Below are 57671 nucleotides of genomic sequence, written 5' to 3'. Positions count from 1 at the left end.
GGAGAACCACCGGAGAACCACCGGGGGGTCGCCGGACGGTCCGGGAGCGCCCGAAGATCCGGGAACGCCGGGAAACGCCGCAAGAACGACTCCGCCGGTGGCGCCGCCGTGCGGGAGGAGGAGAGCGCATGACCTACGACCGACTGGTATGCGCCAACTGCGCCGCACCCGTCGCCGAAGGCCGCTGCCCGGTCTGCCGGGCCAGTCGCGAGCGCCTGCAGCAGAGCGGCCCCTTCGGTGGCCTGAACCCTGCGGCGCTGGTGGCGCTGCTGGTGGTCCTCGTGGCGGCGCTCGCCCTCCTGGCGCATCAGACCACCGCCTGACGGGCCGAGCGGGGCCCCCGCGCCGCACCAACCGGCACCGGAAACGGCCCGGCAAGGGCCTGGGAGGCCGGCCCTGACACGGCAGGACGGGCAGGGCCAGATGAGGCGGGGCGGAGCAGGTCGCATCGGGTATCCCTCGCGGCCCCGCCGGAAAGGCGCAGGGGCCCCGAAGGCCGCAGCCTTCCGGACCCCTGTCACTCTCTGCGACGATCCGCTCTTGCGCGCGTCACACCCGACCGGGTGCATCTGCCGACCGCGCAGGCCGGGTGCGATCAGACGGCGGCGCGACCCCCGACGAGACGGGGCAGCATACGGAAACCGACACCGCCGGCGATCATCGTCGCGGCGCCGACCAGCAGGAACGTGGTCTCGGCGGCGCCGGTCTCGGCCAGCTCCTCCTTGGCCTTGCCCTGCTCGACCAGCTGCGAGCCGACCGAGTCGGTGTCGGTGTTGTCGACGCACTCGGCACCCTCGACACTCACGGTGCAGCCGTCGCCACCACCGGTCGCGGTGGAGCCGCCGCCGGTCGTGGTGGAACCGCCCGCACTGGAGGACCCGCCGGCACTCGCGGACCCCGCGGTGGAACCGCCCTGGTCACCGCCGGTGACGTTGCCCCCCGTGGCGGCCGGGTCCGTCGGGGTCGTGGGCTCCGTCGTCGGGGTCGTGGGCTCCGTCGGCTCCGTCGTCGGTTCCGTGGGTTCCGTCGTCGGGGTCGTGGGCTCCGTCGTGGGCTCCGTCGGCTCCGCCGTGGGCTCCGTCGGCTCCGTCGTCGGCTCCGTCGGCTCCGCCGTGGGCTCCGTCGGCTCCGCGGTCGGGCAGGAGGCGTCTGCCGGGATACAGCCATCAGGCGTGTCCTTGATGCCCTGCAGGTCCTCACCGAAGGCCTGGGCCGCACCCGCGGCGGTCAGGGACGCGCCCGCGGCGATCACCGCGCCGGCCGCGATCCGCGCGACGCGAATCCGCGTCTTCTTGGTCATCTGCTGCTACCCCCAGTAGGTCATTCGTCCGTAGTGCAGCGTCAGGGGCGGCGACGGTCCAGGGGCCGCGTTCTCGCTCCCCCACTCACACCCGCCCCACAGGTACGCATGCCGCGCGTCAGCTTTTCCAGTTTCCGCGGACGCGTCAAGTTCCATTGCGCGCGCGATGCCCGAAATAAGGCCAGTTGCCCGAGGCGGGAGCAGATAACTGTGACGTAAGACGGTAACTACCGCCCCTTCAAGGCCAGTTGCCTTGTCGACAAAACGAGCGGTCAGCGGCTTTTCGCTTCCCGTCCGCGAATCACGGGGACGGCGACCGGAGTTACTCAGAGGCGATCGGCTGGGCCCTGAGAGAACCGACGAAGGCCGTCCAAGCGGTCGCGCCGAACACCACGGCGGGGCCATGGGGGTTCTTGCTGTCCCGGACGGGGACGCAGGCGGGGCATATGTCGCCGACCTCAAGGCATTCGCCGCTGCTGCCGCCGCTGTGGCTGGACTTGCGCCACGTCGGATCGGCGTCGGTGCCGGTGCCGGGGATGACGTGCTCACTGCTGTGCATGCTCGTACTCCTCCGCGACGGTCCTGATCAGAGCCAGGGACTCGCGGTGCGAGAGCGCGTCCCCCAAGGCGTGATCGTAGACCGCCTGGCACTCGCGCACCACGGAGAGCACTTCGAGCACCCGGCCCGTCTTCAGGGCTTCGACATAGGCGACGGGAGGCAGGTCGTCGAACCACATAAGCGAGACAAAGCCCTCCAGGAGCGAGTGGAGGCCCAGGGAGAACGGCAGGACATGCACCCGGATCCGACGACTCTCGCCCAAGTCGGCAATATGGCGCAGCTGTTCGCTCATGACTTTCGGACACCCGGCGCCCCTCCGCAGCACCGCCTCGTCGAGCAGTGCCCAGAACACCGGCGAGTGGAAGTCGTCGAGAATGCGGGCACGGGCGAGTCGCGTACCGAGGAGCCTGTCGCGTTCGGCCTCCGTCTTGGACGGGAAGCCCGAGCTGAGCACCTCACGTGCATACGACTCCGTCTGGAGGACGCCCGGCACGAGCTTCGGCGCGTACTCCCGAATCGCCTTCGCCTGGCGTTCCAGTTCCAGCGCCTCCGCGAAGTGCTCCGCGACCTTGCCCTCCTTCAGCGACGGCAGGAACCGCTCGAAGAAGCCACCGCTGTCCATCACACGATCAAGTCGCCGCGCGTCCTCCACGTCCGGTCTGCGCCTGCCCGCCTCGATGTGCGCGATGTGCGTGCGGGACATGACCACCCGCCGGCTCAACTCCTCCTGGGTGAGTCCGGCCGCCTCACGACGGCGCCTCAGCTCGGCCCCGTACGTCTCGCGGGACTTCGGGTTGTCCTCGATCGCCATGTGCAACTCCCCCGGTGTGAGGCTGCGGTCGCCTCCATCACCACTACCGAGCGTAGAGCACAGCGTCTCTTTCCGTGACCGCAATCGGATGGCGGTCTCCGGATGGCCACCGGTCCCCGCGGAGGACAGGGAGACCGGCCCGGAGCGCGCGTGGGGAGTGTCGCGCCCCGGGTCGGCCACGAGGCCCGCGTCAGCCGCGGGCAGGCCCGGAAGGGGCGGCCGGTCCCGCCCTTGTCGGGTGGGTTCCGGCCGCCCCGGTGGCCGGGACTGACTCAGGTGCCGGGCACGGGCCCGGTCACCGGCTGTCCGTCAGCGGCCTGTGGCACGGCACGCACTCAGGCGCTGCTCGCCGTGCCCGCGCTGCTGAAGCAACCCGACGGCGTGGAGATGGAGCTGCCGGTGGCGGCGCAGCCCACGGTGCTGCCGGGCGAGTGGGACGTCGGCAGGACCTCCAGTTCAGGAGCCTCCTGGTCGAGGCGAAGGTCGAGTGCCAGGCCGGTGGCCGGGGTGATGTCGTTCATGTTTCCCTCCCGTATATCGGTGTGTGGGGTGTGTTCGGGTGTCCGCCGGCGAACCGGCGGGGGTCGGCGATGTCTGCGGCATGTCCTCGGACCCGCCGCAGGCGTCCGGGCCGGCGGGGCGAACGGCTCGAAACCGTCGCCCGTGCCTGCGCGGTCTCAGTGGCTGCTGGCGGTCGACGCGCTGCTGATCGAAGCGGCGGGGCAGGACGCGCAGCTGATGCTTCCCGCGCTGCCGACGGAGCTCCCCGGGGCGTATCCGGCCGGCAGCACCTCCAGCTCGGGGCGCTCGCCCTCCAGCACGAGTTCCAGTACGTCGGTGTCGAGCATCCTGTCCATGATCTCTCCTCTACGTGTCGTGAGACCGGCGGGTCCGCCGGCTCGTCTTTCGGGGGCCGGCCGGGAATGGACGGCCCGGCCGGCCATGGTGCGGGCGGGCTACTTGGAGCTCAGGGTGCTCGCGGTCCCCCAGGTCATGGCCGGGCAGGAACCGGAGCCGACGGTGGCGGCGGAGGAGACGTTGCCGGCCGAGTACTCCTCGGGCAGCACCTCCAGCTCGGGCATCTCCTGGTCCAGGCGCAGGTCGAGGTCGTTCATTGCGGTCTCCTGTCATGTGGTGGGTGGTGCGGCTCCGGGGATCCGGAGCCGCGGTCGGTCCGTGCGGCCCGACGCGGGCGATCCGGGTCAGGTGGAGCTGGCGGAGCCGGCGCTGCCGATGGTGCCCCCGGGGCAGGAGAAGGATCCGGCCGTGCTGGCGCTACCGGCGCAGTTGCCCGCGGACTGGGTGTCGGGGAGCACCTCGATCTCGAGGCTCTCCTGCTCGATGTGCAGATCGAGTTCGTTCATCACGCTGTCCTTTCGTGATCTTCAGGCTGCGGTCCCGGGCGGGGCCGCTACGGCGCCCTGCCGGACGCCGGGTCTCGGGGCCCGCTGAGGGGCGGTGGTGCCGGGGCGCCCGCCGGCTTGCGCCTGGGGCGGCGAGGGGGGATCGGAGTGCTCCGCCCGTGCCGCCACCCGCCCGAGCACGGCCTCTTCGAGGGGGAGGAAGCCGAGCCGGTTGAGCGTCATGTGCATCTGCATCAGCAGCAGACGCGAGGCGACCGCCTCGGGGTCGGCGGCCAGGGCACGCCGCACGCCGTCGGCGAGGTCGCGGCCCAGCGCGTCGGCGGCGGCGGGCAGCACGGACAGGCGGCCGGCACCGGCATCGGGCCCGGCGGGCCCGGCACCGGCACCTGGGCTGGCGCTGGCGGCGGCACCGGCAGGGGCGGGCCGCGCTTCGGCCCCCTGGTCTCCGGTGAACGGTCCTGCTCCCGCCGGCCACCGCTCGGCGATCCGCTCGGTCTCCCGGAGCCAGGCCGGATCCCCGGCGAGCAGGCCCGTCCAGTGGCCCCAGTGCAGCCGCCAGATCCGGTCGCGCTGCCTCGGACCCAGCGTGCCCAGGCAGGACCGCATCACCCGCACCGCGAGGTGCGCCCTGGCCGTGCGGTCGGCTCCCGTCGCCCGTACCGCCGCCAGGCTCAGTTCACTGCTGGTCTGGAAGACCTCCTCGGCGACGTCGACGGCCGGAGCGGATCCGTAGTAGTGGTGCTCCCGGCCGTAGAGGCCCAGGCTGAGCCGGCGGCTGCCCCGACCGGGCAGGCCCTCCTCGGCACGCGGGTGCAGCCGCTGCACCTCTCCCCCGGCGGGCGGCGGGAGGTGCTCCTTCCACAGCGCACGGCCGGCCTCCCAGCAGTCGTCGAGCACGGCCGGGGTGCCCCGGAAGCGCACCCGCAGATGCGGGCCGCTCGCGTCGGCGTAGCGGATGAAGAACCACCGCCGGACGCCGGCCCGTTCGGCCGTCTCGACCCAGCGGGGGACCAGGTCCGCCAGCAGGAGTTCGCCGTCCTGGTGCCCGGTGTGGTGGACCCGGGCGTACAGCCATTCCTCGGTGGCCATCTCAGCTCCGCTCCCGGTCGTCGACCCGCGCCGGGCGGGCGAAGTGCACGCAGTGTTCGACCACCCGGGCGTCCGGTTCCCGCACGGCGGGGCGCAGCGGCAGGCACTCGGTGAACACCACCACCGCGTCCGGCCGTTCGGTGAGGCGGTCCAGCAGATCCAGGCCGGTGACGGAGGCGAAGGCCAGCCACAGGGGCTTGCGGGCCCTGTCACCGCGCCGTGGGGGGCCGCTCTCGCCCCTGACGTACACCTCGGCGGGCATACCGTGTCCGCGCCGCCAGGCGTCCGTCCGCTCCAGGAAGTCCGCCGTCTCCTCGCCCGGTTCCCGGCGCGGCACCCCGGACGCCTCCATCCGCCACCGCGCCCGCCGGACCGCCGCACCCGCCACGACGCTCCGGGCCGACACCCCCGGCCCCGGCCCCGCCGGGTCGTCCGGGCGGCTGCCGTCGGCGAGGCCCGGGGGAAGCCACCAGGGGTCCGCCAGGACGAGCAGGAACCGGGCCGCCCCGCCGACCAGATGGCGGGGGACGGTGCCGAGGTAGACGGGTGCCACCGGGGTACCGCTGCGGCGGCGCAGTTCCAGGGTGTTCCCCCGGCTGTCGTGCGCCAGTTCCAGCTCCTCCAGCGGTACGCACGGACCGGACGGGCGCGGCGCGGTGGGCCAGTGCAGCGACACGGGAAGGACACCGCAGCTGTCCCCCTGCAGGGGATTGGCCTCGCGGGCCGGTACGAACTCCAGGCACTCGGCGTCCGGATGCAGCGTGCGCACCCAGGCGCGGAGCCGGTCGCCGAAGCCCGCCCCGCGCGGGCCGCCTGAGGAGTCGTCGTACAGCCGGTGGAAACGGGCGACCAGCCCTCCCGTGCCCGACGAGACCTGGTTGACGACCAGGAGCGGGCCGCCGTCCCCCTCTTCGCAGTCCTGGTAGACGACCGCGACGGAGGGCAGGCAGCTCGACCGGCCCGGACGTGCGGGGCGGGCGTCGCCGGGGGCGGGGCCGACAGCGGCTCCGGCGTCCCCGGGGCCGCCGGAAGCACCCGGCCCGCCGAGGTCTCCCGGGTCCCGGCGTTCGCCGGGGCCGCCGGAGGCACCGGACCCGCCGGGGCCGTCCCCGGCGCCGGCGACGGCCCCGGCGGGGATCGGGGACGCGGCGGGAATCGGGGACGCGGCGGGAATCGGGGGCGCGGCGGGGATCGGGGACGCGGACAGCTCCTGAAGGAAACCGAACACGTCGTCGCAGACGCCGTCCGGCCCGAACCGGGCCACGAACGCGTCGGTGAGAGCCTGGTACTCGGGGGACACCCGCAGGCTGTCGCACGCGGCCCCGGCATGGCGCCGCAGCACCGCGGCCCGCTCGTCGTCCACCGGCCGGGCCGCAAGGGTGCCCGCCCGGTCCTCGTAGACCAGGGTCACCTCGCGCAGCGGCCAGTCGTCCGCGGCGCCGAGCGCGTCGAGGGCCTCCTCCAGCGCTTCGCGCAGCCGCACCAGGCCGGCGGCACGGGCCGCCGGGCCGCCGCGGGCGATGGCCGCAAGCTCGCCCGCGGCGCTCTGCAGCAGGCCGGCCGCCCGGCGGTCCGAAGGGTCGGGAGACGTCGCCAGTGCGGCGGCGAGCCAGTCCAGGAGCCGGTCCTGCGGGCAGGGGTCGTCGATGTCCAGCAGACCGGCCTCCAGGTAGCGGGCCAGCCGGACGGCGGGCAGCCCCCGCGGATCCCGCAGGGCGGCGGACAGGTCCTCGCGTCCGCCGGCGTCCAGGACCTCGTCGTCCGACCAGGCCCAGCCGTCGGTCACCGACTGCCGGGGCTCGCTCAGCAGGGCGGTGGGGCCGGCGGCGCGCAGGGAGCCGTTGGCCCGCCAGCGGACCAGGCCGCGCACCCCGTCCCGGACGGCGGCGGCCCGCAGCAGCACCCGGACGACCAGGGGGTGCAGGCCGACCCGTACCCGCGCGCCGTGGTCCGCTCCGGGCACGGCGACATGGGTGAGCGAGGACAGCGGGCTGGCCTTGAGCGCGGACCGTACGGCGTACCCGTACGCGGTGAGGCGTTCCCCCCGGTCCAGCGGCCGCCCGCCCGGCTGCCGCAGGCGCCGGGAGAACACGGGGGAGACCAGCGCCAGCGCGCCGGACACGGCGGGCAGGCCCATGAGGTGCCGCAGCGTCCGCTCCTCGGCGGCCTCCGCGGCCCCGGCCCGCAGCCGCAGCAGCTGCCGCAGCCCTTCCAGGGTCCCCGCCCGTTCCGTCCAGCGCTCCAGCGCCGAGGTCTCCCTCCGCAACGGCGCGAGTGCCTGGCGGACCTGCGCGAACAGCTCCGGCGCCACGGGGTCCGGCCGTCCGGCGTGCGCCGCCCTCCGCCAGCGCAGCACCGACCGTCGCGCGCCCGCGGTCGGCATCAGCGGCACGGCGTCGTACAGCAGACCCGTCACCGTGGGTGCCAGGTCGGCCAGTTCCCGGTGGACCGCGGCGATCCGGTCCAGGACGTCGGCGATCTGCTCGGCCGCCAGGGGTGCCACGTCGGCTGCCGGGAGCCCGGCGACCCTGCTCAGGGCGGGGCCCTCGGCCAGGAGGTGGACGGGGGCGGGGACGGCAGGGGCGGGGACGGGGGCGGCAGGGACGGGGGCGGCAGGGACGGGGGCGGCAGGGACGGGGGCGGCGGGGGTGTTCACGGCCCGCGTCTCGGCGGGGGGGCCGACGGCGGTGGGGGGCTGGGCCGCCTGAGGGGTTCGGGCCGCCGCCTGAGCCTGCTCCTGCGTCGGGGGCTGCGCCGGCGCCGGGAACGGCGTCTGGGTCGAGGCCGTCATCACGCGCCCCCGAACAGCACCAGCAGGGAACGTATGCAGAAGACCGCGAGGAGCAGCGCATAGGCCAGGCAGACGAAGCCGAACACCTGGTAGCGCAGCTGCCGGGAGCGGCTTCTGACGGCGAGCCAGCTCGGCGGCGGCTCCCGCAGCACCCGGCACCGCAGCGCGGTGAAGGCGCGCGAGCGCAGGTTCAGCGTGCCCATGGCCGACTCCAGCGCGTGGTAGCCGTCGGTGGGCAGCAGCGGGTTCAGGTTCGCCAGCAGCAGGCCGATCTGCAGCCAGACCATCAGCACGCAGAGCTGCCCGAACCGCCCCTCTGCGGAGATCGACAGCGCCGACCAGCCGCCCAGCCAGAGCACGTCCTGGGCCACTCCGGCCAGGGCGATGACCACCCGGGACCGGCGGCCGGGGAGCCGGTGGGCGTCGGTACGGTCCACATAGGCCACGGGGACCAGGTAGAAGAGGAGGCCGACGCCGATCTCCCGGACGGGTACGCCGTAGTAGCGGCACGCCAGTCCGTGGGCGAGTTCGTGCAGCCCGGTCTGCAGCAGCATGCTGCACACGACGATCGCCCAGCCCCACACCGGGAGGGACAGGTCGGGACCGCCGGACGCGAGGGGGGCGGCGAGCACCGACACCGCACCCCACACGGCGAGGACGGCGGCGGCGGTCCACAGGAGGCCGAACGGGAGCGGTGCGCGGCGCAGCAGCGCGGCGGGCGGGTCCAGCACGGCGTTGACCCCGGAGCCCACCAGCGGCCGGCGCGGCATATGGCTGCGGCGTGCGAAGCGCACGGCCGAGGTGTCGCGGCCGCCGTCCGGGGGCACGGTCAGCAGTCCGGCGGCGCGCAGTTCCCCGAGGAAGGCCAGCACGACCTGCTGGGTGGAGCCGTCACCGCCGCCCGCACCCGAGGCCCGGACGGCGAACTCCCGTCCGGTCATGGAGCCGTCGAGGGCCGTGAGGATCGCGGCCCCGCTCCTCGACAGCCGGGTGTAGTGGCCGCTGACCGGGTCGTAGGCGAGCGGTTGGTGGTGCAGACCCTCGGTGATCTCGACATCGGGGCGGATCGCCGGGCGCTCGGTGTCGAGCCACGACGGCTCCGCGCTGCCGGAGGCGACGTCGGTGGACGGGCCGGCCATCACCGCTCCCCCGTCCGGTCGGCCGGAGCCGGGGTCGGGGGCGTGGGCGGGGCCTCTGCCCGGGACGGGGACCGAGGTTGGGACTGGGACTGGGACTGAGGTTGGGACTCGGCCGAGCGAACCCGGTGGGGGGAGCCGAGGGCCAGTCCGATCAGCTGTGCCCGGCCGGACCCGTCGATGCCCAGATGGGTGCGTCCCGCCGCGCCGAGCACACCGGCGAACACGGAGCCGGTGGCGCCGAGGGAGAGGGCCGCGAGCCAGGTGGCGTGGGCCAGCGCGGCGCCGCGCGCGAGGAGCAGGCGATGGCCCCCCGCCCCATGCCGCTCGACGGTCGCCGCCAGGTCGCCGTGCACCACCACCAGGGCCGGTGCATCGCCGAACTCCAGTTGCAGCACCAGGTCGGCGAGCGGCGGCAGATCGCGCGGCTCGGCCTCAAGGCGCCGGGCCCCGGGCACAAAGTGGTGGCAGCCGCCGGGAACGCCGAGGACTCGCTGGACCAGTACGGTCGCGGACGGCGCCGGGAGGGTGGGGAAGGCCGGCCGCCACAGCCGCTCGTCCTGCTCGAAGGCGTACCCGAGGGCCTGGACGAGGACGTCCCCGTCCAGGGGTCCGGGTGCCCAGTGCCGCTGGGCGGTGCGGCGGCGCAGTGCCTGGACCGGGTCGCCGGGCAGCGCGGGGGCCGCTCCGGGCCGGACACCGACGGCGGTGGACCCGGTGGACGCGGACCCGGTGGACGCGGACCCGGTGGACGCGGACCCGGTGGACGCGGACCCGGTGGGTGGTGCGGCCAGCAGTTCCTCGGTGAGGCGGGCCGTCTCGATCAGCGGCACGAGCCGCTCCCTTCGTCGTACAGCCGAACGGCGGCGGTGATGAGCGCGGGCCCGGCGGCGCCCACGAGGAGTTCCCGGTGCCGCTGCAGGGGGTGGGGGTCGAGCAGACCGTGCGCCAGCCCGATCGCCCGCGCCGTGAGAGCGAGCTGCGCGAGCGCGCATCCGGTGTCGAGGTTGCCCACGCGGTAGGCGAAGGGGCCGTACTTCCGGGCGACGCGGCCGACGTCCGAGGCGAGGACCAGATGCACGCCGGGCCGTGTCCCGCCGTCCTCGGCCCCGTCGCCCAGCGCCGTGAGAAGGGTGTCGAGGTGTTCGGTGTGCGGGTGCATGGCGGTGAGCGTGTGGTCGGCGGCGTCGTAGTAGTGGACGCCGTCGGGGAGTCCGGGAACGCCCCGGAGCAGCGCGTAGACATGGGGCGAACCCAGGTTGCCGCCGGTCGGGGCCCACCGGTTGACCCGGGTGGGGTCGGTGAACTCCCCCTCGTCCCCGGGGCCGCGCAGTCCGGCGGTGAAGCGCATCAGGGCCGCCAGGGCCTCCGGCCACGGTGGCTGCTGCGCGTCGGCGGCGAGCTTCTCCAGGTCCGTCAGGGACGCGTCGGGCAGCGGCTGCCGGGGGTTGTTGGGATACCTCAGCCGCTCGAACTGGAGTCCGACATTCTCCGGGCGGAAGTGGTGCTGGTGCGCCTTGGGGTTGACCAGATGCCGGGGAGGGAAGGCCACGGCGTGCTCGTAGTGCAGCGGTCCGTCCTCCTGCGGGAGGCCGTCGCGGCCCTCGGCCGTCGGGTAGCAGGTGCGGCAGCCGACCTCGGGGGTCAGCTTGTAGGGGGTGGTGGACAGGTCGGCGAGGTCCACCACGAGCCGCCCGCCGAGCGACTGGACCGGCTCGCCCCGCAGCAGCAGGGCCCGCAGCTCCTCGGCGATCAGTCCGGCCGCGGTCACCGCGCCCGGAGTGGGGGCCGCGTCCAGGAACCCCTCGGGCGGCAGGGGCCGAAGCGCGACGGAGGCACGGGCGCAGTGCGCGCAGGCGGTCGCCGACGGGTCCACCAGGGGCCCCACGGCGACCTGTCCGTCGCGCTCGTCCGCCAGCAGCAGCCGGCTGCCGCGCCGGGCGGTCTCCTCGACGATCCGGTCGACCGTCGCGCGGGGCGCGGCGAGGTCGGCCACGACCAGTGCGCCCTCGGGAGCCCCTTCGCCTGGGGCGAGTGGGAGCACATCGGTGATCCCGAGGTCGGCCAGTGCCGTACGCAGGGGCTGCTGCCAGGACGCCCGTACGCTCAGCCGCACCCGGGCCCGTGCCGCGGCGAGCGCCGCGTGGCTGGAGTGGGGGTGGACGCGGGCGCAGTCGAGCGTCCGCGACATCCAGACCGCGGCCGTCTCCGACGGCCCCTCGCCCTCCGGTGGGGGTACGGTCTGTGCCGCGTCCTCGAGCACCCCGGCGAAGTAGAGGGTGGCGACGGCCTGGTGGACGACCGGCTCGCGCCATCCGGTGGCCTGGGCCAGTCCGGCGATGTCCCGGCTGCCGTCCAGCAGGGGCAGCAGGAGCCGCCGGAGGGTGGAGGCCGAGGCGCCGCGCAGATGCTGGCGTTCGGCGCCTCCGTCGATGACCACGCCGTCCGGTGTGTCCACGACGTGGAGCCCCCGGCAGAGCTGCGGGCGGACGGGAAGGCGGAACTGGGGATCGGTGCTCACGGCCGCGGCGACGACCGCCGCGGGAGTGCCGCGCTGTCCCGGCTCGCCGGCGAGGGCGCTCACCGCTCGCCCCCCGCCGCGATGCCCGTGGAGAGCGGCAGCTCTTCGGCCAGCCGCCGCCAGCCGTCGTCCGGATCCACCGGTGCCCCGCACTCCTCGCAGCCGTGCACGCCGATGACCGTGTCGGAGAACAGCGACCGGGTCAGCATGTTGTAGAAGGTCACCTGCCCGGCCACGGCACCGTCCCCGGTGCGGTGGCGGGTGAGGAGGTCCACCGCGAGGCCGGCCGCGATCATCGCCTGCGCGTCGGTGAACCCCGCGATCCCGTGGCCGGGATCGGCCGCCCTCGACTCCTGCAGGGCCCGGGAGACCTCACGCCCCCGCTCGTGCTGGGTCCGGCGCCGGGTGTAGCAGGAGTGGCAGGGGCCCTCGCCCGGCACGACCAGGGGGCCGATCCTGATGAGGGGGAACTCCTGGACGACCGGGAGCCAGGTCGTGCGGCACACGCTGTGCAACCGGGCGACGTTTGCCAGGAGAGCGGGTTCGTCCCGCCAGAGGGCGAGCACGCGGAGCCCGGTGTGGGGCCACTCGGCGGACCTGCTGCCGAGGGCGTCGGCGGTGGCGGAGGGCCAGTCGGTGAGCGCGGTCAGGTGGTCGGCGACCCTCCTGCCGAACGTCCCGGTCCACAGGATGTGCGCGGGTGCGGTGGTGAACGGCACGGCGGTTGTCTCCTAGGCGAAGGGCTGCGGGTGGGGGTTGAGTTCGTGTTCCGGGTGGCTGGTCAGCCCCATCGCGACCGGTGCCCGGTAGAGCCGGGGGTGCGCCAGGTAGCGGTTGCGGTGCACGAAGGACAGCGGCATCAGCTGGGGGACGACGACCCGTACCGAGCGGAGCCCCGCACGCCGGGCCTCGTCCGTCGTCAGCTCCACGGCGACCACTTCGGCGTCCACCGCGGCCAGCCGCTCCACGAGCCAGGACAGCTGCCGTGCGGGTGGGCCGGCCGGCGCCCGCGGCAGGTCACCGGGCACCCGGGTGGTGCGCGGCCCGCTCAGCAGGAAGTCGAAGGCGTCGCGCCGCTCCGGGCGCCCCATGTGGATCGCGCCGTGCAGAACGCTGGTAAAGTCCCGCGGGTCCTCGGGGACGACATGCGGGGCCTGCAGGGCGATGCGGGAGGAGGCGGCCTCCCGGTAGATCTTGCGGATGATCTCGGCCGGGTCGGTGCCCGTCGCGCACATCACGAGCTGGCCCAGGGTGTCGTTGTGGTCGCTGAGCACGACCGCGTAGACCGTGGGGACGCCCACGTCCGTGGTGGCGTCGTAGAAGCGGTACTCCACGAAGCCGTCCCTGACCCGCCGGTGCTGCTCCCGCAGGGACGGCTCGCCGGTGACGTCGATCTCCGGCAGCCGAAGGCGCTGGAGCCACACCAGTGCGATCGCGTCGCGTTCGATCGCCTCGCAGATGCCGTTCACCAGCGCCTGGTGCAGATCCGTGTGGATCGCGCAGCCGGTCGAGATGGGATTGGCGATCCGCTCCCCCATCGCCTCGTGCGCGGTGAACAGCCAGACGTAGGACGCGGGGACCCAGACCGGGCGGCCGCGGGTCAGCGACCAGCCGCGGACCCAGCGCTGCGGCAGCGAACCGTCGGGACGGATCAGCCAGTTCGCCTCGTCGGACAGCTCCGTCTCCGAGCAGCGCGGGAGCGTGTCGAGGTCGACCGCCTCGTCGCCGAGTTCGTCCGCGGTCGCCCAGCGCACCAGTTGCGGCTGGTAGAAGGAGTTGGTGTAGCGCTCCAGGGCCTCGGCGACGCTGATCAGCCGGGCCCGCTCGGGATCGGTGCCGCCGCCGGCCCCGTCCAGCCCCTGGGGCTGGGCCGGGGTGTCGGACCAGAGCGCGGTGGGGTCGCCGATGGACGAGACGAAGACCGAATAGGGGGGCTCACCCGGCAGATTGGGGAGGAGCTGGGACCCTCGCACCGGTCGCCCGGCGGGTCCGACGACGGCCTCCAGCCGCCGCAGCCCGGCGAGGTCGTCCTCCGTCGCGCCGTCCCCCCGGTCCGCGGCAGCGGTCCGGCCGTCCCTCGCACGTGCATCCAGCACTGGCTGCCTCCTGTCATCTGCGTGCGCAGCGATCGGCTGAAGCCAACATCCGAGCCGGTGGAGGAAGCATCACGCGTCGGGGGTGAAACGCGTTCCGGGCGCTGGACGGGGCGAGGGTGACGGAACATCACCCGCGAGGCGAGGCGGGGCGCGGCGGGGCGGTACGGCGGAGCCGGGGATGGAGATGGAGATGCGGATGCGGGCACGGGGCGGCGCCCGGGGTGGGGCGGCGGGGCGGCGGCGCTGCCCGTAGCGCCGGATGGCGCGGCGGCGGTGACGCGGCGCCGAGGCCCTCAACGGCGGGCGGCGCCGGGCAACGGCGGGCGGCGCCGGGCAACGCCAGGAAACGGCGGGCGGCGCCGGGCAACGGCGGGCAACGCCAGGAAACGGCGGGCAACGGCCTTGATGACGGGTGCAGCGACCCGCCGCGCACCCGCCCCGACGAAGCGGGCGGCACGGCACCGCACCCGCCCCGGCGACCCGGGCGGCACCGGCACCGAACCGCACCGGCACCGCGCCGGAACCGGCCCCCGGCGAGTCCGCAATCAGCCCCGAGGACTGATCAGACCACGTTCCCCGGCCACCCGGACCGCATCGCGTCTGCGGCCGACCTGCAGCTTGCGGTATATGGCCTGCACCTGCGTCTTGACGGTATTCAGGGATACATGGCGACGGGCGGCGATCTCGTCCAGCGTCAGACCGAGCGGCAGCAGCCGCAGCACGTCGAGTTCGCTTCGCGTCAGGGAGTCGGCGGCCGCATACGGCCCGGAGCCCGCCGAGGGAGCCTCGGCGGGGACCTGCGGAGCGGGTGAGAGGACGGGTGATGTGACGGGTGACAGGCCGGCGTCACCCGCGGGCACCCGGAGGGGTGCTCCCCCGTCGACGTGCCCGAGTCCCGGCGGGAGCAGGATGCCGCCCCCCGGCGCGGGCCCCGCCTCGTGGGCCTGCGCGGCTGCCGCGTACCTCCGGGCGGCGGAGGCCACGCCCATGTCCTCGTACCAGCGGGCGGCCTTGCCCAGCAGCCGGCTCACCTCGGGCCAGCCGTACCGCTCGGCGAGTTCCCTCGAGAGCACCCCTCGCATCAGCGGATTGGGCAGCCGGTAGGTCCACTCGTCGTCGCGCACCAGCAGGTCGTGCTCGTTGGAGAGCCTGCGCAGCACCCGGTTGAGGTCGGCCCGGCCCGTCAGGGCGCGCAGCAGGGACGCGCTGAACCCGCCGAGCAGACTGGTGCGCAGCAGCACGTCCTGATCGCCCGCGGGCATCGGGTCGAGCAGCTCCGACAGCAGGAAGTCGGAGCAGTGCCGGATGGCCTGGGACCATCCCTCGAGGCAGGAGCGGGGATCATTGCCCCGGACGGGGTTGACCGAGGCATAGCGGACTGCGAGGGCCCAGCCTCCGGAGCACCGGACCACGGCGGCGATCTGGTCGTCACCGGCTCTCGCTCCGTGCGCCCGGAACAGCTCGGCCGTCTCCGCATGAGTGAACGCGAGATCCGCGCCCCTGATCTCGGTGAGCTCGCCGCCCGCGCGGAGCTTGTGGAGCGGCAGATCGGGTTCTCTGCGGCTGGCGAGCACCACGCTCAGGCCGCCCGGTGCGTAGCGGGCGAACTGCAGCAGGGCGCTGCGCGCCGGCCCGGGCTTCAGCTCGTGGAAGGCGTCGACGACCAGGACGAGCGGATGCGGGTGCCGGGAGACCTCGTCCAGCAGGGCCGGCACACTCACCCCGTCACCGAAGCGGAGCGCCTCGCCGCCCTGGGAGGCGGTGGCACGGGTCAGGGCTGCGGCGAGGTGGGTGAGGAGCCGGGGGACGTGGTTGTCGTCGGCGTCGAGAGTCAGCCACGCCGGCTCGCCCTGCGGCAGCGATCCGGCCCAGGAGGCCAGGAGCGCGCTCTTGCCGGCCCCTGGCGGACCGACCACGAGGGTGAGCCGTCTCGTCACTCCCCGGTCGAGCGTCCGGAACAGTCGGGGACGGTCGAGAAGGGGGCCGAGCGCGGGCGGTACGAGTCGTGTGTGGAACACGGAATGGGTACCTTCTGCGGGGGGCCCGCTGCCGCTGTGGCCGACCATCCTTGCCTCTCCTGCGAATCGTGGCAGTGCTTGGCGGAACGTCCGTCGTCAACATGCTCGCGGCCGCCCATGGTGGGGGCCGTCGATGACTCCGCTGCCGCACAAACAATAAGCAAAAATTCGATCCTTGGCGGCATTTCCTGAACGTCTCTTTGTCAACCGAAGAGACTTCGCTTAAGGAACGGCGCCATCGGTTTAGGATTCATCCATTTCTCGGGCCACGTAAGTTCACGCACGCCGCATTCCCGCGCACCCGCACCACGTGATCTGATTCACCTACCAGCCTAGACGGACTACGGAAAGTGTTCACACGGAAGCACGGAGTGCCATCGAGGGCGGCATGCGGGCCCGATTCATCCGGAATGAGCGGGCGCCGTTATGCATTCCCTGTGAATTCATCAATTCTTCGGACGCCGTGGCACCCTCCCCATACCATCCGGTCGCCCACCGCGGGCGATGAGGCCCCGCTCGGCGACCACAGAGTTCCGATCCCGGCGATTGACCTCCCGAGGATCGCATCAGCAAATCCCCTGCGCGCTGACCCATATGACGATCCGGCAGGCCCGGTGCGGGGACGCAAGGCGGGACGGTTGAGAACGATTCCGGCCTCATACGCATCCCGGAATGCCGCACAGCGGGTGCGGTGAAAGGAGTTGCCGAGCGGATAAGCGAGGGCAGGCACACCGGGTGGAAAACGGAGCGGATGTCGCACACTCGCCGCCGAAGACGCGACTGCGCGGGGGCGCCGATCGTCACAAGCACCTCCGTGAGAAGGGGTACGGACGTGCAGCCCCGGCGCAGTCGGCCCACGGTCGCACCAACGGCTTGCGCCCGGATTCGAGAATCTATCCGTGAGCGTCTGGCCGCGCATGGTGAACTCGGCTTTCTTGAGGAGGAATTGAGTTTGCGCAAGCGGGCTGCCGGATGGGCCGCGGGGGATGGCCACGGCCCGGCACCCGCAGGCTGGGCTAGAGCTACGGCCACGGCTACGCGCGAGCAGGGCACGGGGACGGCGACGGCGACGGCGACGGCGCGAAATGGGGGCAGGGTCCTCCCGGGAGCCGGAGGAGCCGCTCGGGCCTCGCTTCTCCCGGCTGCTGGAGCGGCGGGTGTGCTCGGCGCCACACCAGCGCCCCGCGACACGCTCGGAGGCAAGCGCACCGGTGGCCGGAACAGTGCGGTGCGGGGCCCGCGCCGCGCCGGGGGAGTTCGTTCGCGCGAGTTGGCGTTCCGCCCCGGAGCGGAGGCGACGCGAGGCCCGGAGTGAGGGAGGCGGCCTCGGCGCGCGGGGCGCACACCGCCCGGCCCGGCCGCGCGCCTGCCCGGTCCCGCACCGGAGACGAGCCGGGGCACCGGTGCGGCGCACGTCACAAAGGACGGCCGCCCGCAGGCGCCCGCCCACAGGCCCGCATCCGGAACCGATACGGCGGACCGGGCCGCAGCACCAGGCCGGAGAGTGCCCTTGCCTGTCCCGGAGCGCGACCGTCCTGTACGGCTGCCGCCGCTGCTCCCCCCGCTACTTCTCCCGCTGCTTCCGCCAGCGGATGCCCGCCTCAAGGAAGCCGTCGATCTCGCCGTCGAGCACCGACTGCGGGTTGCCGACCTCGAACTCCGTGCGCAGGTCCTTGACCATCTGGTATGGGTGCAGCACGTACGACCTCATCTGGTTGCCCCAGGAGTTGCCGCCGTCGCCCTTGAGGGCGTCCATCTTGGCCTGCTCCTCCTGGCGGCGGCGCTCGAGGAGCTTCGCCTGGAGGACGTTCATCGCGCTCGCCTTGTTCTGGATCTGGGAGCGCTCGTTCTGGCAGGAGACGACGATGCCGGTGGGGATGTGGGTGATACGGACCGCCGAGTCCGTGGTGTTGACGCCCTGGCCACCCGGACCGGAGGCGCGGTAGACGTCGACCCGCAGGTCGGACTCGTCGATGTCGACGTGGTCGGACTGCTCGACGACAGGGAGGACCTCGACACCGGCGAAGGACGTCTGGCGCCGGCCCTGGTTGTCGAAGGGGGAGATGCGGACCAGACGGTGTGTACCCTGCTCCACCGACAGCGTGCCGTAGGCGTACGGCGCCTTCACGACGAACGTGGTCGACTTGATGCCGGCCTCCTCCGCATACGAGGTCTCGTACACCTCCGTGCCGTAGCCGTGGCGCTCGGCCCAGCGCAGATACATGCGCTGGAGCTGCTCGGCGAAGTCCGCGGCGTCGACACCGCCGGCCTCGGCCCTGATGTTGACCAGTGCCTCACGCTCGTCGTACTCGCCGGAGAGGAGGGTGCGGACCTCCATCTCGTCCAGCGCCTTCCGGACGGCTTCGAGTTCGGCCTCGGCCTCGGCACGGGTGTCAGGGTCGTCCTCGGCCTCGGCGAGTTCGAAGAGGACTTCGAGGTCGTCGATCCGCCCGCGGAGCGCCTCCGTCTTGCGGACCTCGGCCTGCAGGTGCGAGAGCCTGCTGGTGATCTTCTGCGCCGCCTCGGGGTCGTCCCAGAGGGACGGTGCCGCCGCCTGCTCCTCGAGCACGGCGATGTCTGCCCTCATCCTGTCGAGGTCCAGGACGGCCTCGATCGACCCCATGGTCGAGGAGAGGGACTTCAGCTCTTCGGATACATCGACGACTGCCACGCGTCCAAGGGTAACGGCATCGCGCGACCCGCCTGTCGCGCCTGTGGACAACGGACGCCCGGCAGCAGCCCCGGCCGCGGGGAAGGAGCTCCGACCCCAGCGCGTACCCGCTCCGGCCCCCTCCGGCTCCGGCCCCCTCCAGCCCCCTCCGGTTCCCTCCCCGGCCCGGCCACAGCCGCCGTCCGGGCCTCAGCCGCGGCACCGTCCCCGAGCACGTCCCGGCCTCAGCCCCCGCCTCCGGCGCCCGGCGAGTCGGGAGGCCGGCTCAGGGCTGCACCGGGGCGGACTGCTCGGAGTCCACCGGCGGTGCCGGGCCGTCGCCACCGCTCACCGCCAGCCAGCCGCCGACGCCGGCCGCCGCGGCCAGTACCAGGCCCGCGACGCCGAGCGTGATCCGGCGTCTGCGGACGGCCCGGTGCCGTGCGGAGCCGGGGCGGCGCCGGCCGGATGCGCGCGGAGCCCGGGCCGTGCCGCGGGCGCCGCCCGCCAGTTCGTCGGGACCGGGCACACGCATCGAGGTATGGGTGTCCCGGTTGGAGTCCGTGGCCGAGCCGCGGACCAGTGGGACGGCCCCGCGGCGACGCGGCTCGGCCGGCCGCGCCGCGTACTCGGCCTCCTCGTACGGTTCGGTGGACCCGGTGTCCGGCTCGTCCACGTCGAGCGGCGGCATCCCCGCCAGTACCGGCAGCAGTTCGTGCAGCCGGGCGGCCAGCTCGGAGGCGCGCAGACGGGAGGCGGGCGCCTTGGCCAGGCACTGGACGACCAGCTGCCACAGCTCGTCCGGGACACCGGGGAGCGGGACGACGGTCTCGGTGACATGGCGGCGCAGCACGGCACCCGGGTGCCCGCCCCCGAACGGGGTGAAGCCGGCGAGCAACTCGTAGAGCACGGTCGCGAGGGCGTAGATGTCCACGGCGGCGCGCGGGGGCAGGCCCTCGACGATCTCCGGCGCCAGGTAGTCGGGCGTGCCGATGATCTTGGTGGCCTTGGTACGGCGCGGCGTGTCGATCAGCTTGGCGACGCCGAAGTCGGTGAGCAGGGCGGGATGGGCACCGCCGGGACCGAGCGGGCCCTCCATGTCCAGCAGGATGTTCTCGGGTTTGACGTCGCGGTGGACGACGCCGGCGGCGTGCGCAGCGGCCAGTCCGTCGGCGACGTCCGCGACGATCGCGACGGCGGCCTCGGGCGCGAGCCTGCGCTCCCGGTCGAGTCGGGTCCGCAGGTCGGTGCCGCGGACGAGATCCATGACGAGGGCCAGGTCGCTGCCGTCCACGACGAGATCGCGCACCCCGACGACGTGGGGGTGGTCGAGTCCGAGGAGGGCCGTGCGCTCCCGTACGAACCGGCCGACCAGCTCCTGGTCGCAGGCGAGGTCCTCACGCAGCAGCTTGATGGCGACGGGGCCCTCGGGCCCTTCGCCGAGCCACACCGTGCCCGCACTCCCCCGGCCCAGGACCTGATGGGCCGCGTACCGGCTGCCGATATTCCGTGCCAAGACTGCTCCCTCAGCGGCTGGCGTTGCCCATCAAACTACGCGGGTGTCGGGGGCCTCGTGCCCCGGAGGCGCCAACCGTCACCTCTGCGGGGCTTTTTCCCCCGTGGAAGTCGATTTGGCGACAGGGGGCACGGCGGAGGGGCCGTGCGATGCGGGCTACTGACCCGCGCCGGCACCGGGTCCCGAGGTGCCTCCGCTCAACTCCGAGATCCAGTCGGTCACGCCCGACACGGCGTCGCCGATGGCCTGCCAGTAGCTCTTGCCCTGGGCGATCCAGTCCTGGAGCGGTGTCAGCTCCCAGATCAGCCAGCCCGCCACGAAGAACAGCAGCAGCGTGAACAGGCAGCCCTTGAGGCAGCCGAGGCCCGGGATGCGCATCGGGTTGGCGCTCCGCTGCCGGGGCGGACGCGGCTCGCGGGGCGGCCGCTGAGGGGCCTGGCGGGGCGGCTGCTGCCGCGGCGCGCTCCGGCGCGGCTGCGGCTGCTGGCGCTGCGGCTGCGGCTGCGGCTGCGGCTGCGGCTGCGGCTGCGGCTGCGGCTGCGGCTGCGGCTGCGGCTGCGCGTAACCCTGCTGCGGGGGCGGGGCGTACGGCTGCGGCTGTTGCTGCCTCTGCTGCTGTCGTTGCTGCCTCTGCTGCTGGGGCTGCTGGGGTTGCTGGGGCTGCTGGGGACGCCCCTGCTGCTGGTACGGCTGCTGCTGCGGGGCCGGGCGGCGCTGCGGACGGCGGCGCAGGGGGTCCTCGCTCGGATCCAGGTACTGGACCTGGGTCTGCTCGTTGCGGTCCCGGGCCGCCTGCAGCTGGGACTGCCAGGGGTGCGGTCCGTCGTTCTGCGGGGGACCGTCGTTCTGCGGGGGACCGTCGGGGCGCGGAGGCACGGGCGGCATGACCGCGGTCCGGTCCCCCGCGGCGCCGCGCGGCGGCACACCGGACCGGTCCCCGGCGCCCGCGGGGCCCGACTGCGGAAGGACGCTGGTCGCGGCGTTCGGGTCGAACGAACCGTCGCCGCCCTGGTGGAACGAGGCGGCGCTGTGCGGCAGCACCTGGGTGGGATCGGCCGCGCCCGGCATCCCGGGGACGGTGGCCGGCGAGGGGTCGGGCGCGAGCAGCGCCCCGACCCCCTCGGCCGCCTCGATCTGCGCCGACGTGGAGTGCACCCCGACACCGGCCGCGACGACCCGCAGACCCCGGGCCAGGTTGACGGCGCTCGGCCGCTCGGACGGCTCCTTGCGCAGACAGCGCTCGATGACCGTCCACAGCGGGCCGGGAACGGTGGAGGGGCGCCGGGGTTCCTCACTGAGGTGGCGCTGGAGCACCTCGAGCGCCGTGCCCCCACCGAACGGGGGGCGTCCCGTGACCAGCTCGTACAGCATGATCCCGGCGCCGTAGACGTCCACGGCGGACGTCTGCGGGCGGCCCTCGGCGGACTCGGGCGCGACATAGGCGGGTGTGCCGACGAACTCGTGCGTACGCGTCAGGCCCGGGGAGTCGGCAAGGCGCGCGATCCCGAAGTCGGTGAGCATCGGGTGCATCCCGCCGTCGTGTTCCGCGAGCAGCACATTGGCCGGCTTGAGGTCGCGGTGGACCACGCCGTCGTCGTGGCTTGCGGCGAGCGCATCCGCGATCTGCGCGGTGAGCAGGGCGGCCGCGACCGGGCTGAACGGCCCGTTCTCGCGGATGTAGCGGTGCAGGTCGGGGCCGTCGACGAGATCCATGACGAGGGCCAGGACATCCCCCTCCACGACCAGGTCGCGGGTGCGCACGATGTTGGGGTGGGTCAGGCGGAGGAGCACGGAGCGCTCGCGGAGGAAACGCATCACGACGTCCGGGTCGTTGGCGAGTTCCTCCTTGAGGACCTTGATCGCGACCGTCTCGCCGGGCCGGCCGGGCACGGCCGCATCGGCGCCCGCCGGGTCGCTCCCCCCGAGCGCCGCCGCGCCGGGGGAGCCCCCCATGCGAGCCCGCCAGACGGTGCCCGTGGCGCCGCGGCCGAGCGGCTCCTCGAGCAGGTACTTGCTCCCTACCGGCCGCACGTCATGCGCTCCCTGCTGTTCGTCGGTGGAACGTCGTTCCCCGTGGTTCCGTCTCCCCGGTCCATGGTCGGCACCGTCCGGAGGTCGGACCCACTGTAGTGCCGCCGATCGGGTCATCGGAGTGATCAGCGGGTCGGCGGCTAAGACGCCGGGAACGCCCCGGCGGTTGCCGGGCGGCAGCCCGCTGCGCGGCAGAGGCGATCCCCACCAGGCACTCTTGGGTCCGGAGCAGGCCAATCAAGATCACATAAGGCCGGGGCCGGGGCGCGTTGTCCGCGGCGGATGCGAGGATGCCTCCAGCACGGAGCCATGGGGCAGTTGAAGCCCCCGGGCCGTGCCGACCTGCCGGGTGGGGGGAATCACAGGGCGGCTCCCCTGCCGGGCACCCCGCGCAGAAGGGATCGCTGACGGCGATGCAGATCCGGCTGACCGTCCTCGCGCCGCGCAGCGGCCAGTCCTCGCAGGGCGCCGCGCGCGCGAGCGACGTGCTCGTCACCGCCCCCGCGGGTACGGCGCTGGCGGCGGTCGCCGCGGCGCTGGCTGCCGCCGCCTCGGGGCCCGAGGCCCCGCCGTCGGGGACGGTCGTGCTGTACGCGGGGCGGGAGCGGCTCGACGCCCGGCGATGCGCGCTCGGCGAACCGCCGCTCCTCGACGGGGCGGTGCTGTCGCTGCACACACCGGGCGAGGACGAGGCTGCGGACCACCAGGGCGCGGCGGAGCGGCCGCAGCTCCATGTGGTCGCGGGGCCGGACGCGGGCGGGGTGCATCTGCTGCACGAGGGCCGTATCCGGATCGGGCGCGCGGCGGAGGCGGACGTACCGCTGGACGACCCGGACGTCTCGCGACTGCACTGCGAGGTCACGGTCGCCGAGGACGGCGGTGTCACGGTCGCGGACCTCGGCTCCACGAACGGCACGGCGCTGGACGGCGCGGAGGTCGGGCGGCGGCCGGTCCGGCTGGGGCCGGGCGCGCTGCTGCGCATCGGCGAGTCCACGCTGCGGCTGGCGTCCTCCCCGGGCCAGGCCTTCCCCTCGGCTCGGGGCTCCTCCTTCGGGCCGGCCCCGGCTCCCGTTTCCCCGTCGGCCCCGGGTTCGGGTTCCCGCCCGTCGGCTCCCGGCGCCGGCCCGTCGGCTTCCGGCGCCCGGTCTCCGGACTCGTCCGCGTACACAGATGGTCCGGTGATCGCTCCGGATGGCGAGGGGCATCTGCGGGTGCGCCGCCCGGCACCGCCGCCCGCACCACCGGAAGACCTCCCGGGCCGGGTCCCGTCGTGGGCGCGCGGGAGTGCCGCGGTCGAGCGGGCGGCTGACGTCGGAGCCGCTGGCGTCGGCGTGAGGGGCGTCGGGGCGGCCGGCCCCGGAGTGCCGTCGCCACCGGCCTCGCCCCGGGGCGACGGCAGCCCGTTGCACGGACGGGCGGATGCATGGGGTCCCGGGGCGGGCGTGCGGGGCGGTCACGGCTCCGGACCGGCGCGGGGAGCCGCGCACGGCGGCCGGCCCGCTACCGCCCCCGGACTCGCCGCCCCGGGCGCGCCGCCGGCCACGGACGGCGTCCCATACGGCGGGGGCCTCGCGACCGGTGCCGGCACCCCGCCCGGCGGGGGCCCCGACGCGGCCCCCGCCGAGCGCTGCGGCCCCCCTGCAGGCGCGCCCGCCACCGGTGCGGCGGATGCCACGGCGCGGACTGCGGACGGCACCCCGCCCGCCCGTACGCCCGCTTCCGCCGCCACCACGCACGGCACGGGAGTGGCGGACGGCCTCGGGGCCCCCGGGGGCGATCCGGCGGGACCGGCGGGGGCCGACACCCGCGGCGGGCGGCGCAGGCGCGGGATAGGCGCCTGGGCGCGGCGTCTCGCCGGGGGCCGCGACGCACCGGGCTCCCCGGAGGCGGCCGGCGCGAGCCCGCCCGGCGCCGCTGGGCCCGCCGCCGCTGGGCCCGGCGCCGAGATCTGGCCCGATCCCGCCGCCGTGCTGCTCACCGCGCTCGGTCCGGGGCCTCGGCTGTGGGAGCGCGAAGCCCGCCATCCCGAGTCGCTCGTCGTCCGCCTCGGCACGGCCGACCGCGCGGACGTTCCCGCCGTGCCCGTCACCGTCGGCCTCCGGGAGTCGGGGTCCCTGGGCCTGGCCGGGCCCCGGTACCGGCTCATGGGGCTGGCCCGCTCCGTCGTCGCCCAGGCCGCGGCGCTCCACTCGCCGGCGGAACTGGAGATCGTGCTGATCAGCACGGACCCCGCCCGGCCGCTGGAAGAGCGCAAGAGGGCGTGGAGCTGGCTCGGCTGGCTGCCGCATCTGCGGCCGGCCCACGGCCAGGACTGCCGGCTGCTCCTCGCCTACGAACCCGACCAGGCGACCGCCAGGACCGCCGAACTGACCCGCCGGCTGGACGACGGGCCGCTCGGACCCGGCTGGCCGGGCGCGGAGCGTCACGCTGTCGAGACGGCCGCGGCGCGCCACACCGGGCCGCGCACGCTCGTGGTCCTGGACGGCGACCCCGGTTCCGCCGCACTGCGCGAGGGCATGGCGCGCCTTGCCGGGGGCGGGGCGGCCGCCGGCATCCATCTCGTCTGCCTCGCCGAGACCCCGCCCGCCTCCCCGCTCTCCCCGGTGGCGGCGACGTACGAGGAGGCCTGTGCGGCATCGCCGGCCTTCCGCGAGTGCGGCGCCGTCGGACTGCTCAGCGGTGATGTGGCCACGGTGCTGCGGCTGCTGCGCACCGCCGCCGGGCAACCGGCGGGCCATGGCACGGTCGCCACGGTGGACGGTGTGTCGGCGGCGTGGGCCGAGCGGTTCGGCCGCGCCCTGGCGCCGCTGCGGCCCGACGGGGACGCCTCGGGTCCGGGCCGGGCGACCGCGGCCCCGCTGCCGCGGTCCGCGCGGCTGCTGGACGAGCTGGGCCTCGCCCGAGCCACCCCGGCGTCGTTGATGGCCCGCTGGGTGTCGGCGGCTCCCGGCACGGCCATGCTGGGAGCAGGCCCCGGGGGACCGGTCGCCGTGGACCTCGTATCGGAGGACCCGCATCTGCTCATCGAGGGCCCAGCGGGCAGCGGCCGTACGGAACTGCTCCGCGCCATCGCGGCCTCGCTGGCCGCGGGAAGCCGGCCCGACCAGCTCGGGCTGCTGCTCGTGGACGGCACCGGAGACGAACGCCGGGAGGGCCTGTCGGCGCTGACCGAACTCCCCCACGTCGCCGAGCTTCTGGTCGCCTCCGACCCGCTGCGGATGCGTGAATTCGCCCAGGCGCTCGGCGCGGAGCTCAAGCGGCGGTCGGAACTGCTGGGCGGGGAGGCGTTCGAGGAGTGGCACACCGGCCGGGAGGCCGCCGGGCGGCCGATCGGTCAGTGCCCGCCCGGCGCCGCGGATTCCCGAGCCGGCGCCGCGGCAGAACCGAGGCCGGTGGCAAGGGCAGAAGCAGGGGCGGTGGCGAGGGCGGGCCTGAGGAAGGACGCGGAGGAGAGCGCGCGGGAGGACACGCGGGAGGACACGGAGGAGAGCGCGCGGGAGGAGAAGGCGGCGGGAGCCACGGCGGAGACGGGGGCGGGCGCGGGCGGTGGTCCCAAGTCGCCGCCCGGCGGCACGCTCAGACTCCGCCCGGTGGGCGACCCTGCGCGAGCGAACGCGACGGAGGCAGCGAAGTCGGCGGACACGGCCGGGACCGCGGAGGGACACGGGACGCTGCCCCGGCTCTTCGTCCTGGTCGACGACTACGACGCACTGATCGCACCGGCGCTCGGCAGTCCGGGCCGTCCCGCTGCGGGTTCCGTCGTCAGAGTGCTGGAGGCGGCAGCCAGGGACGGGCGGCGACTCGGCGTCCATCTGGTGGCGACGTCCGCCCGCCCGGACCACACGGCGGACACCGAACTGGCCTGCGGCACACGGCTGAGGGTGGTGCTGGAAGCACCGCCCGTGACGCCCGGCCCCGGGGCCCGGGCGCCCGGACGGGGCAGGCTCGGCCGTCCGGACGGGAGCGTGACACCGTTCCAGGGCGGCCGGGTGACGGGCCGCATCCCGAGGACGGCGACCCTGCGCCCCACGGTCGTGGAGCTGGCATGGGAGCGGATGGGCGACCCGCCGGCCCGCCGGCCCGTGCGCGAACTGGGCAACGGGCCCACGGACCTTGCCCTGCTCGCCAGTGCGCTGGACCGTGCCGCCCGCTCCGTGGACGCCGCGCCGGTCCCACCGCTGACCACCGCCGGCCGCTGACTCCGGCGCCGGTCTTCCCTGACGCACGGCGCCTGCTCGCCTTGACACCGGTGGACGTCCCGGACGCCGGTGGGCGTCCCTGGTGCCACCGCGCGCCCGGGACGCCGGTGGACACGGCTGCTCGTCGGCCGAGGTACCGCGGCGGGCAGTGACAGTACGTCACGATCCCCTCACGATGGCCCGGTTGACGGCGAAGGCGGCAGGGGGATCCGGAGGGAGCTGCCGGAGGCGGCGCGGCCGGCCGGCACCGGTGAGATCCGGCTGCTCACCCGCGTCGTGTTGCCGCCCGGCGGGCCGGCCGGCCGACGCGGCGAGGGCGCGCCCCCCGGCGCGAGCCGCCGGCCCCCAGCCCGAACTGTGCGGCCCACCGCGCGGTACCTCCCGCGCGGCGCGGCAGAGCACGGCCCGCGCCGGGCCCTCAGGCAGGCTCCGCGCGGCGGGCCCCGACGCGCAGTCCGACCGGCGTGACGGCCACGACCAGCCCGTCGCCGCCGTCGGGCCCCACGCCCAGCCGGTACGGGCGCAGCCCCCGCAGGGCGTGGGCCTGCCGGGGCGCGGTTCCGGGCGCCACGGCGGCGGTGTGCTCGGTACCGGCGAGTGCCGTGCTCAGCCCGATCCGGGTCCGGCCCGGCGGGAACGCCTCGGCGGGGATCCGCACCTCGATCTCCGTACCGGCTCCGCCGGAGGCCGGCCGCAGCAGCACGCAGCCGGTCTCCGGGCAACCGGTGAGCCGGACCGGCCCGGTGCCGAAGGCCTCGAGGTGCGGCAGCGGGGTACGGGCGGTGACGACGAGGGTCTGGCGGGCGGGCCCGGTGCGCTGCCAGTCCGCGGAGACGAGGTCGGTGCGCAGGGGCGGGGCGCCGTGCGCGGCCTCGTATCGGAGCACCGAGACCAGCCCGGCCTCGTCACCGGCCCGTACGTAGGAGAGCCGGAGCCTGAGTCCGGGCCTGAGCCGGGCGAGTACGGAGTCCCCGAGGTGGTCGGCGACCAGCCGCCGTACCCCGGCGAACACCCGCCCGCGCACCGGTTCCGGCGCCCTGAGGAAGGCCCGTCCGGTCAGGACGTCGCCCTCGTGGGCGAAGTACCGCAGGCGGAAGCGGTCGCCGAGCGGGCCGGGTCCCGCGAAGCGGGCGGTGACGGCCATCGCCGCGGCCGTACCGCGCAGCAGGCCCTCCAGACCGCCCGGATCCGCAGCGGCCGCCGCCAGGGCCGCCGAGGGGTTCCGCGCCTCGGTGCCGGACCGGCGTCCGGGGCCGGTCGCCCCCTCCCCGGCGAACCGGTAGTCGTAGTCGGCGAGGACGGCGACACGGCGCGCCCGGAAGAGCGCTTCGAGGGTGAAGGCCTGTTCGGCGAGGCCGGCCGGCATGTCCTCGGCGAACCGCAGGCCCTCGCGGGTCAGCGGCTCACGGCGGAACAGCTTGGCGGCCGACAGCTCCCAGGCCGGGCCGGCCCCGTCGAGGGCGACGCCGTGGCACGTGCGGGCGAAGACGGCGGCCCCCGAGGCGGCGGTCTTGGCGTAGACGACGTCGTGGCCCCGGCTGTCGGCCGCGTCGACCAGCCGTGCGAGCGCCTCCCGGCCGAGGAGGTCGCCCGCGTCGAGGAAGAACAGATAGCGGCCGCGCGCACACTCCAGGGCCTGGTTGACGGAGTCGACGCGCCCGGCCGCGCACAGCTCCGCGGCGGACGGCGACCAGGCGGCGGACGAGGTCTCCAGCGGATCGTGCGCCCCGTGCGACGGCGCCGCGCCGGCATCGCCGGGCGGCCACCGGAGCGGGGCCGTCCGAGCGGCCCATGCCGACATCCCGGCGGGCCCTGCGCACCCGACGCCCGCCGGTTGCCGGCAACCGGCGTCAGGGCCGACGCGATGACCGTACGGCGCGGGCCGGTGCCGGTCGTCGGCCGCACGTCGGCGCCGGCCTTCGGCGGACTGCCCGGCTCCACCGGCAGGCGGCCGCTCCGGCCTACCCGTGACCAGCACCTCGATCCGGGCCACTCCGATGGTCTGGCCCGCGAGGGAGGCCAGGCAGCGGCCGAGGCGCGGCCCATCGTCGTCTCGGACCGCTACGACGACGGTCACGTCCGGTGCCTCCGTACCGTCCGGAGCCGCGGGGACGACCGGGATCCCGGCCACGCTCGATGAGTTCATGGCGTCCTCCACACCTGCGGGCGCCTTCCGCGCCCGCCCGCCACAGCAACGACCCGCTCGCGGAGGGAGCTACGCGGCGAGCGGCCGATCACCCACCCGGTGGAGCGCGACTCGGGCGCGCGCCCGCGCCGGAGGACCGCGCGTCAACCGCGGGTGAGCGCCGCGACCACCGATGAGGCGGAGGAGCGGTACGGCCGTGGCTGAGAGGGCGATCGACCGGCCGGCGCGTCCGGCGGGGCCGACCCCGGCCGGGGCAGCCCCGGCAGACAGGACCGCGGCCGGCCGCGGTATGACACGCGGCGGGGGCGCCCACCCCGGCGGTGGACGCCCCCGCACCCGGTCGAAGACCCGGTCAGCCGTGCGTACGCAGCAGCTGCCGCATCGTGCGCATGGCGACCGAGAGGTTCGCCAGGTCGAAGGTGTCCGACCCCTGGATCTCCTCCAGCGTCATCCGGGCACGGCCCAGGATCGACGCGTTCTTCTCCTCCCACGCCTTGAAGCGCTGCTCCGGCGTCGCCGCCCCGTCGCCCACGGCGAGGACGTCGGCGGTGAGCGCGGCGTGCGCGGCGTACAGGTCCTCGCGGATGGAGGCGCGGGCCATGGACTGCCAGCGGTCGGCCCGCGGCAACTCGATGATCCGGTCCATCAGCTCGGTGATCCTCAGCCGGTCGCCCAGGTCGTAGTAGACCTCGGCGACGGCGAGCGGGTCCTTGCCCGTACGGTCGGCGATGGCCACGATGTCGAGCGTCGGGAAGGCGGACGAGAACCCGGCGACCCGCGTGGCCAGCTCCTGGGGGACACCCGCGAGGGTGAACTCCTCCAGCAGCCCCTCGTACCACTCCCGGTCGGCGCCGCTGAGCATCTTCGGCAGCTCGGCCCACACCCGCTCGACCCGGGAGGCGAAGAAGTCGGTCGTCTCCGTCAGTTCCAGCGGCTGCGGCCGGTTGCCCAGCAGCCAGCGCGTGCCGCGCTCGACGAGACGGCGCGAGTGCAGCCGCATCCGGATCTGGACGTCGGCGGCGACCTCGGTGTCCAGCGCCTCCACGGCGTCCCACACCTCACCGAGGCCGAAGATCGCACGGGCCGCGGTCTGCGCCCGGACGATCTCCTCGACGGACGCCCCCGTCTCCTCGCGCAGGCGGTGCAGGAAGGTCGAACCACCCGTGTTGACGGTGTCGTTGACCAGCACGGTCGTGATGATCTCGCGGCGCAGCGCATGGCCGTCGACGGCCGCGGGGAACTTCTCCCGCAGCGGCTTCGGGAAGTACGCGTGCAGCAGGCCCCGCAGATACGGATCGTCCGGCAGCGAGGTGCCGATCAGCTCCTCGGCCACCGTGATCTTGGTGTAGGCGAGCAGGACGGCGAGTTCGGGCTGGGACAGGCCGTGCCGGTTGTTGAGCAGCTCGCGGATCTGCCGGTCGTTGGGCAGGAACTCCAGCGCGCGGTCCAGCGCGCCCTCCCGGCCCAGCCGGCGCATGAAGCGCTGGTGGGCGTGGAGCAGGCTCGGCGACTGCGCCACGGCGTTGGCCAGAGCCGTGTTCTGCGCGTAGTTGTTGCGCAGCACCAGCCCGCCGACCTCGTCGGTCATCTCCGCCAGGAGCCTGTTGCGCTGCTTGACGGTCATGTCGCCCTCGGCGACCAGGCCGTTCAGCAGGATCTTGATGTTCACCTCGTGGTCCGAGGTGTCCACGCCTGCGCTGTTGTCGATGGCGTCGGTGTTGACCCGGCCGCCGCCGCGGGCGAACTCGATACGGCCGAGCTGGGTCAGGCCCAGGTTGCCGCCCTCGCCGACGACCTTGACCCGCAGTTGCCCGCCGTCGACGCGGATGGCGTCGTTCGCCTTGTCGCCGACATCGGCGTGGGACTCGCCCGAAGCCTTCACATAGGTGCCGATGCCGCCGTTCCACAACAGGTCCACCGGGGCCTGGAGGATCGCCTTCATCAACTCGGCGGGCGTCAGCTTCGTCACCCCTGGCTCGATGCCGAGGGCGTCGCGGACCTTCGCGTTGACCGGGATCGACTTGGCGGTCCTGGGGTGGATGCCGCCGCCCGGTGACAGCAGCTCGGTGTCGTAGTCGGCCCACGAGGAGCGGGGCAGCTCGAACAGCCGGCGGCGCTCGGCGTACGAGACGGCCGCGTCCGGGTCGGGGTCGATGAAGATATGGCGGTGGTCGAAGGCCGCGACCAGCCGGATGTGCTCGGAGAGGAGCATGCCGTTGCCGAACACGTCACCCGACATATCGCCGACGCCGACCACGGTGAAGTCCTCGGCCTGGGTGTCGTGGCCGAGCTCCCGGAAGTGCCGCTTCACGGACTCCCAGGCGCCGCGGGCGGTGATGCCCATGCCCTTGTGGTCGTAGCCGGCCGAGCCACCGGAGGCGAAGGCGTCGCCCAGCCAGAAGCCGTAGGCGATCGCGACCTCGTTGGCGATGTCGGAGAAGGTCGCGGTGCCCTTGTCGGCCGCGACGACCAGATAGGTGTCGTCGCCGTCGTGGCGCACCACGTCGCTCGGCGGCACGACCTCGCCGCCGGCCATGTTGTCGGTGATGTCGAGCAGCGCCGAGATGAACGTCCGGTAGGAGGCGATGCCCTCCGCGAGCCACGCCTCGCGGTCCGCGGAGGGGTCAGGGAGCTGCTTGGCGACGAATCCGCCCTTGGCGCCCACCGGCACGATGACGGTGTTCTTCACCATCTGCGCCTTGACCAGGCCCAGGATCTCGGTACGGAAGTCCTCGCGCCGGTCGGACCAGCGCAGGCCGCCGCGGGCGACCTTGCCGTAGCGCAGGTGCACACCCTCGACCCGGGGCGAGTACACCCAGATCTCGTACGCCGGGCGCGGCGCCGGCAGGTCCGGGATGGCCTGCGGGTCGAACTTCATCGACACATAGCCGTGCCAGGAGCCGGCCGTCGCCTTCTGGAAGAAGTTGGTGCGCAGCGTGGCCTTGATGAGGGTGAGGAAGGAGCGCAGGATCCGGTCCTCGTCGAGCGAGGCGACCTGGTCGAGCGCGGCGTCCAGCTCCTCCAGCAGGGCGTCCGTCAGCTCGGTGCCGGCCCGCTGGCGGTCCGGGGCCATCCGGGCCTCGAACAGGTTGATCAGCAGCCGGGTGGTGTGGACGTTGTTGAGGAGGGTGTCCTCCATGTAGTCCTGGCTGAAGGTGGACCCTGCCTGGCGGAGGTACTTGGCGTACGCGCGCAGTACCATCGCCTCGCGCCAGGTGAGCCCGGCCCGCAGCACCAGCGAGTTGAACGTGTCGTTCTCGGCGGCCCCGGTCCACACGGCCGAGAAGGCGTCCTGGAACCGCTCACGGGCGTCGTCGCCCAGGTACTCCCCGCCGTTGCCCGGCACGGTCGGCATGCGCAGACCGAAGTCGTAGACCCAGCCGGTGGTGCGGTCCGCGCACCGCAGCTCGTACGGGCGTTCGTCGATGACCTCGACACCCAGTCGGTTCAGGACCGGCAGCACGGACGACAGCGAGACCTGGCCGCCGAACCGGTAGATCTTGAAGCGGCGCTCGCCGGGTGCTGCGCCCACCGGCTCGTACAGCGACAGCGAGAAGTCGCTGCCGGAACGGGTGAGCTGGTCCAGGTGCGCCAGATCGGCCACGGCGGCACGGGGCGAGTGGTCGGCCTTGTACCCCTCGGGGAAGGCGCCCGCGTACTTGCGCGCCAGTTCGGCCGCGCGCTCCTCGCCGAGTTCCGCGTTCAGCGCCTCGGTGAAACCGTCGGCCCAGGAGCGGGCCGCCTCGGCCAGCCGGGCCTCCAGGCGGTCCTTGTCGGCGTCGGTGAGATGGGTCAGCTCCGTGCCGGACGGAACACGGACGACGAAGTGGAGCCGGGTGAGCACCGACTCGGTGCTCATCAGGGTGAAGTCGGCGCTGGTGCCGCCGAGCTCCTCCATCAGGATCCCGGTCAGCCGCTCGCGCACGGTGGTGTTGAAGCGGTCCCGCGGCAGGTAGACGAGGGCCGAGTAGTACCGGCCGTACTCCTCCTGGCGCAGGTACAGCCGCAGCCGGCGGCGCTCCTGCAGGTAGAGGACGGAGGTGACGGTGGAGCGCAACTCGCCGACGGGCGTCTGGAACAGCTCGTCGCGCGGGTACGTCTCCAGGATCTGCAGCAGATCGCGGCCGTCGTGGCTGTGCGGGGAGAACCCGGCGCCGTCGAGGACCTCCGCCACCTTGCGGCGGATCACCGGCACACGGCGCACGGACTCGGTGTAGGCGGCCGACGAGAACAGGCCGAGGAAGCGGCGCTCGCCGACGACGTTGCCCTCGGCGTCGAACTTCTTCACCCCGACGTAGTCGAGGTAGCTGGGGCGGTGGACGGTGGCGCGGCTGTTGGCCTTGGTGAGGATCAGCAGCTTGTGCTCGCGGGCCTTGGCCCGGGCGTCGGCGGGCAGCCGGTTGAACGAGGGGCTGACGGGCTGCCCGTGGGCGTCGGCGTGGTGCGGGTCGGAGCGGAGGATACCGAGGCCGGTACCGGGCACGGCGGACAGCGCGTCGCCGTCCACCAGGTTGTACTCGCGGTAGCCGAGGAAGGTGAAGTGGTCGTCGGCGAGCCAGCGCAGCAGCTCCCGCGCCTCGTCGACTTCCTCCTCGCGCAGATCGCCCGCGATGGGCTCCTGCGGAAGCTCCTCGGCGAGGCGCAGCGCCGCCTCGCGCATCTTCTCCCAGTCCTCGACGGCCTCGCGGACGTCGGACAGGACCCGCAGCAGATCGGCGGTGATCTGCTTGAGGTCGGCCCGGTCGGTCTCCCGGTCGATCTCGACGTGGATCCAGGACTCGACGAGGGCGTCGTGGGGCAGTGCGGCGGCGCTCGGCTCGCCGCCGAGAACCTCGATCATGCTCCCGGTGAGGTCGCGGCGGACCACGACCTGCGGGTGGATCACCACATGGATACCGCGGCCCTGACGGGACAGCTCGTTGGTGACCGAGTCGACCAGGAACGGCATGTCGTCGGTCACGACCTCGACGACCGAGTGGCTGGACGTCCAGCCGTTCTCCTCGACGGTCGGGGTGTGCACCCGGACGTTGGCCGTGCCCTGCGGGCGGTTCTCCGCGAGCCGGTGGTGCGAGAGGGCCGCTCCGAAGACATCGACGGGGTCGCGGTCGGCGAGGTCCTCGGGTGCGGTGTGCAGGTAGTAGCGCTGGAGGAACGCGGGGATGTGGTCCCGGTCAGGGCGCTCCCCGCTGTCGGACCCGGTCGGAAGTCGCCCCCCGCCCGGGCTGTGCTCAGCTACCCGGGCCGCCCTCTCGAGCAGATCGGCCTTGGCTTCGTCCAGCTTGGTCTGCATGTCCTCTGGCTCCTGTCGCGCGCCGTTGCGTGACGTAGGTGGAAAAGATGGCAGGACGCCGCGACACGGGTTCTCCGCTCGGTGTCGGCGCCGCGCCGGAATGGGAGAAGTCCGGGACCCGGCCGGCCCGGGTGGGCCTCCGGCCCGAGAGGTGATCGCGCGGGCCCCTGGAGGACCCGGGCGCGCGGGGAGGATCGGCTCGCACCCGGCCGCCGTGGCGTCCCGGGCGCGGTCCCCCGGCTGCCGCCGGGCGGCGCCTGCAGGGGGCTCCGCTGCCCCCTTGGCGTATCGCGCTGATCACGGGTCCAAGGCTATCGCCCCCCACCCCTGAGCCGTCATGAGCCGTATGTGTACAAAAGCGGGGCCGGAAGTTTGACACTCTGGACAGCGACACGCGCCCCCTTGGCAAACTGCCGCGCTGACGGCACTTTGGCCCTGAAAGGGCCCAAGGCCGACACATCCCTGCAGGGGAGCAGAAGCCATGAGCGTGAAGATCCTGATCGTCACCGGCGACGCGGCAGAGTCGCTGGAGGTCCTCTACCCGTACCAGCGGCTCCGCGAGGAGGGCTATGAGGTCCACATGGCGGCCCCTGCGCGCAAGAAGCTCCGGTTCGTCGTCCACGACTTCGAACCGGGATTCGACACCTACACCGAGAAGCCGGGCTACACCTGGCCGGCCGACCTGGCGTTCTCGGAGGTCGACCCGGGGGACTACGCCGCGATCGTCATCCCGGGCGGGCGGGCTCCCGAGTACCTCCGCAACGACCCCGAACTCCGCAAGATCCTCAAGTCCTTCTTCGACGCGGACAAGCCGGTCGCGCAGATCTGCCACGGCCCGCTGCTGACCGCGGCCACGGGCAGCCTCACCGGCCGGAGGGTGACGTCGTACCCGGCGCTGGAACTCGACATGCAGGCGGCCGGCGCGTCCTTCCAGGACAACGAGGCGGTGGTGGACGGCACCCTGGTCTCCTCCCGGGCCTGGCCCGACCACCCGGCCTGGATGCGCGAGTTCCTCCGGGTGCTGAGGGCGAAGGCGCCGCTTCGCTGAAGCACGGCCCGGCCGAACGCGGGCCACTGGGCCGGAAGCACGACCGCGCCGAAGCCACCACAGCGCCCGGGGACACCGGCTCGCCCGGGAGCACCGCCGCGGCCGGGAACACCGCCGCAGCCGGGAACACCGCCGCGGCCGGGTCGCAAGCGCGACCGGGCCCCTCGCGGGGCCTTCCCGACGTCGGGGGCACGGCCAGCGGGCGGCGCTCCGCACAGGCCCGCCGGCCGACCCACGACTATCCCACCAGCTCCTCGGCCACCTCGACCGCCTCCGCGAGGCTGTCGACGACCGGAACCCCCGAGGACCGCAGGCTCGCCCTGCTGTGCGAGCCCCCCGTGTACAGCACCGCCTTCGCTCCGACATGCGCCGCCGCGAGCGCGTCGTCCGCCGCGTCCCCGACGACGACGATCCGCTCCGGCGGCACGTTCCCCAACGCGGCCACATGCCGCACCATGTGCTCCGCCTTGCCGGCATGGGAGGAGCCGACACGCCCGTCCACCCGCACGAAGCGCTCCTCGATGCCGTGGCGCCGGACGATGGGGACCAGGTGCTCGTGCGGGGCGAGCGACAGCAGCGACTGTGTACGCCCCGCCGCCTGGCGGGAGGCGAGCAGGTCCGCCGCGCCTGCCGTGAGCAGGCAGGCCCCCGCAAGCCCCCAGTAGTGGCGGTGGAAGACCGCGTCCATGGCCGCCCACTCCTCGTCCGTGGGCAGGCGGCCCATGAGCCGCTCGTAGAACAGCGGCACGGGCACGCAGTACAGCTCGCGATAGCGCTCCAGGGAGATCGGTCCGAGCCCGATCTCGGCGAACGAGGCGTTCGTCGCCTCGATGACCGTGTGGATGTCGTCGAGGAGTGTGCCGTTCCAGTCCCAGACCACGTGCGCGCTGTGCTTCCCCATGGGGGGCAACGGTACCGCCCGGGTCCGGCACGCGGCCGCCTGCGCGGGCGGCGCGGAGAGGTCCGAGGCCGGGTGGAGGGCCGGGGGGATGCCGGGCACACCGTACGGCGTGGGGCGGGGCGGCTGCGGCGGGAGGGAACCGGGGTGCCCGGCGTCCGGCGTCCGCGGCCCGGGGCCCGGTCTCGGGTGTCCGGCGTCCGGCGTCCGGCGTCCGAGACCCGGTGCCCGGTGCCGGTGTCGGTCCGGCCTCAGTCGACGAGACCGGGGATCTCCTGCACCCCGTACCAGAGCAGCTCGTGGTCCTCCGCCCCGTCCACGACGAACTGCGCGTCGTCGTCGCCGTGGTCCGCCGCCCCCAGCGCGTCCGCGGCGGCGGCCACGTCCCCCTCCGCCTCCTCGGAGTCGACGTGCACCGACGCCGCCTTCCCCAGCGGTACCGCGGTCGCGATCCGCACCTCGCCCAGGGAGACCGCTCCCAGCCCGGCAGCGGGGTCCGCGGTCGCGACGCCGTCCGGGACGTCGACGGCCACCACGACCCGGCGGCGCGGCACACCGGGCTCACCTGCCAGCGACCGCAGGGACGCCGCCGCGGCCCGGTTCAGCGCGGCGTACTCGAGTTCTTCCAGGTCGTCGGACGTGTACCACTCGCGCAGTGCGGGCGTCACCGCGTAGGCGGTCAGCGGACCCGGGCCGATCTCGCCCGCCTTGTGCGCCTCTGCGAGACCGGGGAGGGTCAGGGGAACGTAGACGCGCATGATCGCCGCTTTCGTCGTCGGGTGAGCACCCAAGGATACGTGCGAAGTACTCTTTCGGGCTGCCCCGCGACCCCTCCAGGGCGTCGTCCCCGGATGACCGCGAGTGCTTCCGAGCCGCGCCGTTCCGGGCCCCGGAGCCCGCCCCTCACTCTGACAGGTGAACCCGGCCGCACCGCCGAGCGAAGAAGAGGCCGTTGCGCCGCCGCCCACCGGCCCGTACAAGGACCCCACCGAGAAGTTACTTATGAGTACCGAAGGGGCGACCGCGATGCAGCACACCTCGGCAAGGACGGGGACGAGGCCCGGGAACCGTCACGACAGCCGTGCCCCGGGCCGCGCCCCGAGCCGGCGCGGGGCCGAGCACGGGGCCGAGCACGGCCCGGGCGCCTCCGTCGGCAGCCGCTCCCGGCTCCCCCGCTACTGGTTCGCGGAACGGCTGCTCTCCGTCCTCAGCGGTCATCGGCCCGTCCACTGGATGCTCGGTCACACCATCGGCCACGCCTACGAGCAGCTCGTCCGCCTGGCCCCCGGCGCGCCGCTCAGCATGAACGGACTACGTCCCGTCCTCCGCCACTGCGACGAGTACGTGCCGCAGCCGGGCGTCATCGAGGCCTTCGCCCGCATCACCGCGGGCGAGCGGGTACGCGCCATGGCCTTCCGTCTCGAACAGGGGACCGATCTCCGCTGGCGCTGCGCGGCCGTGGAACTGGGCGGCGAGCGCCTGATGGCCGAGACCTGACCGGCGACCGGCCCCGACCGCCCCGGAGCGCACCCCCCGGCCCCGCGGCGCCCCAGCCGATGGCGGGGCCCGCCTCACCGGGCTCGCAGAGGACCACGCCGCCGCGGGCCGGCCGGCCCGCGGTCCACGCGCCGGCGCGGGCGGGAGCGGGCCCCGTCGACCCCGTACGACCACGACGGCACCAGCCCGTCCAGTCCACGGCCGGAGCCCGTCCCGGCCTCCCGGCAGGTCCTGTTACGCGCCGGTCTGCACCCGGGCGCACCCGGGCGCACCCGGGCCGTCCGGGGCCGCCCCGGGCGGACGGGGCGGGCCGGTCCCCGTCACGGCCCAACGGGCCCCGTCGGCCCGGCCGGCGCCGTCGCGGGGTATCGCACCCCCAACGGCCTTGACCACCCCGTGAGGGCTTCTCCCGCGCCTGTCCTCCGTACCCGCGAAACCCGCCTGTGCCCGGTCCCCGCCGATGCCCCGTCGCAGCTCGTCACATCCCGCCGAACGGTCGTGGGGCCGGACGCCACCCGGCGTCCGGCCCCACGACCTCACTCCCACGACCTCACTCCCACGGCCTCACTCCCGCGGTGCCGCTCCCCGCGGAGTCACTTCTTGCGGCGGCGTCCCGCACCCTTCTGGGCCTTGCGGCGCTCCGCCCGCGTCATGCCGTCGGTCTCGGAGCGGGCCCCGTCGCCGTGGGCGAAGTCGCCTTCGACGATGCCGCCCTCGCCGTCGACCGTGGGCGCCGAGAAGTGCAGCCGGTCCGGACGCTGCGGGGCGTCCAGGCCCTTCGCCCGGATCTCGGGGCGGCCGGCGGCAGCGGGCACCGCCTCCTCCTTGGTCAGCGAGGTCCTCTCCGCGGAGTCCTGCACGGGGATCTCCTCGACCTGCTGCTCGACCTGGACCTCCAGGTTGAACAGGTAGCCGACGGACTCCTCCTTGATGCCGTCCATCATCGCGGTGAACATGTCGAAGCCCTCGCGCTGGTACTCCACGAGCGGGTCCTTCTGCGCCATCGCGCGCAGGCCGATGCCCTCCTGGAGGTAGTCCATCTCGTAGAGGTGCTCACGCCACTTGCGGTCCAGGACGGACAGCACCACACGCCGCTCCAGCTCGCGCATGATGTCCGAGCCGAGCTGCTTCTCGCGGTCCTCGTACTGCTCGTGGATGTCGTCCTTGATCGTCTCGGCGATGAACTCGGCGGTGACGCCGGCCCGGTCGCCCGCTGCGTCCTCCAGCTCCTCGATGGTCGCCTTCACCGGGTAAAGCTGTTTGAAGGCGCCCCACAGCCGGTCGAGGTCCCACTCCTCGGCGAAGCCCTCGACGGTCTCCGCCTGGATGTAGGCGTCGATCGTGTCGTCCATGAAGTGGCGGATCTGCTCGTGCAGGTCCTCGCCCTCGAGTACACGGCGACGCTCGGCGTAGATGACCTTGCGCTGCCGGTTGAGCACGTCGTCGTACTTGAGCACGTTCTTGCGCGTCTCGAAGTTCTGCTGCTCGACCTGGGACTGGGCGGACGCGATGGCGCGCGTGACCATCTTGTTCTCGATCGGGACGTCGTCCGGGACGTTGGCCATCGCCATGACGCGCTCGACCATCTGCGCCTTGAACAGCCGCATCAGGTCGTCGCCGAGGGACAGGTAGAAGCGGGACTCGCCCGGGTCTCCCTGCCGGCCGGAACGACCGCGCAGCTGGTTGTCGATGCGCCGCGACTCGTGCCGCTCGGTACCGAGGACGTACAGCCCGCCGAGCGACTTGACCTCCTCGAACTCCTCCCTGACCTCCAGCTCCGCCTTCTCCAGGGCGGCCGGAAGCGCCGCTGCCCACTCCTCGACGTGCTCACCGGGGTCCAGCCCCTGCCTGCGCAGCTCCGCCTCGGCGAGATCGTCCGGGTTGCCGCCGAGCTTGATGTCCGTACCGCGGCCGGCCATGTTGGTGGCGACCGTCACAGAGCCCTTGCGGCCGGCCTGGGCGACGATCACGGCCTCGCGCTCATGGTGCTTGGCGTTGAGGACCTCGTGCTGGATGCCGCGCTTGAGCAGCTGCTGCGAGAGGTACTCGGACTTCTCGACCGAGGTGGTGCCGACGAGGATCGGCTGGCCCTTGCGGTGCTTTTCCTCGATGTCGTCGACCACGGCGGCGAACTTGGCCACCTCGGTCCGGTAGATCAGGTCCGACTGGTCCTGGCGGACCATGGGCCGGTTCGTCGGGATCGGCACGACGCCCAGCTTGTAGATCTGGTGGAACTCCGCGGCCTCGGTCATCGCCGTACCCGTCATGCCGGAGAGCTTGCCGTAGAGGAGGAAGAAGTTCTGCAGGGTGATCGTGGCGAGGGTCTGGTTCTCGTCCTTGATGTCCACCCCTTCCTTCGCCTCGATCGCCTGGTGCATGCCCTCGTTGTAGCGGCGGCCGGCCAGGATACGGCCGGTGTGCTCGTCGACGATCATGACTTCGCCGTCGATGACGACGTAGTCCTTGTCCTTCTTGAACAGCTCCTTGGCCTTGATGGCGTTGTTCAGATAGCCGACAAGCGGGGTGTTCACCGACTCGTAGAGGTTGTCGATGCCCAGCCAGTCCTCGACCTTCGAGACGCCGGACTCGTGGATGCCGACGGTCCGCTTCTTCTCGTCGACCTCGTAGTCGCCGGTCTCCTCGATGCCCTTCAGCGGGACGCCCGGCTCGCCCCGGTCCAGGCGCTTCACCAGCTTGGCGAAGTCGCCGTACCACTTGGTGGCCTGGTCGGCGGGACCGGAGATGATCAGCGGCGTACGGGCCTCGTCGACCAGGATGGAGTCGACCTCGTCGACGATCGCGAAGTTGTGGCCACGCTGGACGAGCTCCTCCTTGGACCACGCCATGTTGTCGCGCAGGTAGTCGAAACCGAACTCGTTGTTCGTGCCGTAGGTGATGTCGCACGCGTACTGCTCGCGGCGCTGCGCGGGCGTCATGTTGGCGAGGATGCAGCCGACGTCCAGGCCGAGGAACCGGTGGACGCGGCCCATCATCTCGGAGTCGCGCTCGGCCAGGTAGTCGTTGACCGTGATCAGGTGCACGCCCTTGCCGGACAGCGCGTTCAGATAGGCGGGGAGGGTGCCGACGAGGGTCTTGCCCTCACCGGTCTTCATCTCCGCGACATAGCCGAGGTGCAGCGCGGCCCCGCCCATGAGCTGCACGTCGTAGTGGCGCTGGCCGAGCACGCGCTTGGCGGCCTCGCGGACGGTGGCGAACGCCTCGGGAAGCAGGTCGTCGAGGCTCTCGCCGTCGGCGAAGCGCTCCTTGTACTCGTCGGTGAGGGCCCGCAACTCGGCGTCGGAGAGGTTGACGAAGTCTTCCTCGATGGAGTTGACCTGGTCCGCGATGCGGTGCAGTTTGCGCAGGATCTTGCCTTCGCCTGCACGCATGAGCTTGTTGAAGACGGACACTGAGGTTGGTCTCCTTGCCGGTCGGGGCCTGGCACTGGGTCGTGTGGACACGGGCACGGGCACGGCAGGCGGACCCCACCGCATCGGCCATCGTAAGCGAGGACGGTGCCGGGCCGGGAGAGCCGCGGTACGGCGGGGAGGACTGCCGCGTGTCGGGACAACGCGCCGAGGACCCGGAAAGTGCCGCCGAACCCGAAAAGTGTTCGCACCACCGACGCAGAGTGGCCAGAATTCGGCCATGGAGCCCATCACCCTCACCACGGACCGGCTGCGGCTGAGCCCGTTCGCCCCGGGCGACGCCGAAGAGGTCCGCGCCGCGTGCCAGGACCCCGACATCCAGCGCTGGATCCCGGTGCCCTCGCCGTACGAACTACGGCACGCCGAGGAGTTCATCGAGGTCACGGTGCCCGCGGGCTGGCGCGACGACACCGAGTACACCCTGTCCGCACGTCCGCGCGGCGGAGGCGCCCTCATCGCCTCCGCGAGCCTGCACCGCACGTGCTCGGGCTGCTGGGAGATCGGCTTCTGGACGGCCAAGGAGCAGCGGGGCCGGGGGTACGCCACCGAGGTGGCGCTCGCCATGGCGCGCTGGGCGTTCACACAGCTGGACTGCGTCCGCCTGGAGTGGCGCGCCGAGGTCGGCAACGCGGGCTCGCTCGCCGTCGCCGAGAAGGCCGGCTTCACCGTCGAGGGCGTCCAGCGCTCCGGCTTCCGCCACCGGGGCACCCTGCGTGACTGCCTGGTCGCCTCGCTGCTTCCCTCGGACCTGGGACTGCCCGGTCCGGTCCCCTACCTCCCGGCGAAGCTGTGACGCCCGCGGCCTGGTGGCGCACGGCACCAGGCCGCGGGCCCCGCTGGCGCGCCCCGGTGCCGCGCCCGGGAGGCTGCCGCTAATCCGAGTGCGTCGGTCTCGGAGAGGGCATACCCGGTGCCGCGCCCGGGAGGCTGCCGCCCGTTCCTGGACGCCCCCGCCGGAGCGGGCGGCCGGGGGGGGCCGAACCCGCCGCGGCCGGCTGCCGTCGCTGCCGGTCGCTGCCGGGGGCGATCCGGCCGTCGGTATCGATGTCGGTGCCGCACTCTAGGGTGCGGAGCATGAACACCGCGCCGCCCGCCGTTGCCGAACTGTCCGCCGACGAGGCCCGTCGAATCGCCCTGCGTGCCCAGGGATTCCTCGGCGCCCCCGACCGCAGGGGCGGCGTGCGGGGAGTACTGCGCCACCTCGGCGCCGTGCAGCTGGACACGATCTCCGTACTGGCGCGCTCGCACGAGCTGATCCCCTATGCCCGGCTGGGGGCGGTCGGCCGCAAGGCGGTCGAGAGCGCCTACTGGAGCGAGGGGCACGCCTTCGAGTACTGGTCCCACGCGGCCTGCATACTCCCCGTCGAGGAATGGCCCCACTTCGCCTTCCGCCGCCGTGCCTACCGGGCGCGTCCGCAGTGGTTCCACGACCTGCCGGACGGGGCGTACGAGAGGGTGCTCGGCCGGTTGCGCGCCGAGGGTCCGCTGACCGCCACCGAGCTGGGCGGGGCGAAGAACGGCGGCGCCTGGTGGGACTGGTCGGAGACCAAGGTCGCCGTCGAGCGGGCGCTGACGTACGGCGAGGTGGTGTGCACACAGCGGCGCGGCTGGAAGCGCGTGTACGACCTCGCCGAGCGCGCCATCCCCGACGCCGTGCGCCATGACGACCTGGACGACCGGGAGTGCCTGCGCCGGCTGGTGCGGCTCGCCGGGCAGTCGCTGGGCGTGGGCACCCGGGCGGACATCGCGGACTACCACCGGCTGAAGGGCGGGCAGTTCGACGCCGTGGTCGAGGACTCCGGACTGGTGCCGGTGCGCGTCGAGGGCTGGGAGAAGCCGGCGTGGGCCGATCCCGATGCGCTCGGGACGGAGCCGCGCGGCCGGCACCGGACGACGCTGCTGTCGCCGTTCGACTCACTGATCTGGGAGCGGGACAGGACCGAGCGGATCTTCGGCTTCAGGCATCGCCTGGAGGTGTATGTGCCCAGGCCCAAGCGCGTGTACGGCTATTTCGCGATGCCGCTGCTGTCCGGTGGGCGCCTGCTGGGCCGGGTCGACCCCGCGCGGGAGGGTACTTCCCTGGTCGCCAGGCAGGTCTCCCTTCAGACGCCGAAGGCGGTCGGACCGATGGCTCAGGCGCTGCTGGAGGCGGCGCGTTGGGTCGGCTGCGACACGGTTCGCGTGGAGCGGGTCGACCGTCCGGAGCTCGCGGCGCCGCTGATCGCCGCACTCCGCTGAACCGGCACGGTCAGCGGATCTCGAGGATCTTCTCGCGCATGGCATAGACCACCGCTTCCATCCTGGAGTGCAACTGAAGCTTCTCCAGGATGTTGCGGACGTGGTTCTTCACCGTGTTCTCGGAGATGAACAACTCCTTGGCGATGTCACGGTTGTTCATGCCGGTAGCCACCAGCTTGAGGACCTCCAGCTCACGGTCGGTCAACCGGGGCGCGGGCACCAGGCGGCGCTCGTCGGTGCGCTGGATCATCGACTTGAACTCGGTGAGCAGTTTGGACGCCATCGAGGGGCTGATCTGCGACTGCCCGTCGGCCACCGCGCGGATCGCGGTCGCCACCTCGTCGGTGGAGATCTCCTTGAGAAGGTATCCGGTGGCTCCGGCCTTGATCGCCTCGTAGAGGTCCGCCTCCTCGTCGCTGATCGTCAGCATGATGATCTTCGCGCTCGGGGCGACCTCCTTGATGGAGGTGCACGCCTCGATGCCCCCGCGCCTCGGCATGCGCACATCCATCAGGACGATGTCGGGCAGCAGATCCGCCGCCTTGTCGACGGCTTCGGCGCCGTCCCCGGCCTCACCGACGACCTGGATGTCCTCCTCCTGGGCGAGGACGATCTCCAGCCCCCGGCGGAAGAGTGCGTGGTCGTCCACGACGAGTACCCGGATCGGCTCCTCGCGCCGCCCGTCCCGGGTGCCCTCCTCACCGCCGGTGGCCCGGGTGTCTCCCGCCCGGTGCACCGGGCCGAAGCTGTCCGCCATCGTTCCTCCCCCTGAGGCCGTGGCCTGCGTTGGTCGGTGTTCCGCCAACCGCGGTCCACAGCACACCGGTTGGCTCGAGTCGCCATGATTCCATGCCGGCACGACGGCAGGGGCGATCTTGCGACGGCACAGGGACGCCCCTGGGCGCGCACAGGCGCTCCCAGGGGCACCGCGTCATGACGGGGTCAGCCGCCGAGCGCACCACCGGCGCCACTCGACTCGCCTCCGGCGAGGGGATCGGTCCTCAGGTGGATGACGCCGTAGTCGTAGGCGTGCCGCCGGTAGACGACACTGGGCTCCTTGGTCTCGGAGTCGACGAACAGATAGAAGTCGTGCCCGACCAGCTCCATCTCGTAGAGCGCCTGGTCAAGCGTCATCGGAGCGGCGACGTGGGTCTTCTCCCGGACCACCAGGGGCCCTTCGCCCCGCACCTCGAGCGGGCCCATCCGGGTCGTGGGCACGGCTTCCGGCGACTCCTCGGTGACGGGCTCACCGTTCCCGTTCAACTGGGCCACGCCCGGCACCACGTCGGCGACCTCCGCTGCCGACAGCCGCCCGTTGCCCCTGCGCGTGTGCCGCTTGTCGTGCTGCTTGCGCAGCCGGGCCTCCAGCTTCGCCGTGGCCAGGTCGAGCGCTGCGTACGGGTCGCCTGCCGCCGCCTCCGCCCGGATCACCGGGCCGCGTGAGAGAAGCGTGATCTCCACGCGGTCGGAACGGTCGGCCTGCCGCGGGTTGTGCTCCTTGGACACCTCGACGTCGAGGCTGATCACCTTGCCGTCGAGCTTCTGGATCTTGTCCAGCTTCAGCTTCTCGGCCACGTGCTTGCGGAACCGCTCGGGCACCTCGGTCTTGCGGCCCTTGACGACGATGTCCACGCAGAACTCCGTTCCCGGATCACTCCGCCTCTTCACTTGCGGAGCATCTCCCTTTTGCACCAGGCCCCGATGAGAACCGGAGCCTCCGACTTGGCGACTTTCACCTCCTCCTCCCCCATGGGCAAGATCGCCACCCCATCGATGTCAAAGATCTGGATTGCCTCAGGAACACCTGACCGCAACACGGCCATGTATTCGACGAAGGAGAGCGTTCACCGGCCCTCACCCCCGAACATAGCTCGCCGGGCCCCCTGTCGGCACCCGCTACCAGCGCGTACGTCCATTCGTCGCCCTCCCTCTCTTACTGGTTGCAACGTGGAAGCGACCCTGTCAGTTCCGGCCTGCGCCCCGGCCGCGTCCTGCCTGCGTCCGGCTGGTCTCCGACCGGTGGAAGGCGGCTGTCCGGCCGGTCTCCCACGGCATCGGCGGCACGGCGACCACGGCAGCACACAGCCGGGTGGGTTCGCAGACCCTCCCGACCTGTCCGATCTGCCCGGGGAATGCGGCACGCAGTGCCCTCGCCGCTTCGGCCAACGAGGCTCCCGTGGTCATCACATCGTCCACCAGTACCGTTCTCCCGGCGTCGAGAGACCGCCCGGCCCACGGGACCACCTCCAGTGCCCCGGCCATGTTGTCCAGCCGCTCCCGGGCCGTGAGTCCCGATTGGTCGGCCACCCGCCGGCCGTGGCGCAGCGCCGGGACCGCTCTGGCGTATGTCCCCGCGCGCCGCAGCGCCAGGGCGGCCGCGGCAGCGGTCCGCAGTACCGGGTCGTGCCCGCGCGCGCGTACCGACCGCCGCGAGGACGGCACCGGTACGAGCAGCAGCGGTTCCCGTGCCCCTCCTCCGTGCAGCGACACGGCACCGGCGGCCCCCGCGAGCGCCGCACCCAGCGGACGGGCGAGAGCCAGCGCGCCCCGCTCCTTGTGGGCGAGCAGCACGGACCGGACCGCCCCCTCGTACCGCGCCGCCGCGTACACCACGGGAAGATCCGCGGGCTCGGGACACGGCCGCACCCGCGCCGGCCGGCCCGCCAGCTCTGCCGCACAGTGCTCGCACAGCGGCGTACGGGGCAGTCCGCAGCCCGCGCACACCGGGGGGAGTACCAGCCCCGAGATCTCGCCCCACCACCACCTCATGGCCACCACTGTGCCCGGCCGGGGAGGACACGGGCAGAGGCTGTGGACAACCCGGAGCAACCTGTGGAGATCCCGGCATGGGACGCATCCGCACCACGTCGCCGGCGGTCGCCACCAGGCGTCCGCCGCCGGCCGGCACCGTCGGCACGCTGACCGGCGCCATCCGGACGCGATCCACGCCGATCGGCGCCCATGGACACCGGCCCATTCCGTTCGGCATGGACCGGCATGGCGGCATGGACGGGCATGGGCGGGCATGGGCGGGCATGGGCGGGCGCGGACGGGCATGGACCGCCATGGGCGGACATGGACGGGCATGGACCGATAGACCGGTTGACGCAGGTCGGCACCTTCCGGCAGTGGGCGCAGGAAGTCCCTCAGCCCGGATAGACCGGCCACGTCCCCTTCTCGACCATCGTCTGCCAGTTCGCGTTCGGCATCAGCCGCACCAGCCCGTCGTCCGACACCGCGACCAGAAGCTGCTCCTCGTCCTCCGTGGCGGCCACCGCCGCCACCTTGTTCAGGCCGGGAAGCCCACCTGCCGGTGTGAGGGAGCCGTCCGTCTGGACATAGCGCACCTGCTGCACTCCGCCCGTCTCCTTGCCGACCACCACGAGACGGCTCGGTCCTGCCCAGGACAGGGCACTCACCGACTCCAGACGCGGCGCGGCCGCCCGCAGCTCCACCACGGACACGGTCGTCGTGCCGTCGGCGTCCGTGTGCCGCTCGACCCGCCCGACCTGCAGGGTGCTCCTGCCGTCCTGGGACAGGAGCAGCGCCATGCGCACCCCGTCGGCGGAGACCCGCAGCGACTCGATCCGCGCACCGTCGAGCCCCTCGACCTCGACCGGCCGCGCCGGGCCCTTGCCGCCGTCGAAGCGCAGCAACCGGGGACCGGCCGGGTCGCGGTCCGCGACCCACAGGTCGTTCCCGTCCCAGCTCGGTGCCGAGAAGCGGTCCGTGGGCCGGATGGCGTTGCTCCGCGCCAGCGGCGCGGCCAGCAGCTCGTCCGAGACGATCGAGGCGGCGTACAGGGACCTGCCGTCCTGCGAGACAGCCGCTGCCCGGTGCAGATCCCGTGCCACCGCCACCGTGTCGATCTTCAACTGGCCGTCACCGAACGGACCGCGGACCTCGGTCTCGTCGACGGTCTTCGGCTTCGTCGCCACCACGGCCATCCGGTGGTCGCTGTCGACGAAGTACACGTGGGAACCGGGCGACAGCCGCTCCAGGGCGTAGGCGTCCGCCTGATCGGCGGTGAGTACGCACAGGGGGGAGCCGTCGGCCCGCTGGAGCTTGACCTGCTCGACACGGGGCGCCGACAGTTCGCGCAGGGTGAGCAGCAGCTGCGTCGCCGTCCGCTTGCACAGCGTGCCACCGACGTTCGACGCCTCGTCGTTGAGCGGCACCCTCAGCTCACCCTGGTCGTCGGGTGTCAGGCTCGTGGTCCCCTTCCGCAGCCCCGCGCCCGCGGGAAGCGGCGAGTCCACCACCGGCGCCAGCCAGCGGGCGGGGCCCTCGAAGAGCGCCGAGACCGCCTGGGCGACGGGATCCATCCCCGTCATCGGGTCCTGCCGCTGCCGGATGTACACCGGATCCGCGACCACCGTGTTCTGCCCCGACACCCAGTAGTACTTGTTGACGGACAGATGGTTGCGCAGGAAGTCGCTCTCGCCGAGCACGAGCCCCTGGGGTGCCGCGTCGATGCGCCACTCCCTGTCCTTGCCGTCCCCCGTGCTCTCCCGGACCAGCCGAAGCGCCCCGTCGTACTGCGCGGGCGCGACCGATTCGTACGCGTGCCGGTCTACCGTCGCGATCAGCTCGCCGGACAGCGCGTAGGTCAGCTCGTCTGCCTCCTCAAGGCCGGACGGGGCCGAGGACTCGGGGGCCTCGGTCAGCACGGTCGTGAGCGACTCGGGCCGCCATGTGCCGGTCCACTGCTTCGTGAGGTACTTCCTGGCCGTCGCATAGCTCGGATCGTCACTGGTCATGGCCTCCAGGAAACCGTCGACGATCTCCTGCGGCCCGGCCCCGTCCCGCGGCGGGACGGCGTACACCCGCACCTGCGAGTCCGCGCCCTTGGTCGCCCTCACCTGCTCCACATCGCCGCTGTCCGGCATCGACGCGCACCCGGCAAGCACGAATCCGGCGCAGACGAGCAGCGCCACCACCCGAGCGGCGCGTCCGTGTCCGCACCGACGCCCCTCAGCGCCCACCACTGGTGTCCTCCCGTCGTGAAACCGGTCCCGGGACGGATGACTCCGCCGCCCCGCCCTCCCCCTGCCGCTGCGGCACCGGGCGGGCCACCACACGCGCGCCGCTGCCGGGGAGCGCCGCCGGGTCCACCGCCGCCGACGGCGCGGTGTGCGGCGGTACCGCGGACCGGGCGGGAATGGCCAGGCCCGGCCGCTGCGCACCGGTCTGCGACGGCACCGCCGCCAGCCGCAGCGCACGGTCGTTCGCCTCGTCGGCTGCGGCGCACTCGCGCGCCCGCCGGGAGTCCTCGGGCTCCAGGGGTATCGGCGATCCCCGCAGCGGCTCGTCCGCGGTGCGCGGCAGGGTCAGCCGGAACTGCGAGCCGCCGCCCGGCTCTCCCCACGCCTGCAGCCAACCGCCGTGCAGTCGTGCGTCCTCCACCGCGATGGACAGGCCGAGCCCCGTGCCGCCCGTGGTCCGCGCCCGCGCCGGATCGGCCCGCCAGAAGCGGTTGAACACCCGGGTCGCCTCGCCCGGCTTCAGCCCGACTCCGTAGTCGCGCACGGCCACGGCGACCGCTCCGCCCGCGGACGCCATCCGCACCACCACGTCACGGCCCTCACCGTGCTCCACCGCGTTCACCACGAGGTTGCGCAGCACCCGCTCGATCCGCCGGGCGTCGGCCTCGGCCACCACCGGCTGCTCGTCACCCACGACCCGGATCCGGCTGCCCTTGCGCTCCGCCAGCGGCTCGGCGCCGCCGATCACCCGGTGCACCACCTCGCGCAGGTCTATCGCCTCCGCCTCGAGAGCCGCCGCGCCCGCGTCGAACCTGCTGATCTCCAGCAGATCGGCCAGCAGCGACTCGAACCGGTCCAGCTGGTCGGCAAGCAGCTCCGCGGATCGTGCCGTCGCGGGATCGAAGTCACTGCGTGCCTCGTGGATGAGATCCGCCGCCATCCGCACCGTCGTCAGCGGTGTGCGCAGCTCGTGCGACACGTCGGAGACGAACCGGCGCTGCATCCGCGACAGCTCCTCGAGCTGCTGGATCTTGTGCTGCAGGTTCTGCGCCATCTTGTTGAACGCCTCGCCGAGCCGGGCGATGTCGTCCTCACCGGTGACCTTCATCCGTTCCTGGAGCCGGCCCGCGGACAGGCGCTCGGCGATGCCCGCCGCCATCCGGACGGGTGTGACGACCTGCCGCACCACCAGCCACGCGATGGCCCCGAGGAGAACGACGACGAACAGCCCCGCCGTCGCCAGCGTGCCCTTGACCAGGCTCAGCGACTCCTCTTCCTGTGTCAGCGGGAAGAAGTAGTACAGCTCGTACGAGTAGCCCGCGACATCGCTGAGCCGCTTGCCGACGACCAGTCCGGCCTCGGGCTCCTTGGAGACCGAGTACTTGATCTTGACGTAGGTCTGGAACGTGCCCGTCCCCTGCGCGACCGCGTTGCGCAGCGCCTGGGGAACGCTCGTCACATCCACGTCCCCGGACGCCCGCGGGGCCCGGCTCATCCCCGCATCGTCGGAGTCCGGGCTCAGCGCCACCACGTGGTACGCGCCCTGTCCACCGCTGGCGAGCTGCTTCACCAGTTCGGACCGCCAGTTCACCGAGCCGCGGCTGGGCCTGCCGTCCGTGGCGTCACCCTCCTGGCCGTCGAGGGCGGACACCCCGCTCGCCTTCTCCTGCGCGGCGGCGAAACCTCCCGCGGCCTGGCTGAGAGCGGCCTGCTCCTTGGCGTCAAGCAGACCGTTGCGGACCTGGCCGATGACGACGAGACCGAGCAGCAGCACCACTCCCAGTGACATCAGCAGCGTGGTGGCGACCACGCGCAGCTGGATGTTGCGCCGCCACAGCCGTACGGCCGGCAGCAGCGGGCGCCTGGTCCAGCGCACGACGAGCCGGAGCACCGGCCCGCCCGGCGCCCCTTCCGGCAGCAGTCGACCGCCAGGGAGCAGGTCACCCAGACGTGAGGACCCATGCCCCTGCCCGGCAGCCCGCCCCGTACGGACTCCCGGCCCCCCGGGTTTCGGAGCAGCGCTGCCCGCGGTCATGTCAGTTCGGTCCGGCCTTGTAACCGACTCCGCGGACGGTCACGACGATCTCCGGCCGCTCCGGATCCTTCTCGACCTTGGAACGCAGCCGCTGCACATGCACATTCACCAGACGCGTGTCCGCCGCGTGCCGGTAGCCCCACACCTGCTCGAGCAGCACCTCGCGGGTGAACACCTGCCACGGCTTGCGGGCGAGCGCCACCAGCAGATCGAACTCCAGCGGAGTGAGTGCGATCGACCGGCCGTCGCGCTTCACCGAGTGCCCGGCCACGTCGATGACCAGGTCCCCGATGGCGAGCTGCTCGGGCGCGGGCTCCTCGGACCTCCGCAGCCGCGCCCGGATCCGGGCCACCAGCTCCTTGGGCTTGAACGGCTTCACGATGTAGTCGTCCGCGCCGGACTCCAGCCCGACCACCACATCGACGGTGTCGCTCTTGGCCGTGAGCATCACGATCGGCACACCCGACTCCGCCCGGATGAGCCGGCACACCTCGATGCCGTCCCTGCCGGGCAGCATGAGATCCAGCAGCACCAGGTCCGGTTTGCTCTCCCGGAAAGCGGCGAGCGCCTTGTCGCCGTCCGCTACGAACGACGGCTCGAACCCTTCACCACGGAGCACGATGCCGAGCATCTCGGCCAGTGCGGTGTCGTCGTCGACGACAAGAACGCGTCCCTTCATAATCGACATCATCCCATTAGCTCATCGTTACCTGGCGTGACCTGGCACACAGCTCGGCGATCCCGGTCCCGGTGACCGGGCAGACGACCCCCTCTTCCGTGACGACGGCGGTCACGAGTTCCGGCGGCGTCACATCGAAAGCAGGGTTGTGGGCCCGGGTGCCCACCGGCGCGACCAGCGCCGCCGCGACACCGGAGGCGGCCTCTGGCACCCGGGGCAACCTCCCGGTGGTGCCGCTCACCGCCGCCGGCGGGAACGGTGCCGACAGCTCCGTCACCTCCTGTCCCGGCCGCTGCTCCACCTCGATCGACGCGCCGTCGCGCGTCGCCGGGTCCACGGTCGTGGTCGGCGCCACCACGATGAACGGCACATGGTGGTACCGGGCGAGCACGGCGAGCGGATAGCTGCCCACCTTGTTCGCCACCGAGCCGTCCGCCGCGATCCGGTCGGCGCCGACCAGCACTGCGTCGACCTGACCCGACGCGAACAGGGATCCGGCGGCGTTGTCGGTGAGCAGGGTGTGCGCCATCCCGCTCCGGGCCGCCTCGTACGCGGTCAGCCGCGCGCCCTGCAGCAGCGGCCGGGTCTCGTCCACCCACAGATGGCGCAGCCGGCCCACCCGGTGCGCGGCAAGCGCCACGGCGAACGCGGTCCCCTCCCCGCCCGAGACCAGCCGCCCGGTGTTGCAGTGCGTAAGGATGCGGTGACTTCCCCCGGGCAGCAACTCGTCGAGCAGCGCGAGCCCGTGCCGGGCCATCCGCTCGCTCGCCTCGGCGTCCTCGCGGTGCAGCCGACGCGCCTCGGCGAGCACGGCGGCTGCCGCCTGCCGCACGTCAGCGCCCCTGCCGACCGCAGCCCCGTACGCCTGCGCGGCCCGCCGGGCGCCGTACCCCAGGTTCACGGCGGTGGGCCGCGCTCCCTCCAGCAAAGACGCCGCCTCGGCGACGTCGTAACCGCGCGCCGCGGCCAGCGCGACCCCGTACGCCCCGGCGATCCCGAGCAGTGGCGCACCGCGCACGGCGAGCGTCCGGATCGCGTCGACCAGTGCGGGAACGTCGGTGCACACCAGCTCAGCCTCTTCGGCGGGCAGTCTGCGCTGGTCCAGCAGCACCACCACCGGGCCTTCCGGGGGCTCCTCCCAGCGGAGCGGGCCGGGTCCAGGGGGCTGTTCGCCTTCGGAGTCTCGTGCGTACTGATCAGCCATCCGACCAGTCTGCCCGCTGGCGCCCGGACAATGAAGGCGTGCACGAGATCCACCGCCCGGCCCACCGCCGGCCGGCGCGTGGCACGATGACAGCCGGCCCCCCGCCCTGACATGCGGACAGGCCCCCCGACCCAGCCGGCTCGCCGAGCCGGCCACACCACACATCCACGAGGTGGACGACCGTGAACGACACTCCGGGCTGGGCCCCGCCCGGGTCCTCCCCGTCCGATGACCGGGGTACCGCAGCGACCGGTCCGGCCGACTCTCCCGATACGCCCTCGAGGTGGTCGAAAGAGCAGCCGCCCGCGGGCCGGTGGGCGCCGCCCACCGGCCCGGGCGGCGGCGCTGTGCCTCCGCAGGCCGGCGGACCGGACTGGGGCAGCGGACCCCGGCCCGGCGGCTGGGGCCGGCCGCCCGCGGCGAAACCCGGAGTGATCCCGCTGCGCCCGCTCGGAGTCGGCGAGATCCTCGACGGGGCGGTGTCGACACTGCGCGCCCACTGGCGCACCGTCCTGGGCATCACGGTCACCGTCTCGGTCATCACCCAGATCTGCGACATCCTCATCCAGCGCTATCTCGCCCCGCAACCGCCCGAGCTGGACCCGAATGCCTCTCCCGAAGAGGTGCTCAGCCAGCTGGGGGATCAGCTCAACGCGACGCTCGTGAGCTCGGCGCCTGCCATGGCGATCACTCTGATCGCCACGCTGCTCACCACCGCGCTGCTGACCATGGTCATCAGCCGCTCGGTGCTTGGCCGCGAGGTCACGCTGTCCGACGTGTGGCGCGAGGCCAGGCCGCGGCTGCCCCAGCTCCTCGGCCTCACCCTGCTGCTGTTGCTGATCGCCATGGCGGTACTCGTGGTGGGTCTGCTGCCCGGGCTGCTCCTCGGCGCTGCTCTCGGCACCGCTGCCGGCGCCGCCCTCGCCTTCCTCGGCGGGACCGCCGGCCTGGTCGTCACCGTCTGGCTGATGATCCGGTTCGCCCTTGCCTCGCCCGCGCTCATGCTGGAGCGTCAGGGCGTCATCCAGTCGATGCGGCGCTCGGCGAAGCTGGTACGGGGAGCCTGGTGGCGGGTCTTCGGCATCCTGCTGCTCACGATGCTGCTGATCTTCATCGTCTCGCTGATCATCGCGATCCCCTTCGGACTGATCGCCTTCGCCGTCGACGGCGGGGGGCTCAGCGGGATGCTCTCCGGGGGGACGCCCGAGTTCGGCTGGCCGTTCCTGATCGTCACCGGCATCGGAGCGGTGATCGCTTCGGCCGTCACCTATCCCATCTCGGCGGGTGTCACCGTGCTCCTCTACGTGGACCAGCGCATCCGCCGCGAGGCTCTCGATCTTGAACTGGCCAGGGCGGCGGGTGCCGCGGGCCACGGCGCGGCACCGGGCGACGATACCCCCAGGAGCTGATGCGGTGTCCTTCCCGGGGGGACCGACGGGGGCGTGGCTGACGATCCACGCCGGCGACGAGGTGCCCGTGGACCTCTCTCGCGTCCCGGCGAGAGAGGCGGCCGAGCGCGAGCTGTCGAAGCCGATGTACCACGAGAACGACCCCAACCTGCTCGAACGCGCCCTGGACCGCTTCTGGGAGTGGCTGAGCGGCGTGCTCGACTCAGCGGCAGGAGCCTCGCCCGGCGGCCCACTCGGGCTCGTCGTGATCGCCCTGGTCGTCGTGGCGCTGATCGCCGGACTGTGGTGGCGGCTGGGGACACCGAACCGCGCCGCCGCGGTCGGGGGCGCGCTCTTCCACCACCGCACCCTCAGCGCCGCCGAGCACCGTGCGGCGGCGGAGGCCGCCGCCGCCACCGGACGCTGGAACCAGGCGGTCCAGGAACGCATGCGCGCCATCGTCCGCTCTCTGGAGGAGCGCGCCCTGCTCGAGCCCCGCCCCGGCCGCACCGCCGACGAAGCCGCCGGGGAGGCCGGAGTCCCCATGCCCGGCCACGCCGAGGCGCTCTGTGCGGCCGCCCGCACCTTCGACGACGTCACATACGGCGGGCGTACCGCCGACCGGCAGGCGTACGCCCGCCTGCGGGACCTCGACGTCGAACTGGTGCGCACCAGGCCCGATCCGACCACCACGGAGCGGGGAGCCCCCACATGACCGGAGTCGTGTCCGGCACCACGGCGATGTCCCCCACCTCCCGCCAGATCTGGACCCGCAGCCGGGGCATCCTGCTTGTGCTCGTGATCCTCGTCGTGGCCGGCTTCGTCATCGCGGTCATCCGCTCCGGCGGTGGACTCGGCCGGCTCGACCCCCGATCCACCGACCCGGCCGGCAGCCGCGCCGTCGCCGCACTCCTCAAGGAGCGAGGCGTCACCACCCGCGTGGTGACCACCCTCGACGAGGCCACCAGCGCCACCGGCCGCGACACCACCCTGCTGGTCGCCGGACCGAATGCACTGACCGACCGTCAGCAGGAGATTCTGCGCGCCGCCATGGTCGCCTCCGGCGGCCGTACCGTCCTCGTCGCCCCGGGTGGGAACTCCGTGAGCGCCCTCGCACCCGGGGCCGCGGCCGACACGGCCGTCCCGGTCTCCGCCGTCGAGCCGCAGTGCACCTTCCCGGCGGCCCGGCGCGCCGGGAGCGCCGACCTCGGCGGCAGGCGCTACACCGCGGAGCGCACCAGCGGCGGCGACTCGTGCTACCTCGTCGGCGGTCTGCCCGCACTCCTCCGGATCGACGAGCCGGGGACGGGCGACACGGTCCTCCTCGGCGCCCCGGACATCCTGTACAACGAACGCCTCGGCGACCACGGCAACGCGTCGCTCGCCCTCCAACTCCTCGGTTCCCGCGCACATCTGGTCTGGTACCTGCCTTCTCTGTCCGATGGATCGACTACCGGCGGCCGCGGAGAGGGGGAGACCGGAATCGGCCGGCTCATCCCCCCGGGATGGCTCTGGGGCACCCTCCAGCTCACCGTTGCCGCCGTACTCGCCGCCGTCTGGCGCGGCCGTCGGCTGGGACCACTCGTCAGCGAACGCCTGCCCGTGGCGGTTCGCGCTTCCGAGTCGAGCGAGGGACGCGCCCGCCTCTACCGCAAGGCGAACGCCCGCGACAGCGCCGCCTCGGCCCTCCGCCAGGCCACACGCTCCCGGCTCGGCCCTCTTCTGGGAGTGACCTCCGCGGACGCCCACTCTCCCGAAAGCCTCCTCCCGGCCGTCTCGGCGCATCTACCCGGCGGCGACCACGATCTCCGGACTCTGCTCTTCGGACCGGCCCCTGCCGACGACGCCGCGCTGATCCGTCTGGCCGACCAACTGGACGCCCTAGAAAGACAGGTACGCACTCCATGACCGCTCCGACCCCCGAGTCCGCCGAGTCCGCCGAGTCCGCCGAGAACTCTGACGGCGCACGCGCCTCTCTGGAGACCGTGCGCAGCGAGATCGCGAAGGCCGTGGTGGGCCAGGACTCCGCAGTCACCGGACTTGTCGTAGCCCTGCTCTGCCGGGGCCATGTCCTGCTCGAGGGAGTCCCCGGCGTGGCCAAGACCCTGCTGGTGAGGGCTCTTGCCGCGTCCCTCGAACTGGACACCAAGCGAGTCCAGTTCACCCCTGATCTCATGCCCAGCGACGTCACCGGCTCTTTGGTCTACGATGCCCGGACCGCGGAGTTCTCCTTCCAGCAGGGCCCCGTCTTCACCAATCTCCTGCTCGCCGACGAGATCAACAGAACGCCTCCGAAGACCCAGTCGTCCCTTCTTGAGGCCATGGAAGAGCGCCAGGTCACCGTCGACGGCATGCCTCGCTCTCTTCCCGATCCGTTCCTGGTCGCCGCGACTCAGAACCCGGTCGAGTACGAGGGCACCTATCCCCTGCCTGAGGCACAGCTCGACCGCTTTCTGCTCAAGCTGACCGTGTCGCTGCCGTCTCGCGAAGACGAAATCAACGTCCTCGCCAGACATGCCGAAGGCTTCGACCCGCGCGACCTTCGGGCCGCCGGCCTCCGCCCCGTCGCCACGACAACCGACCTGGAAGCCGCCCGTGCGGCCGTGGCCGGCACCTCGGTCTCCGGCGAGATCGCGGGCTACGTCGTCGATATCTGCCGTGCCACCCGTGACTCCCCCTCACTCACTCTCGGTGTCTCTCCTCGAGGCGCCACCGCGCTACTCTCCGCCGCGCGGGCCTGGGCTTGGCTGACCGGCCGTGATTACGTCATCCCCGATGATGTGAAGGCCCTTGCTCTGCCTACTCTCCGCCACCGCATCCGGCTGCGGCCCGAGGCCGAAATGGAGGGTGTCACCGCCGACTCCGTCATCTCCGCCGTCCTCGCCCACGTCCCCGTCCCCCGCTGAGGCAGGACGCCATGGCTCTCACCGGACGAGCTGCGCTCATCGCAGCACTCGGCTCCCTCCCCGTCGGACTCCTCGCCCCCAGCTGGACGGGGATCCTTGCCGTCAATGCATCACTCTCAGTAGCAATTGTGTGCGACTACGCCCTCGCCGCACCAGTCCGAACCCTCCGGTTCACCCGAAGCGGTGACACTTCGGTTCGGCTCGGGGAGAGCGCGGAAGTACAGCTCACGGTCATCAATGCGTCCTCCCGGAGGCTGCGTGCCCGCCTACGGGACGCCTGGCCCCCGAGCAGTTGGCCGTCCGGGGCGGAGCAGGCCGGTTCACGGCACACGGTGGCGGTTTCGGCGGGCGAGCGCCGACTGCTGACGACGGTTCTCCACCCCACCCGCCGCGGTGAGCGGCGCGCGGAGCTCGTCACGGTCCGCTCCTACGGGCCCCTGGGCCTCGCAGCCCGGCAGGGAAACCACCGGGTTCCCTGGACGGTCCGCGTGCTGCCGCCCTTCACGAGCCGCAGGCATCTGCCGTCCCGGCTGGCCCGACTACGTGAACTCGACGGCAGGACGAGCCTCCTGACCCGCGGGGAAGGCACCGAGTTCGACAGCCTCCGAGACTACGTTCCGGGGGACGACACCCGCTCCATCGACTGGCGCGCCACCGCCCGCCGGACCGCGGTCGCGGTGCGCACCTGGAGGCCGGAACGGGACCGTCACATCCTGATCGTGCTGGACACCGGCCGCACCTCCGCCGGCCGAGTGGGGGACGTCCCCCGTCTCGACGCCGCCATGGACACCGCTCTTCTCCTCGCAGCGCTGGCCTCCCGCGCGGGCGACCGTGTGGATCTCCTGGCCTACGACCGCCGAGTACGCGCTCGGGTCCAGGGCAGGGCCGCCGGGGAGATCCTGCCGGCCATGGTCGACGCGATGGCACCCCTCGAACCGGAACTGGTGGAGACAGACGCCCGCGGCCTGAGTGCGGCAACGCTCAAGCATGCGCCCCGACGCGCCCTCGTCGTGCTGCTGACCAGCCTGGACGCCGTCCCGGTCGAAGAGGGCCTGCTGCCTGTGCTGCCACAGCTCACCCGGCGTCATCCGGTGGTGGTCGCCTCGGTAGCGGACCCTCAGATCGAGACTATGGCCGGCGGACGTGGCAGCCTGGACTCGGTGTACGGAGCAGCTGCCGGCGCGCAGGCACAGCTCCAGCGAGGCCGTACGGCGGAACAACTCCGGCGCCACGGCGTCACCGTCGTGGACAGCCTGCCGGAGAACCTCGCCCCGGCTGTGGCGGACGCCTATCTGGCGCTCAAGGCCAATGGTCGTCTGTGACCGTGGGCCGGTTCGTGCGGGATCCGCCCCGGTCAGCCGATAAAGCACCCCACCGCACACCGAACCCGACCTGCCTCCGCAAGCCGCAGAAACCGCGCCGCACCACAGACAGTTCAGTGCACTGCACCAAGAAGAACCACCCCTAAAACGCGGAAAAGCCCCGGATCAGCAGATCCAGGGCTTCCCCACAACAATCGTTCGGCGGTGTCCTACTCTCCCACAGGGTCCCCCCTGCAGTACCATCGGCGCTGAAAGGCTTAGCTTCCGGGTTCGGAATGTAACCGGGCGTTTCCCTCACGCTATGACCACCGAAACTCTATGAAAATATCGAACCAGCCGACCAGCACCCCACCACGAACGGCGGTATACGGTCTCGGCATGTTCGTTACTTCAGAACAAACACAGTGGACGCGAGCAACTGAGGACAAGCCCTCGGCCTATTAGTACCGGTCAACTCCACCAGTCACCTGGCTTCCATATCCGGCCTATCAACCCAGTCGTCTACTGGGAGCCTTACCCCATCAAG

41 protein-coding genes and 2 rRNA genes are annotated in these 57671 nt (G+C 73.1%); 11 read left to right on the top strand and 32 right to left on the bottom strand.

Annotated features, from left to right (window positions below):
* The first annotated feature begins 128 nt into the window (after window positions 1-128).
* Window positions 129-323, top strand: coding sequence for a hypothetical protein (locus SCWH03_RS00215; RefSeq protein ID WP_173260363.1), 195 nt, complete (start codon window positions 129-131; stop codon window positions 321-323).
* Window positions 324-595: 272 nt separating this feature from the next.
* On the opposite strand, the gene SCWH03_RS00210 is transcribed toward SCWH03_RS00215, so the two are convergent.
* The 18 genes from SCWH03_RS00210 to SCWH03_RS00125 all read right to left on the bottom strand — a co-directional run bounded on the left by SCWH03_RS00210 (window position 596) and on the right by SCWH03_RS00125 (window position 21882).
* Window positions 596-1300: an LPXTG cell wall anchor domain-containing protein gene (locus SCWH03_RS00210; RefSeq protein ID WP_173260361.1), complete on the bottom strand. Its 705-nt coding sequence runs from the start codon at window positions 1298-1300 to the stop codon at window positions 596-598.
* A 322-nt stretch (window positions 1301-1622) separates the two neighbouring features.
* Window positions 1623-1859: a DUF397 domain-containing protein gene (locus SCWH03_RS00205; protein WP_173260359.1), complete on the bottom strand. Its 237-nt coding sequence runs from the start codon at window positions 1857-1859 to the stop codon at window positions 1623-1625.
* Window positions 1846-2670: a helix-turn-helix domain-containing protein gene (locus SCWH03_RS00200; RefSeq protein ID WP_173260357.1), complete on the bottom strand. Its 825-nt coding sequence runs from the start codon at window positions 2668-2670 to the stop codon at window positions 1846-1848. Before SCWH03_RS00200 ends, SCWH03_RS00205 begins: the two co-directional genes overlap by 14 nt.
* Before the next feature lie 335 nt (window positions 2671-3005).
* Window positions 3006-3191, bottom strand: a complete 186-nt coding sequence (locus SCWH03_RS00195) for a thiocillin family RiPP (protein ID WP_109293924.1) — start codon at window positions 3189-3191, stop codon at window positions 3006-3008.
* 156 nt (window positions 3192-3347) lie between these two features.
* On the bottom strand, window positions 3348-3527 hold the full coding sequence (locus tag SCWH03_RS00190; protein ID WP_173260355.1) for a thiocillin family RiPP: 180 nt from the start codon (window positions 3525-3527) through the stop codon (window positions 3348-3350).
* Window positions 3528-3626: 99 nt separating this feature from the next.
* Window positions 3627-3785: a thiocillin family RiPP gene (locus SCWH03_RS00185; RefSeq protein WP_173260353.1), complete on the bottom strand. Its 159-nt coding sequence runs from the start codon at window positions 3783-3785 to the stop codon at window positions 3627-3629.
* Between the two features lie 87 nt (window positions 3786-3872).
* Window positions 3873-4034 carry a thiocillin family RiPP gene (locus SCWH03_RS00180; protein WP_173260351.1) on the bottom strand — a complete coding sequence of 54 codons (162 nt, stop codon included), beginning with the start codon at window positions 4032-4034 and terminating at the stop codon, window positions 3873-3875.
* Between the two features lie 21 nt (window positions 4035-4055).
* Window positions 4056-5123, bottom strand: coding sequence for a lantibiotic dehydratase C-terminal domain-containing protein (locus SCWH03_RS00175; RefSeq protein ID WP_173260350.1), 1068 nt, complete (start codon window positions 5121-5123; stop codon window positions 4056-4058).
* Between the two features lies 1 nt (window position 5124).
* Entirely contained in the window at window positions 5125-7779 is a 2655-nt protein-coding gene (locus SCWH03_RS00170; protein ID WP_254076467.1) for a hypothetical protein, read from the bottom strand.
* Window positions 7780-7913: 134 nt separating this feature from the next.
* On the bottom strand, window positions 7914-9053 hold the full coding sequence (locus SCWH03_RS00165; protein ID WP_173260347.1) for a hypothetical protein: 1140 nt from the start codon (window positions 9051-9053) through the stop codon (window positions 7914-7916).
* Entirely contained in the window at window positions 9053-9883 is an 831-nt protein-coding gene (locus SCWH03_RS00160) for a nitroreductase family protein (protein WP_173260345.1), read from the bottom strand. The genes SCWH03_RS00165 and SCWH03_RS00160 overlap by 1 nt, the downstream gene beginning before the upstream one ends.
* Window positions 9874-11634 (bottom strand): nitroreductase family protein, encoded by a 1761-nt coding sequence (locus SCWH03_RS00155; protein ID WP_173260343.1) that lies wholly within the window; start codon window positions 11632-11634, stop codon window positions 9874-9876. The genes SCWH03_RS00160 and SCWH03_RS00155 overlap by 10 nt, the downstream gene beginning before the upstream one ends.
* Entirely contained in the window at window positions 11631-12290 is a 660-nt protein-coding gene (locus SCWH03_RS00150; RefSeq protein WP_173260341.1) for a TOMM precursor leader peptide-binding protein, read from the bottom strand. The genes SCWH03_RS00155 and SCWH03_RS00150 overlap by 4 nt, the downstream gene beginning before the upstream one ends.
* 12 nt (window positions 12291-12302) lie before the next feature.
* On the bottom strand, window positions 12303-13667 hold the full coding sequence (locus tag SCWH03_RS00145; RefSeq protein ID WP_173260339.1) for a YcaO-like family protein: 1365 nt from the start codon (window positions 13665-13667) through the stop codon (window positions 12303-12305).
* Window positions 13668-14212: 545 nt separating this feature from the next.
* On the bottom strand, window positions 14213-15685 hold the full coding sequence (locus SCWH03_RS00140) for a helix-turn-helix transcriptional regulator (RefSeq protein ID WP_173260337.1): 1473 nt from the start codon (window positions 15683-15685) through the stop codon (window positions 14213-14215).
* A 1564-nt stretch (window positions 15686-17249) separates the two neighbouring features.
* Window positions 17250-18356 (bottom strand): peptide chain release factor 2, encoded by a 1107-nt coding sequence (gene prfB, locus SCWH03_RS00135; protein ID WP_109293936.1) that lies wholly within the window; start codon window positions 18354-18356, stop codon window positions 17250-17252.
* Window positions 18357-18621: 265 nt separating this feature from the next.
* Entirely contained in the window at window positions 18622-19851 is a 1230-nt protein-coding gene (locus tag SCWH03_RS00130) for a serine/threonine-protein kinase (RefSeq protein ID WP_173260335.1), read from the bottom strand.
* A 156-nt stretch (window positions 19852-20007) separates the two neighbouring features.
* Window positions 20008-21882 (bottom strand): serine/threonine-protein kinase, encoded by a 1875-nt coding sequence (locus SCWH03_RS00125; RefSeq protein ID WP_173260332.1) that lies wholly within the window; start codon window positions 21880-21882, stop codon window positions 20008-20010.
* Between the two features lie 413 nt (window positions 21883-22295).
* Between SCWH03_RS00125 and SCWH03_RS00120 the strand changes: the two genes are divergently transcribed.
* Window positions 22296-26081 carry an FHA domain-containing protein gene (locus SCWH03_RS00120; RefSeq protein WP_173260330.1) on the top strand — a complete coding sequence of 1262 codons (3786 nt, stop codon included), beginning with the start codon at window positions 22296-22298 and terminating at the stop codon, window positions 26079-26081.
* 418 nt (window positions 26082-26499) lie between these two features.
* Here SCWH03_RS00120 and SCWH03_RS00115 read toward each other — a convergent pair whose 3' ends face one another.
* Together SCWH03_RS00115 and SCWH03_RS00110 are read right to left on the bottom strand one after the other, a co-directional pair.
* A complete protein-coding gene (locus tag SCWH03_RS00115; protein ID WP_254076466.1) occupies window positions 26500-28227 on the bottom strand; it encodes a glycosyltransferase in 1728 nt (575 codons plus the stop codon).
* A gap of 352 nt (window positions 28228-28579) precedes the next feature.
* Window positions 28580-33517: an NAD-glutamate dehydrogenase gene (locus SCWH03_RS00110; RefSeq protein WP_173260326.1), complete on the bottom strand. Its 4938-nt coding sequence runs from the start codon at window positions 33515-33517 to the stop codon at window positions 28580-28582.
* 481 nt (window positions 33518-33998) lie between these two features.
* Between SCWH03_RS00110 and SCWH03_RS00105 the strand changes: the two genes are divergently transcribed.
* Window positions 33999-34565: a DJ-1/PfpI family protein gene (locus tag SCWH03_RS00105; RefSeq protein WP_173260323.1), complete on the top strand. Its 567-nt coding sequence runs from the start codon at window positions 33999-34001 to the stop codon at window positions 34563-34565.
* Window positions 34566-34803: 238 nt separating this feature from the next.
* Here SCWH03_RS00105 and SCWH03_RS00100 read toward each other — a convergent pair whose 3' ends face one another.
* Both SCWH03_RS00100 and SCWH03_RS00095 read right to left on the bottom strand, forming a co-directional pair.
* Window positions 34804-35466 (bottom strand): HAD family hydrolase, encoded by a 663-nt coding sequence (locus SCWH03_RS00100; protein ID WP_173260320.1) that lies wholly within the window; start codon window positions 35464-35466, stop codon window positions 34804-34806.
* 248 nt (window positions 35467-35714) lie between these two features.
* Window positions 35715-36221, bottom strand: a complete 507-nt coding sequence (locus SCWH03_RS00095) for a DUF6912 family protein (RefSeq protein WP_173260318.1) — start codon at window positions 36219-36221, stop codon at window positions 35715-35717.
* Between the two features lie 244 nt (window positions 36222-36465).
* Here SCWH03_RS00095 and SCWH03_RS00090 point away from each other — a divergent pair, with 244 nt between their 5' ends.
* Entirely contained in the window at window positions 36466-36960 is a 495-nt protein-coding gene (locus SCWH03_RS00090) for an Rv3235 family protein (RefSeq protein ID WP_254076465.1), read from the top strand.
* 593 nt (window positions 36961-37553) lie between these two features.
* Here SCWH03_RS00090 and secA read toward each other — a convergent pair.
* Complete coding sequence (gene secA / locus SCWH03_RS00085) at window positions 37554-40370, bottom strand: preprotein translocase subunit SecA (RefSeq protein ID WP_173260316.1); 2817 nt, start codon at window positions 40368-40370, stop codon at window positions 37554-37556.
* A 238-nt stretch (window positions 40371-40608) separates the two neighbouring features.
* On the opposite strand from secA, the gene SCWH03_RS00080 reads away from it, so the two are divergent.
* Window positions 40609-41181, top strand: a complete 573-nt coding sequence (locus tag SCWH03_RS00080) for a GNAT family N-acetyltransferase (RefSeq protein WP_173260309.1) — start codon at window positions 40609-40611, stop codon at window positions 41179-41181.
* 281 nt (window positions 41182-41462) lie between these two features.
* Complete coding sequence (locus SCWH03_RS00075) at window positions 41463-42626, top strand: winged helix-turn-helix domain-containing protein (protein ID WP_173260307.1); 1164 nt, start codon at window positions 41463-41465, stop codon at window positions 42624-42626.
* Between the two features lie 10 nt (window positions 42627-42636).
* Here SCWH03_RS00075 and SCWH03_RS00070 read toward each other — a convergent pair whose 3' ends face one another.
* The 7 genes from SCWH03_RS00070 to mtnA all read right to left on the bottom strand — a co-directional run bounded on the left by SCWH03_RS00070 (window position 42637) and on the right by mtnA (window position 51529).
* On the bottom strand, window positions 42637-43383 hold the full coding sequence (locus SCWH03_RS00070) for a response regulator (protein ID WP_173260305.1): 747 nt from the start codon (window positions 43381-43383) through the stop codon (window positions 42637-42639).
* A gap of 185 nt (window positions 43384-43568) precedes the next feature.
* Window positions 43569-44258: a ribosome hibernation-promoting factor, HPF/YfiA family gene (gene hpf / locus SCWH03_RS00065; protein ID WP_173261313.1), complete on the bottom strand. Its 690-nt coding sequence runs from the start codon at window positions 44256-44258 to the stop codon at window positions 43569-43571.
* Between the two features lie 330 nt (window positions 44259-44588).
* Window positions 44589-45395 (bottom strand): ComF family protein, encoded by an 807-nt coding sequence (locus SCWH03_RS00060; RefSeq protein WP_254076464.1) that lies wholly within the window; start codon window positions 45393-45395, stop codon window positions 44589-44591.
* Between the two features lie 377 nt (window positions 45396-45772).
* Entirely contained in the window at window positions 45773-47611 is a 1839-nt protein-coding gene (locus SCWH03_RS00055) for an LpqB family beta-propeller domain-containing protein (RefSeq protein ID WP_173260303.1), read from the bottom strand.
* Window positions 47601-49646, bottom strand: a complete 2046-nt coding sequence (gene mtrB, locus SCWH03_RS00050; RefSeq protein WP_173260301.1) for an MtrAB system histidine kinase MtrB — start codon at window positions 49644-49646, stop codon at window positions 47601-47603. Before mtrB ends, SCWH03_RS00055 begins: the two co-directional genes overlap by 11 nt.
* 1 nt (window position 49647) lies before the next feature.
* Window positions 49648-50337 (bottom strand): two-component system response regulator MtrA, encoded by a 690-nt coding sequence (gene mtrA, locus SCWH03_RS00045; RefSeq protein WP_216854697.1) that lies wholly within the window; start codon window positions 50335-50337, stop codon window positions 49648-49650.
* Window positions 50338-50341: 4 nt separating this feature from the next.
* Entirely contained in the window at window positions 50342-51529 is a 1188-nt protein-coding gene (mtnA, locus tag SCWH03_RS00040; protein ID WP_173260297.1) for an S-methyl-5-thioribose-1-phosphate isomerase, read from the bottom strand.
* 182 nt (window positions 51530-51711) lie between these two features.
* Between mtnA and SCWH03_RS00035 the strand changes: the two genes are divergently transcribed.
* Genes SCWH03_RS00035 through SCWH03_RS00015 form a run of 5 tightly spaced genes read left to right on the top strand, consistent with a single transcriptional unit; the run spans window position 51712 to window position 57145 of the window.
* The gene (locus SCWH03_RS00035; protein ID WP_173260295.1) at window positions 51712-52938 is read left to right on the top strand and encodes a DUF7847 domain-containing protein; all 1227 of its coding nucleotides are present in this window, start codon (window positions 51712-51714) and stop codon (window positions 52936-52938) included.
* Between the two features lie 4 nt (window positions 52939-52942).
* Window positions 52943-53632, top strand: a complete 690-nt coding sequence (locus SCWH03_RS00030) for a DUF4129 domain-containing protein (protein WP_173260293.1) — start codon at window positions 52943-52945, stop codon at window positions 53630-53632.
* A complete protein-coding gene (locus SCWH03_RS00025; protein WP_173260291.1) occupies window positions 53629-54825 on the top strand; it encodes a DUF4350 domain-containing protein in 1197 nt (398 codons plus the stop codon). Before SCWH03_RS00030 ends, SCWH03_RS00025 begins: the two co-directional genes overlap by 4 nt.
* Window positions 54822-55823 carry an AAA family ATPase gene (locus tag SCWH03_RS00020; RefSeq protein ID WP_173260289.1) on the top strand — a complete coding sequence of 334 codons (1002 nt, stop codon included), beginning with the start codon at window positions 54822-54824 and terminating at the stop codon, window positions 55821-55823. Before SCWH03_RS00025 ends, SCWH03_RS00020 begins: the two co-directional genes overlap by 4 nt.
* Before the next feature lie 11 nt (window positions 55824-55834).
* Window positions 55835-57145, top strand: coding sequence for a DUF58 domain-containing protein (locus SCWH03_RS00015; protein ID WP_173260287.1), 1311 nt, complete (start codon window positions 55835-55837; stop codon window positions 57143-57145).
* Between the two features lie 196 nt (window positions 57146-57341).
* Here the strand turns inward: SCWH03_RS00015 and rrf are convergent.
* Window positions 57342-57458 (bottom strand): 5S ribosomal RNA (gene rrf / locus SCWH03_RS00010).
* Between the two features lie 107 nt (window positions 57459-57565).
* A 23S ribosomal RNA gene (locus SCWH03_RS00005) occupies window positions 57566-57671 on the bottom strand; the annotation flags it as partial.

Source organism: Streptomyces pacificus, assembly GCF_011766325.1.
Classification (GTDB): Bacteria; Actinomycetota; Actinomycetes; order Streptomycetales; family Streptomycetaceae; genus Streptomyces; species Streptomyces pacificus.
This window is presented reverse-complemented; position numbering and strand designations above follow the sequence as displayed.

Excerpts from the sequence above, each read along its gene's own strand:
- SCWH03_RS00205 (WP_173260359.1), bottom strand. The coding sequence starts at position 1,859 with ATGCACAGCAGTGAGCACGTCATCCCCGGCACCGGCACCGACGCCGAT.
- SCWH03_RS00115 (WP_254076466.1), bottom strand. The coding sequence starts at position 28,227 with ATGAACTCATCGAGCGTGGCCGGGATCCCGGTCGTCCCCGCGGCTCCG.
- SCWH03_RS00200 (WP_173260357.1), bottom strand. The coding sequence starts at position 2,670 with ATGGCGATCGAGGACAACCCGAAGTCCCGCGAGACGTACGGGGCCGAG.
- SCWH03_RS00185 (WP_173260353.1), bottom strand. The coding sequence starts at position 3,785 with ATGAACGACCTCGACCTGCGCCTGGACCAGGAGATGCCCGAGCTGGAG.
- SCWH03_RS00175 (WP_173260350.1), bottom strand. The coding sequence starts at position 5,123 with ATGGCCACCGAGGAATGGCTGTACGCCCGGGTCCACCACACCGGGCAC.
- mtnA (WP_173260297.1), bottom strand. The coding sequence starts at position 51,529 with ATGGCTGATCAGTACGCACGAGACTCCGAAGGCGAACAGCCCCCTGGA.
- SCWH03_RS00015 (WP_173260287.1), top strand. The coding sequence starts at position 55,835 with ATGGCTCTCACCGGACGAGCTGCGCTCATCGCAGCACTCGGCTCCCTC.
- SCWH03_RS00080 (WP_173260309.1), top strand. The coding sequence starts at position 40,609 with ATGGAGCCCATCACCCTCACCACGGACCGGCTGCGGCTGAGCCCGTTC.
- SCWH03_RS00110 (WP_173260326.1), bottom strand. The coding sequence starts at position 33,517 with ATGCAGACCAAGCTGGACGAAGCCAAGGCCGATCTGCTCGAGAGGGCG.
- SCWH03_RS00095 (WP_173260318.1), bottom strand. The coding sequence starts at position 36,221 with ATGCGCGTCTACGTTCCCCTGACCCTCCCCGGTCTCGCAGAGGCGCAC.
- SCWH03_RS00105 (WP_173260323.1), top strand. The coding sequence starts at position 33,999 with ATGAGCGTGAAGATCCTGATCGTCACCGGCGACGCGGCAGAGTCGCTG.
- SCWH03_RS00165 (WP_173260347.1), bottom strand. The coding sequence starts at position 9,053 with ATGGCCGGCCCGTCCACCGACGTCGCCTCCGGCAGCGCGGAGCCGTCG.
- SCWH03_RS00070 (WP_173260305.1), bottom strand. The coding sequence starts at position 43,383 with ATGGCGGACAGCTTCGGCCCGGTGCACCGGGCGGGAGACACCCGGGCC.
- SCWH03_RS00120 (WP_173260330.1), top strand. The coding sequence starts at position 22,296 with ATGCAGATCCGGCTGACCGTCCTCGCGCCGCGCAGCGGCCAGTCCTCG.
- SCWH03_RS00075 (WP_173260307.1), top strand. The coding sequence starts at position 41,463 with ATGAACACCGCGCCGCCCGCCGTTGCCGAACTGTCCGCCGACGAGGCC.
- SCWH03_RS00020 (WP_173260289.1), top strand. The coding sequence starts at position 54,822 with ATGACCGCTCCGACCCCCGAGTCCGCCGAGTCCGCCGAGTCCGCCGAG.
- mtrA (WP_216854697.1), bottom strand. The coding sequence starts at position 50,337 with ATGATGTCGATTATGAAGGGACGCGTTCTTGTCGTCGACGACGACACC.
- SCWH03_RS00210 (WP_173260361.1), bottom strand. The coding sequence starts at position 1,300 with ATGACCAAGAAGACGCGGATTCGCGTCGCGCGGATCGCGGCCGGCGCG.
- SCWH03_RS00180 (WP_173260351.1), bottom strand. The coding sequence starts at position 4,034 with ATGAACGAACTCGATCTGCACATCGAGCAGGAGAGCCTCGAGATCGAG.
- SCWH03_RS00215 (WP_173260363.1), top strand. The coding sequence starts at position 129 with ATGACCTACGACCGACTGGTATGCGCCAACTGCGCCGCACCCGTCGCC.
- SCWH03_RS00060 (WP_254076464.1), bottom strand. The coding sequence starts at position 45,395 with ATGAGGTGGTGGTGGGGCGAGATCTCGGGGCTGGTACTCCCCCCGGTG.
- SCWH03_RS00100 (WP_173260320.1), bottom strand. The coding sequence starts at position 35,466 with ATGGGGAAGCACAGCGCGCACGTGGTCTGGGACTGGAACGGCACACTC.
- SCWH03_RS00090 (WP_254076465.1), top strand. The coding sequence starts at position 36,466 with ATGAGTACCGAAGGGGCGACCGCGATGCAGCACACCTCGGCAAGGACG.
- SCWH03_RS00195 (WP_109293924.1), bottom strand. The coding sequence starts at position 3,191 with ATGAACGACATCACCCCGGCCACCGGCCTGGCACTCGACCTTCGCCTC.
- SCWH03_RS00025 (WP_173260291.1), top strand. The coding sequence starts at position 53,629 with ATGACCGGAGTCGTGTCCGGCACCACGGCGATGTCCCCCACCTCCCGC.
- SCWH03_RS00190 (WP_173260355.1), bottom strand. The coding sequence starts at position 3,527 with ATGGACAGGATGCTCGACACCGACGTACTGGAACTCGTGCTGGAGGGC.
- mtrB (WP_173260301.1), bottom strand. The coding sequence starts at position 49,646 with ATGACCGCGGGCAGCGCTGCTCCGAAACCCGGGGGGCCGGGAGTCCGT.